The following is a 56,062-nucleotide window of genomic DNA, read 5'->3' as shown; positions in this document are numbered from 1 at the left end:
AGGACGACCTGTACCTGGTCGGCACCTCCGAGGTTCCGCTCGCGGCCTACCATATGGACGAGATCCTCGACGCCGCCAAGCTGCCGATGCGGTACGCGGGCTTCTCCCCGTGCTTCCGCCGCGAGGCCGGCTCGCACGGCAAGGACACGCGGGGCATCTTCCGCGTGCACCAGTTCGACAAGGTCGAGATGTTCTCGTACGTCGCTCCCGAGGACTCGCAGGCCGAGCACCAGCGCCTGCTGGAGTGGGAGAAGCAGTGGCTGACCTCGCTGGAGCTGCCGTTCCGCGTCATCGACGTCGCCTCCGGTGACCTCGGCTCCTCGGCCGCCCGCAAGTACGACTGCGAGGCGTGGATCCCGACCCAGGGCAAGTACCGCGAGCTGACCTCGACCTCGGACTGCACCGAGTTCCAGTCCCGCCGGCTGTCCATCCGCGTCCGTGAGGGCAAGACCGTACGGCCCCTGGCGACGCTCAACGGCACGCTCTGCGCCGTCCCGCGCACGATCGTGGCGATCCTGGAGAACCACCAGCAGGCCGACGGGTCCGTCCGGGTCCCCGAGGTGCTGCGCCCGTACCTGGGCGGCCGTGAGGTCCTGGAACCGGTCTCCAAGTGACCGGTTTCCCGTACCCGCTGATCGCCACCGACCTCGACGGAACGCTCCTGCGCTCCGACGAGTCGATCTCGCAGCGCACCCGTGACGCGCTCGCCGCGGCCACCGCGGCGGGCGCGGCGCACATCGTCGTCACCGGCCGCGCGGTCCCCTGGACCCGGCACATCCTGGACGACCTCGGCTACGAGGGCCTCGCCGTCTGCGGCCAGGGCGCCCAGGTGTACGACGCCGGTGCCCACCGCCTGCTGACCTCGGTCACCCTGGACCGGCAGCTGGCGGGCGTGGCGCTGGCCAAGATCGAGGCCGAGGTGGGCCCGCTGTACCTGGCGGCCAGCCGGGACGGCCTCGACGGCGAGGTGCTGGTGGGTCCGGGCTACGCGGTCACGGGCACACTGCCGTCGACCCCGCTCACGGACGCGTCCGACCTCTGGGCGGCTCCGCTGAACAAGATCTACATACAGCATCCGACGATGGGCGACGACGAGCTCGTGGAGGCGGCCCGGCAGGCGGCCGGCGGCTTCGTCACGGTGGCCCTGGCGGGCGAGGGCATCGTGGAGCTGCTCCCGCTCGGCCTGTCCAAGGCCACGGGCCTGTCCCTGGCGGCCCGCCGCCTGGGCCTGAAGGCCGCCGACACGATCGCCTTCGGCGACATGCCCAACGACATCCCGATGTTCGCCTGGGCCTCCCGGGGTGTGGCCATGGCGGGCGCCCACGAGGAACTGAAGGCGGTGGCCGACGAGGTGACGTCCTCCAACGAGGAGGACGGGATCGCGGTGGTGCTGGAGCGGTTGCTGGGCTGAGCTTTCAGCTTCTTGCGGAGGATGCACGGATCGAACGTGCGCGGGGTTACCCCCGACCGCGACTTGCTCCTGATCGAACACAGCGCAAGCCGGTGCCTTGCCTCTCGGCCAATCCTCCGGGTGGGCGGCCCACGCGAGAGCGACATCGCGTGCTCGAAGCGGCCGCCCCGGGCAGTTCCCGTGGCTCCACGGAGGGGTAGCGATCTACTCCGGAGCCGGCCTCGGACTGCCCTGACGGGAGCTGGGCGTACTGCCGTGCATGGACATCGCCCACCTCCGCTCCCAGTACGTGACGCCGGGACGATCCCGGCGGACGGGGCACAACCACTGTGCCTCGCCGCCGAGTTGGGCGCCACCGAATAAGAGGGGGCTGCTACCGGCGGCGCCACCGGCGCCTGCGCGCCTTGCTGAAGAACCAGCCCGCCGGCGGCTCGTCCGAGCGCCAGGGCTGCGGCTCGGGTGCCTCGGCCCGCCAGCGCGCGGCGAGCATCCGGGCCCGGGCGGACGGCTCGGAGGTGTCGGCGGCCCGTATGAAGTCCTCGTCCAGCAGGACCCCGTCCCAGGCGTCGGCGGCATCCCCGTCGCACTGCCCGAGTCCGTCGTCCCGCCGCGTCTCCTCCGCCATCTCCGGCCTCCTAGCCGTATCCGCTTTGCCCAGTCTGCCCCGACAGGGGTGAAGTCCCCGTCAAGGGCCTACTCCTCGCCCGCCAGCGTCAGCGACCGCAGCTTCTGCCCGGCGTACCAGGTGGCCAGGACGGTGACCGCCACCAGCAGCACGGTGGCCGTCGTCAGGCCCACCTCGGAGGTCACCAGGTCCCCGCCGGCGACCTTGTGGGCGACGGCCAGCGACCACTGCTGGACGCTCAGCGTGCGTGCGCCCGGCACCAGGGAGCCGAACAGCGCCTCCCAGACCAGGGCGTAGACGAGCCCGAAGACCACCGCGTGCCGGGAGACCGTGCCCAGCAGCAGGAACAGCGCCGAGTAGGCGATGGAGGAGACCAGCGCGGCGACCGTGTAGGCGACGGCGATCTGCTGGCCGTTGCCGTTCAGGATCAGGCCCGCGACCAGGGTCGGCACGGCCGAGAAGACCATGGTCACGGCGATGGCCACGATCAGCTTGGTGAAGATGATCGTGGGCCGCTTGAGCGGCTTGGACAGCAGGTAGACGACGGAGCCGTCGTCGATCTCGGGGCCGATCGCGCCGGTGCCCGCGATGACACCGATGATCGGCACCATCGTGGCGAGCGCGAAGCCGCCGAGGACGTCGGTGGCCGTCTGGTCGTCGGCTCCGGTCAGGGCGCGCACGGCCACGGAGATCACGATCAGCAGCAGCGGCAGCGCGCCGAGGATGAGGGCCCGGCGACGGCCGAGCAGGGCCCGGTAGGTGAGCCGGGCGACGGTGGGGTCGTACATCTTCGGCCTCCTACGCCGCGACCAGGTACGAGAAGACGGACTCCAGGGACTCGTCGGACGGCGAGACCGTGAGCAGCCGGATGCCGTGGTCCCTGGCGACCTTCGGCAGCAGGGCGGTGAAGCGGCCGAAGTCCACGGCCTGGATGCGCAGGGCGCCCTCGGCGTGGTCGACCTCGATGCCGGCCGTCGACGGGTCGGCGATCAGTGCCGCCGCGAGGGCGCGGTCGTCACTGGAACGCACCAGGTAGCGGTGCGGGCGGTCGGTCATCAGGCGGCGGATCCTGCGGAAGTCGCCGCTGGCCGCGTGCCGTCCGGCGACGACGACCTCGATGTGCCGGGCGAGCTGCTCGACCTCTTCGAGGATGTGCGAGGAGAACAGCACGGTGCGGCCCTCGTCGCCCATCTTCCTCAGCAGGTCCATCAGTTGCATGCGCTGGCGCGGGTCCATGCCGTTGAACGGCTCGTCCAGCAGGAGCAGCGACGGTTCGTGCACGAGGGCGCTCGCCATCTTCACGCGCTGCCGCATGCCCTTGGAGTACGTGGCGATCTTGCGGTCCTGCGCGTACTCCATCTCGACCGTGGCGAGGGCGCGCTGGGCGGCCTTGTCGCCGAGGCCGTGCAACTCGGCGTTGGCGACGACGAATTCGCGGCCGGTGAGGAAGTCGTACATCGCCTCCCGCTCGGGGACGATGCCGATGTGCTGGTAGATCTTCTCGTTGCGCCAGACCGGCTGTCCGTCCAGGGTGACCGTGCCGGTGGAGGGGGCGAGGAAGCCGCCCATCATGTTGATGAGCGTGGACTTTCCGGCACCGTTGGGGCCGAGCAGGCCGGTGACGCCGGGGCCGATGGTCATGGTGATGTCGTTGACGGCGACCACGTTGCCGAACCAGCGCGAGACGTGGTCGATGCTGAGCGTGGTCACAGTCCCACCTTCTTGTAGCGGCGGTTCAGGAGGCCGTAGCAGGCGGCGGTCAGGCCGAGGACGAACAGGACGTAGACCACGCCCTCGCCGTCCGACGGGCCGACCCCGCCGGGGAAGGCGGAGTTTCCGCCGAGGAAGGCGGACTGCACGCCGTCGATCAGCGTGATCGGCGAGAACAGGCCGATCCACGGGATGGCGCCGTTGCTGTCCTGGGTGAAGGCGATGGCCTGGAGCGTGGACACCGCGCCGTAGGAGATGGTCAGTACGGCGATGACGGCGGCGATGCCGAAGCCCCGGCGCGGGGTGAAGGCGGCGATGACCAGGCCGATGCCGGCGAAGAGCAGTGAGAGCAGGGCCACGGAGACCAGTCCCTGTGCGAATTCCTTGGTCTGGTGGGCGAAGCCCATCTTGGACAGCAGCGCGCCCACGTACATCACGAGCAGGGGTGCGGCGGTCAGGACGAACAGCGCCGAGGCGAGCGCCGCGAACTTGGCGCGGACGTAGTCGGCGGTCTCGATGGGCCGCGAGAAGTACAGCGGTACCGTCTTGAAGCGCAGGTCGCGGGAGACGGCCTGGGGCGCCTGCGAGGCGACGTACAGGCTGATCACGGCCTGCATGATGATCGCGTACCGGGTGTAGGTCACCGGCAGTTCGTGCGCCTTGGTGGCGACGGCGACGGCCACCATGATGGCGGCGGGCACGCACATCACCGCGAACAGCAGCATCGGCAGCACCTTGGACTTCACCGAGCGGCCGAGGCCGTAGGCGCCGCGCAGGGACTGCGAGTACAGCGAGCGGCGGGCGTAGGCGCGGCCGAGGCGGGGGCCGTCGTAGCCGCGGTAGCCGATGTCGTGGATGCGGGACTGGTCGCCGGCGGGCATTGCCGGGGGATGCTCAACCGCCATGGCCGACGGCCTCCTTCCGCTCTTCGTCGCTGCTGGTGAACACCTCGGAGATGTGGTGCCGGCGCTGCTCCATGCGCACCAGGCCGAGGCCGAGGTCGGCGACCACGTCCCGGACGAGGTCGTACGTCTCCTCGCCGGTGGCGGTCAGCAGCAGGATGTGTCCGGCGCCGGGCAGCCCGCCGGCCTCCGCGAGGGTCTCGACCCCGCGCGCGTGGAGCGCCTCGCGGACCGCGCTGGTGCCGTCGGGGTGGGCGTCGCTGTCGGTGACCTCGATCGCGAGGGTGGTCGTGGTCTGTGTGAAGTCCGTGGTGGAGCTGGAGCGCAGGAGCTTGCCGCCGTCGATGACGACGACGTGGTCGCAGGTGCGTTCCAGCTCGCCCAGCAGGTGCGAGGTGACCAGGACCGAGATGCCGAAGTCGGTGTGGATGCGGCGGATCAGGCCGAGCATCTCGTCGCGGCCGACCGGGTCGAGGCCGTTGGTCGGCTCGTCCAGGAAGACCAGCTGCGGGTCGTGCACCAGGGCCTGGGCGAGCTTCACCCGCTGCTTCATGCCGGTCGAGTAGCCGCCGATGGGGCGGTAGCGCTCCTCGTACAGCCCCACATGGCGCAGGGTGTCGGCGGTGCGCTCGCGGGCGGCGGCGGGCGGCAGGCCGGACATGCGCGCCATATGGACGACGAACTCGGTGGCCGAGACGTCGGGCGGCAGGCAGTCGTGCTCCGGCATGTACCCGACGCGCTCGCGGATGGCGGCGCCCTGGGTGGCGACGTCGAGGCCGAGCACCTCGGCGCGGCCCTCCGTGGCGGGGGACAGCCCCAGCAGGATCTTGATCAAGGTGGACTTGCCGGCGCCGTTGGCCCCGACGAGTCCGGTCACACCGGGCCCGATGTCCACGGACAGCCGGTCGAGCGCGGTCACCCGGGGGAACCGCTTGCTCAGGCTTTCGGTCGCGATCACAGTCACGCCTTCGACGGTAGTGATCCGGACCACGTCGGTCGTCAGACCTCAGAGCCGTTTCCTCCTCAGACCCAGGTATTACGGGGCCCTAGGGGTCACCCACCCCAGGGTGGCCGAGGAGCCATCGGACGGCCGTCGTCCACAGCCCTTGATCCCGCCTATTGACGCCGCCTCTAACAACTGCCACATTCACCAGTGCCAAGTTACGGACGAGTACCGGGTCGACGGGGCGAGTCGACAGGACGAGTCGCCGGGCGACGGACGAGTCGGCAGGGCGACGGGACGGGGCGGCATGACGACGGCAGTGAGCAGCGAACTCTCCGCTGGGCTGCAGGGGTTCAGGACGGTGCAGCGCCTCGCGTACGAGTGCGCGGAGGCGGTCGCGGCCCGTCTCGAACCGGGCGTGACCGAGCGCGAGGCGGCGCGGATGCAGCGCGAGTGGCTGCGCGAGCGCGGGGTGCGGGACTGGTTCCATCTCCCCTTCGCCTGGTTCGGGGACCGCACGGCGTTCGTGAACTTCCGGGTTCCGCTGCAGTTCTTCCCGACCGACCGCGCGCTGGAGCCGGGGATGCCGTTCATCCTGGACATGGCGCCCGTGTACGAGGGTCACACGGCGGACATCGGCTACTCGGGCTCGCTGGGTGTGAACCCGGTGCAGGACCGGCTGATGGCCGACCTGGAGGCGCACCGGGAGCTGATCCTGCGCGAGGTGCGCGAGCGGCGCCCGCTGCGCGAGATCTACCAGGACGTGGACCGGCTCATGGTCCGCCAGGGCTACGCCAACCGGCACCGGGCCTACCCCTTCGGGGTGATCGCCCACAAGGTGGACCGGGTGAGGCAGCGCCGCTTCTCCCCCCGTCTGTTCGGGTTCGGCACACAGTCCCTGAAGGGCCTGGCCGCCGACGCGCTGCACGGCCACCGCGAGGGCTGGTCGCCGCTGTGGTCGCCGTACCGCTTCTCGGACCACCCGCCGCAGCCGGGCCTGTGGGCGGTCGAACCGCACCTCGGCTTCCGGGGTACGGGCGCGAAGTTCGAGGAGATCCTGGTGGTCACCGACTCCCGGGACCCCGGGGAGAGCGCGTTCTGGCTGGACGACGATCTGCCGCACGTGCGGCGCTGGGCGGAGGAGAAGTGACACTGAAGGGCGCGCGTGAGCGCTGGGTGCGGACCGGCGGGGTCGAGCTGTGCGTCGCCGAGCTGGGCGACCCGGCGCAGCCGACGGTGGTGCTGGTGCACGGCTACCCGGACAGCAAGGAGGTCTGGTCGGAGGTGGCCGTCCGGCTGGCGGACCGCTTCCACGTGGTCCTGTACGACGTCCGGGGCCACGGCCGCTCCACGGCCCCGCGGCCGCTGCGCGGCGGCTTCACCCTCGCCAAGCTCACCGACGACTTCCTCGCCGTCATCGACGAGGTCAGCCCGGACCGCCCGGTGCACCTCGTCGGGCACGACTGGGGGTCGGTGCAGTCCTGGGAGTTCGTCACGGTGGGCCGCACGGAGGGCCGTATCGCCTCCTTCACCTCGATGTCCGGGCCGTCCCTGGACCACTTCGGGCACTGGATCGAGGCGCGCGTGAAGCGTCCGACGCCCCGCCGGGTGGGCCAGCTCCTCGGCCAGGGCGCCAAGTCCTGGTACGTGTACCTGCTGCACACGCCGGCCCTGCCGGAGCTGGCCTGGCGCGGCCCGCTCGGCAAGCGCTGGCCGAAGATCCTGGAGCGCGTCGAGCGGGTCCCCGGCGGCGACTACCCGACCGCCTCCCTGCCCTCCGACGCGGTCCACGGCGCCTGGCTGTACCGCGACAACGTCCGCGCCCGGATGCGCAGGCCGCGCCCGGACGCGTACGCACACGCGCCCGTGCAGCTCATCACGCCCCAGGGGGACGCGTACCTCTCGGAGCGGCTGTACGACGACCTGGAGCACTGGGTGCCCCAGCTGACCCGGCGCACGCTCCCGGCCAAGCACTGGATCCCGCGCACGCGTCCCGACCAGGTGGCCGCCTGGATCGAGGAGTTCGTGACGTCCGTGGCGGGCGGCCGTCCCGAGCCGGCCGCGACCGGCCGCCATGCCGACCGGTTCGGCGGACAGCTGGTGCTGGTCACCGGCGCGGGCAGCGGCATCGGCCGGGCCACGGCCTTCGCCTTCGCGGAGGCCGGCGCGCGCGTGATCGCCGTCGACCGCGACGCCGAGGCCGCCGCCCGCACCGCCGAGCTGTCCCGGCTGGTCGGCGCCCCCGAGGCCTGGGCCGAGCCGGCCGACGTCTCCGACGAGCAGGCCATGGAGAAGCTCGCGGAGAAGGTCCACCGCGAGTACGGGGTGCTGGACGTGCTGGTCAACAACGCGGGCATCGGTCTGTCGGGCTCCTTCTTCGCCACGACGACCGACGACTGGCGCAAGGTGCTGGACGTCAACCTGTGGGGCGTCATCCACGGCTGCCGGCTCTTCGGGGCACGCATGGCCGAGCGCGGTCAGGGCGGCCACATCGTCAACATCGCGTCGGCCGCGGCGTACCAGCCCTCGCGGGCGCTTCCCGCCTACAGCACCTCCAAGGCGGCGGTGCTGATGCTCTCCGAGTGCCTGCGCGCCGAACTGGCCGCCCAGGGCATCGGCGTCACCGCGGTCTGTCCGGGCTTCGTCAACACCAACATCACCTCCACGGCCCGCTTCACGGGCGTCGACGAGACGGAGCAGCAGCGCCGCCGGCAGCGGTCGGCCCGCCTGTACGGGCTGCGCAACTACCCGCCGGAGAAGGTGGCCGACGCGATCCTTGAGGCGGTGATCCACAACAGGGCGGTGGCACCGGTGACTCCGGAGGCCCGGGGCGCGCATCTGCTGTCGCGCTTCGCGCCGGGGCTGTTGAGGAGGGTCGCACGGGTCGAACCGAGGTTGTGAGAGGACCGGGGGAGAGAGCTTCGGACGATCTTGGCGCATCGCCCCACGCCCGCACAGGCGTTCACGAAACATCCTGAAACGCATGCCAGTTGTCCACAACCGCGCCAATTCCCTTGTGGATAACTGGATTTGGTTGTGGATCAAACCTGCGGGCGAAAACTATGTGCGTGATCCGCGTCTCTCCCACACCCTGGACGCATGGACGAACGACGCACCGTGAAAGTGTCCAAATACCTCTCCCGGCACCTGCGCCACCAGCCCGAACGCATCGGGCTCACGCCCGACCCGGGCGGCTGGGTGGAGATCGACGCCCTGATCGCCGCGGCCACGGCCCACGGATTCCGGTTCACGCGCGAGGAACTGGATCACGTGGTCGCCGTGAACGACAAGCAGCGCTTCGTGATCGAGGGCGGCAGAATCCGCGCCAGCCAGGGCCACAGCATCGAGGTCGACCTCGGCCTGCCCCCGGCGACCCCACCGCCGTACCTCTACCACGGCACTGTCGCCGCGTACCTGGACGCGATCCGCGCGGAGGGCCTGCGGCCCATGGCCCGGCACGCCGTCCACCTCTCCGCCGACCGGGAGACCGCCACCCGTGTCGGGGCCCGCAGAGGCCGCCCCGTGGTGCTCGCCGTCGACTCCGGCGCCATGCATCGCGACGGCCATGTGTTCCACATCAGCGCCAACGGCGTCTGGCTGACCGCGGCCGTACCCCCGCGCTACCTGCGCTTTCCCGGCCCTCGCTGAGGCCCCCAGGCCCCCTTCACCCCATGGCGCCGATCAGCCGCGCACGGTGACCGCTTCACCCGTTGTCCGTGGGGCCGCTTACCCTCGAACGCATGAGTCTGCGTCTGAGCACCGTGATCCTGCCGTACCGCCGCTGGCACGAGGGCGCCCGTGCGGCCTGGGTGCGCGCCGAACAGCTCGGCTTCCACACGGCGTACACCTACGACCACCTGTCCTGGCGCAGTTTCCGTGACGGCCCCTGGTTCGGGGCCGTCCCGACGCTGACGGCCGCCGCCGCGGCCACCGACCGGCTGCGCCTCGGCACGCTGGTCACCTCCCCGAACTTCCGCCACCCGGTCACCCTCGCCAAGGAGCTGATCTCCCTGGACGACATCTCCGGCGGCCGGATCACCCTCGGCATCGGCGCGGGCGGCACCGGTTTCGACGCGACCGCCCTCGGCCAGGAGCCGTGGACCCCGCGCGAGCGCGCCGACCGGCTCGCCGAGTTCGTCCCCCTGCTCGACCGGCTGCTCACCGAGGACGCGGTGACCTCCGAGGGCCGGTTCTACTCGGCGCACGAGGCCCGGAACATCCCGGGCTGTGTGCAGCGACCGCGGCTGCCGTTCGCGGTGGCGGCCACCGGCCCGCGCGGCCTCCGGCTCGCCGCGCGGTACGGCCAAGCGTGGGTGACCACCGGCGACCCGAAGCTGTACGAGACCGGTACGCCGGAGCAGTCCGTCGAGGCCCTGCGCGGGCAGCTCGGCAAGCTGTCGCAGGCGTGCGAGGCCGCCGGGCGGGACGTGGCCGAGCTGGACAAGGTCCTGCTCACCGGCTTCACCCCGGACCGCAACCGGCCGCTGGAGTCCCTGGACGCCTTCGTGGAATTCGCCGGCCGCCACCAGGAACTGGGCTTCACCGAGATCGTGATCCACTGGCCCATCCCGGACTCCGACTTCGCCGCGGACGACAAGGTCTTCGAGCGGATCGCCATGGAGGCCCTCGCCCAGCTGCCATGACGCACCTGAGCGGCCACCGTGACGAATCCGACGACTCATCTGTGCGCAGTCCCGCACGGCCGAGCTGGCATATGCGCGAGAATGGCCGGGTGACCTCAGCGACCAGGCAGACCGGGACCCCGTCCGACCCCACGCTCGCGACCTCGCTCGCCCAGGGAACGGCCGCCGGCCCACCGCCGCGACTGATCGCCACCGACCTCGACGGAACGTTGCTGCGCGACGACAAGTCGGTCTCCCCGAGAACCGTCGCCGCGCTGGCCGCCGCCGAGGAGGCCGGGATCGAGGTCTTCTTCGTCACCGGTCGCCCGGCCCGCTGGATGGACGTCGTCAGCGACCACGTCCACGGCCACGGCCTGGCGATCTGCGGCAACGGCGCCGCCGTGGTCGACCTGCACGGCGGCCCCGGCGCCCACCGGTTCGTGAAGATCCGCGAGCTGGCCCGGGAGAACGCCCTGAAGGCCGTGGGACTGCTGCGCGACGCGGCCCCCGGCACGGTGTTCGCGGTCGAGCAGACGTACGGCTTCCACCAGGAGCCGGACTACCCCAAGCTGCACATGGAGATACCCGACAACCTCCTGCCCGCCGAGGAACTGCTCGCGCCCGACGGCCCCGACGCCGACCAGCCCGTGCTCAAGATCCTCGCCTACCACCCCTCCCTCGACCCCGACGCCTTCCTCACCCTGGCCCGCCTGGCGATCGGCGATCACGCCAACGTCACCCGCTCCAGCCCCAGCGCCCTGCTCGAACTCAGCGGTCCCGGCGTCTCCAAGGCCAGCACCCTCGCCCTGTGCTGCGCCGAGCGGGGCATCTCGCACGAGGAGGTCGTGGCCTTCGGGGACATGCCCAACGACGTCGAGATGCTGACCTGGGCCGGCCAGTCGTACGCGATGGGCAACGCCCACCCGGACGTCCTCGCCGCCGCGTCGGGCCGTACCGTCGCCAACAACGACGACGGTGTGGCGGTGGTGATCGAGCAGCTGCTCGCGAACCGGGTGCCGTAGCGCGCCCGTACCGCGGTCGCTCTCCCGGAGGTGCGGCGGGCGTGCCCCGAGCGCAATCGCCCAGGGCTTCTCACCGGGCTCCTCACCGCGCCCCCACCAGCGACTCCGCCTCTGCCTCCCGGCGGGCCATCTCCCGCAGCGGCCCGTCCTCGGCGATGAGCTGCTCGTACGGCCCCCGCTGCACCACGCGGCCCGCGTCGAGCACGACCACCTCGTCCACCGCGTCGAGCCCCGCCAGCCGATGGGTGATCAGCAGCGTCGTACGGCCCTCCGTGGCGGCCAGCAGATCGGCGGTCAGCGCGTCGGCCGTCGGCAGGTCCAGATGCTCGGCGGGCTCGTCCAGGACCAGCACGGGGAAGCCGACCAGCAGCGCGCGGGCCAGTGCCAGCCGCTGCCGCTGCCCCCCGGACAGCCGCGCCCCGTGCTCACCGACGAGCGTGTCCAGACCGTCGGGCAGCGAGTCCACCCAGTCCAGCAGCCGGGCCCGGGCCAGCGCTCCGCGCAGCTCGGCCTCGGTGGCGTCCTTCCTGGCCAGCAGCAGGTTCTCGCGCACCGAGCTGTCGAAGAGATGCGCGTCCTGCGCGCACAGCCCGACGAGCCGCCGTACGTCGTCCCCGTCGAGCGCGCACGCGTCCACACCGGCGAGCGTGTACGAGCCCGCCTCCGGATCCAGGAACCGCACCAGCACCTGGGCGAGGGTCGTCTTGCCGGAACCGGACGCCCCGACGACGGCGACCCGGCGCCCCTGCTCCAGCGTCAGATCCAGCCCGGCGAGCGCCTCCCGCCGCTGCCCTGCGTACCGCGCGACCAGCCCCTTGACGACCACCGGGAACGGCGAGACGGGCGCCTGCCGGGGCGACTCGGGCTCGCGTACGGGCTCGGGGGCGTCCAGGACCTCGTACACGCGCTCCGCGCTGCGCCGCACCCGCTGCCGGTACCGCACGGCGAGCGGCAGCCCCAGGACGGCCTCGAAGGCGGCCAGCGGGGTCAGTACGACCACGGCCATCGCCACGCCGCTCAGCCGGCCGGCGGCCACCGCCTGGGCGCCGCACACCGCGGTGGCCGTGACGGTCAGCCCGGAGATCAGCGCGGTCAGCCCGTCACCGAGCCCGGTGACGGCGGCGGCGCGCGCGGCGATCCGGGTGAGGGTGCCGTCGGCGCGCCGGGCCGCGTCCGTACGGGCCGGCAGGGCACCGGCGACGGTCAGCTCGGCGGTGCCGGTGAGCAGATCGGTCACGCGAGTCGCGAGCACTCCTCGGGCGGGCGCCAGCCGGCGCTCGGTCCGCCGGGCCGCGGTCGCGGTCATCAGGGGGACACCGACGCCGGCCGCCAGCAGGCCCGCCGCGAGGGCGGCGCCGACCTCGGGCAGCAGCCAGGCCGTGAAGCCGACGGAGGCGACGGAGACGGTGAGGGCGACCGCGGCGGGCAGCAGCCAGCGCAGCCAGTAGTCCTGGAACGCGTCCACGTCGGCGACCAGCCGGGTGAGCAGATCACCGCGCCGGGCACCGCGCAGCCCGGCGGGTGCCAGACGCTCCAGTCGCCGGTACACCGCGACCCGGGTGTCGGCCAGCATCCGCAGGACGGCGTCGTGCGACACCAGCCGCTCGGCGTACCGGAAGACGGCCCGCCCGATCCCGAAGGCCCGCGTGGCGGTCACGGCCACCATCAGATAGAGCACCGGCGGCTGCTGCGAGGCCCGCGAGATGAGCCACCCTGAGGTCGCCATCAACCCCACGGCACTCCCCAACGCGAGACTCCCCAGCACCAGGGCCCCGGCGAGCCGCCCACGCCATCCACCGCCAAGCCCCCGAACCCGCCCCAACACACTGGCCCCACGCCCCCGACTCCCCCCGACCGCCCCACCAACAGGCAGCCCGCCCGAAGCCCTCGCCGACGTGCCGTCCAGCTCCCCGAGGCGAGACTCCTCCGCCCGCCCATCGACCCGACCGAGCCGAGATCCCGCGTGCGCGCCTTCCACCGCACCGAGTGCCGTCCTGATCGGCTCACCGTCCAGCTCAGCAGCCCGAGGCCCTGCCGGCACACCGTCCGGCCCGCCGAGTCGGGTGGCGGGTGGGCGAGGGTGGGGGTCCACGGGGCGGAGCCGCACGGGGGGCCACGCGAGTACCGGGTACCGCGCAGACTCGGCCCCCTCCAGCCGTACCACCCGATCGGCCACCCCCAACAACGCCGGCCGATGCACGACGAGCAAGACCGTGCGCCCCGCCGAAAGCCTCCGCACAGCCGCCACGACGTCCCCCTCCGTCGCCCCGTCCAACGCAGCCGTCGGCTCGTCCAGCAACAGCACAGGCCGGTCCGCGAGAAACGCCCGGGCCAGCGCAAGCCGCTGCCGCTGCCCCGCCGACAGCCCCGCCCCGTCCTCCCCGAGCACCGTGTCGACACCCTCCGGCAACGCCTCCACGAACTCCAGCGCCCCCGCATCCCGCAGAGCCCGCCGCACGGCGCCGTCGTCGGCCTCGGGCCGGGCCAGCCGCACGTTCTCCGCGATGGAACCGGCGTACAGACGCGGCCTCTGCGGCACCCACGCGACCCGCGACCGCCACTCCGCCAGATCCAGACCGGCAAGATCGGCGCCCCCGATCCGCACCCGCCCCTCACTCGGCCGTACGAACCCCAGCAGCACGCTCAGCAGCGTCGACTTGCCCACCCCGCTCGGCCCGACCAGCGCAACGGTCTCGCCGGGCTCGACGGAGAAGGAGACACCGGACACGGCATCCACCGAACGCCCGGGGTAGCGGACACCGACCCCCTCGAAGGTCACCGCACCCGCAGGCACCGCGTCGGTACCGGACACCGGCACCGGCGTCTCCAGCACGGTGAAGATCTCCTCCGCCGCGGCGAGCCCCTCCGCCGCCGCGTGGTACTGCGCCCCCACCTGCCGCAACGGCAGATAGGCCTCGGGCGCCAGCACCAGGATCACCAGGCCGATGTAGAGGTCCATGTCCCCGTGGACGAGCCGCATGCCGATCGTCACGGCGACCAGGGCGACGGACAGCGTGGCCAGCAACTCCAACGCGAAGGAGGAGAGGAACGCGATCCGCAGGGTCCGCAGAGTGGCCTGCCGGTACTCGCCGGTGATCCGGCGGATCGACTCGGCCTGCGCCTTCGCCCGGCCGAACACCTTCAGCGTGGGCAGACCCGCGACCACGTCCAGGAAGTGACCGGACAGCCGGGACAGCAACCGCCACTGACGGTCCATCCGGGACTGGGTCGCCCAGCCGATCAGCACCATGAAGAGCGGAATCAGCGGCAGGGTGCCGACAATGATCGCCGCCGACACCCAGTCCTCGGTGACGATCCGCGCCAGCACCGCCACCGGCACGACCACGGCAAGCCCCAACTGCGGGAGATACCGCGAGAAGTAGTCGTCCAGGGCGTCGACCCCGCGCGTGGCCAGGGTGACCAGCGAACCGGTCCGCTGCCCGCTCAACCACCCCGGACCGAGCGCAGCCGCCCGGTCGAGAAGCCTCCCCCTCAGCTCCGACTTCACGGCCGCACTCGCACGGTGGGCCGCGAGTTCGGTGAGCCACGCGACAGCCGCTCGACCCACGGCCACGGCGGCCAACAGCAGCAGGGGAGTGCGCAGTTCAGTGACCGACTGCCCATGTTGGAACGCGCCGACGACCACCTCGGCGACAAGCATCGCCTGAGCGATGACCAGCCCGGCACCGACGGCTCCCAGACCGATGACCGCCACCAGGAAGAGGCGGGTGGCGCGGGCGTACCGCAGAAGACGCGGATCGATTGGTTTCACGTGAAACATGCCCTTCGGCCCAGAGGGTGTGTTTCACGTGAAACACACCCTCGGCGGACTCAGTGCGCGGTGCCGGCAGCAGCCTCAGGAGCGAGGTGCTGCGTACCGATCCGCTTGCGGAACACCCAGTACGTCCACCCCTGGTAGAGCAGCACGAGCGGTGTGGCGATGGCCGCCAACCACGTCATGATCTTCAGGGTGTACGGGCTCGACGAGGCGTTGGTGACCGTCAGGCTCCAGTCCCCGTTCAGCGTGGACGGCATGACGTTCGGGAAGAGCGACAGGAAGAGCATCGCCACCAGTGCCACGATGGTGGCGCCGGACAGGGCGAACGCCCAACCTTCCCGTCCGACCTGGTTGGCCCCCAGAGCGGCCACCAGGGCGACGACGGCCACGATCAGAGCCACCAGGCTCTTGCCGTCGCCGCTGTCGGCCTGCGTCCACAACAGGAACGCGAGCCCCACGACAGCCGCGACCAGGCCGACCCACCGGGCCAGCCGGCGCGCTCGCACCCGGATGTCTCCGACGGTCTTGAGCGCGGTGAACACCGCCCCGTGGAAGGTGAACAGCGTGAGCGTCACCAGACCACCGAGCAGGGCGTAGGGGTTCAGCAGATCCCAGACACTGCCGACGTACTCGAAGTTCCGGTCGATCTTCACGCCTCGCACGATGTTCCCGAAGGCCACGCCCCACAGGAACGCCGGGAGCAGCGAGGTCCAGAAGATCGCCGTCTCCCAGTTGCGCTGCCAGTTCTCCTCCGGCCGCTTGGCCCGGTACTCGAAGGCGACACCCCGGACGATCAGGCAGACCAGGATGAGCAGCAGCGGCAGGTAGAAGCCGGAGAAGAGGGTGGCGTACCACTCCGGGAAGGCGGCGAAGGTCGCGCCGCCCGCGGTGAGCAGCCATACCTCGTTGCCGTCCCAGACGGGGCCGATGGTGTTGATCAGCACCCGGCGCTCGGGCCGGTCGCGGGCCAGCAGCTTGGTGAGGATGCCGACTCCGAAGTCGAAGCCCTCCAGGAAGAAGTAGCCGGTCCACAGGACGGCGATGAGAACGAACCAGACGTCGTGAAGTTCCATGACTGTTCCCCCCGGCCTAGTACGAGAAGGCCATCGGCTTGTCGGCGTCACGCGTGTCGCCGCCGATCTTCGTGGGCGGGTTGAGGTCGGCCTCGGTCAGCTCGGGCGGGCCGGCCTTGACGTACTTCACGAGCAGTTTGACCTCGACCACGGCGAGGATCGCGTACAGCGCGGTGAAGACGGCCATCGAGGTGAGGACCTCGCCCTGGGAGACACCGGGGGAGACCGCGTCCCGGGTCTGCAGGACGCCGTAGACGACCCACGGCTGGCGGCCCATCTCGGTGAAGATCCAGCCCCAGGAGTTGGCTATCAGCGGGAAGGCCAGGGTCCAGATCGCGATGCGCCAGTACCAGGAGGTGAGCTTCGGGCCCAGCGCCTTGTTCTTGAGGAGCACCAGGTGCGGCACCTCGTCGTCGCCGACCCGCAGATGCTGCGGCAGCATGAACTTCTTGCGGGTCAGCCAGAGCCCGGCCAGCCCGATGGCGAAGGAGGCCATGCCGAAGCCGATCATCCAGCGGAAGCCCCAGAAGGTGACGGGGATGTTGGGCCGGTAGTCACCGGGCCCGAACTTCTGCTGCTCGGCCTTGTTGACGTCGTTGATGCCGGGAACGTACGAGGTGAAGTTGTCGTCGGCGAGGAAGGACAGCAGGCCCGGGATCTCGATGGCCACGGTGTTGTGGCCCTTCTCCACATCGCCGTACGCGAAGATCGAGAACGGTGCCGGCTTCTGGCCGTCCCACAGCGCCTCGGCGGCGGCCATCTTCATCGGCTGCTGCTTGAACATGACCTTGCCGAGCGTGTCGCCGCTGATCGCGGTGAGCAGACCGGCGATGACCACGGTGATCAGGCCGAGCCGCAGCGAGGTCTTCATCTCGCGGATGTGCTTCTTGCGGGCCAGGTGGTAGGCGGCGATGCCCACCATGAAGGCGCCACCGGTCAGGAAGGCCGCCGACAGGGTGTGGAAAGCCTGGGTGAGGGCCGTGTTCTGGGTCAGCACGGCCCAGAAGTCGGTCAGCTCGGCCCGCCCCCTGGTCTTGTCGATCTTGTAGCCGACCGCGTGCTGCATCCAGGAGTTGGCCGCGAGGATGAAGTACGCCGACAGGATCGTGCCGATCGAGACCATCCAGATGCAGGCCAGATGGATCTTCTTCGGCAGCTTGTCCCAGCCGAAGATCCACAGGCCGATGAACGTGGACTCGAAGAAGAACGCGATCAGCGCCTCGAAGGCGAGCGGGGCACCGAAGATGTCACCGACGAAGCGCGAGTAGTCCGACCAGTTCATGCCGAACTGGAACTCCTGCACGATGCCGGTGACCACACCCATCGCGATGTTGATCAGGAAGAGCTTGCCCCAGAACTTCGTCGCCCTGAGGTACTTCTCCTTCTCCGTGCGCACCCAGGCCGTCTGCAGCCCGGCCGTGAGCGCGGCCAGGGAGATCGTCAGCGGGACGAACAGGAAGTGGTAGACGGTGGTGATGCCGAACTGCCAGCGCGCCAGTGTCTCCGGCGCCAAAGCCAGGTCCACGTCGTCACTCTCCTTACTACGCCGTGGTACAGCGGCGGTTTGCCCCTTTTACGGCACACATACAGGAGCAAACGGGACGCGCTTGTGAACGCGTTCACATTCACAAGCCATTATGACGCACTGATTTTCGGCCGCGGAAGGGGGGTCCCCCCTCTGCCTTCCCGTCAAGACCTTGGCAGCGACTTCAACATCTTGTTGAATTGCGCGCCATGCAGATACGCATTTCCTGGCCCGCGGGCAACATCACCGCGACCCTCGACGCAAGCACCCCGACCGCACAGGCCCTCGCCAAGGCGCTGCCTCTTGTTTCGACCGCGCACACATGGGGTGAGGAGGTGTATTTCGACACAGGCGTCTCTGTTTCCCGTGAAACGGACGCCCGTCAGATCGTGGAGCCCGGCACGGTGGCCTTCTGGACGGACGGCGACGCACTCGCCCTCCCCTACGGGCCCACGCCGATCTCGCGAGGTGACGAGTGCCGCCTCGCGAGCCCGTGCAACGTCCTCGGCAGCCTGGATGGGGACGCTCGCCTCCTGGCGACCGTACGAGACGGCGACCCCATCCGCGTGGAACTGATCGACGAGTAGCGCTCCCGCCGGGCTACAGGCCCTTGTGGAACGCCTCCGCCACCTTCAGGAAGATGTCGTTCGCCTCGGCCTCTCCGACCGTCACCCGCACACCCTCGCCCGGGAACGGCCGGACCACCACACCGTGCTGCTCACAGGCCTGCGCGAACGCGACCGTACGCTCCCCCAGCCGCAGCCACACGAAGTTGGCCTGCGTCTCCGGCACCGTCCAGCCCTGGGCCCGCAGCGCGTCGACCACGCGCGTGCGCTCGCACACCAGCGAGCCGACCCGGCCCAGCAGCTCGTCCTCGGCCCGCAGCGAGGCGATCGCCGCTTCCTGCGCGAGCTGGCTCACCCCGAACGGCACCGCGGTCTTGCGCAGCGCCGCCGCCACCGGCTCATGGGCGATCGCGAAACCGACGCGCAGCCCGGCCAGCCCGTACGCCTTGGAGAAGGTCCGCAGCACACAGACGTTGGGCCGCTTCCGGTACAGCTCGACGCCGTCGGGCACCTCGGGGTCGCGGATGAACTCCCGGTATGCCTCGTCCAGGACCACCAGCACATCGCTGGGCACCCGGTCCAGGAACCGCTCCAGCTCGGCCCGCCGCACCACCGTGCCGGTCGGGTTGTTGGGGTTGCAGACAAAGATCAGCCGCGTCCGGTCGGTGATCGCCTCCGCCATCGCGTCCAGGTCGTGCACATCGCCCGGCGTGAGCGGCACCTGCACCGACCGGGCCCCGCTGATCTGCGTGATGATCGGGTACGCCTCGAAGGACCGCCAGGCGTAGATCACCTCGTCACCGGGGCCGCTGGTGGCCTGGATCAGCTGCTGGGCGACACCCACCGAACCGGTCCCGGTGGCCAGGTGGGAGAGCGGCACGCCGAAGCGCTCGGACAGCTCGTTCATCAGCCCGGTGCAGGCCATGTCCGGGTAGCGGTTGAAGTCACAGGCCGCTGCCGACACGCTCTCCAGCACACCCGGCAGCGGCGGGTACGGGTTCTCGTTGGAAGACAGCTTGTAGGCGACCGGACCGCCGGCCGCGGCCGGCTTGCCCGGCTTGTAGGTGGGGATACCCTCCAGCTCGGCGCGCAGCTTGGGGCTCGTCTCGCTCACCGCAGTCCTCCTCACGACCACCGGCGACCCGTCGACACCGCCGGCTTCCAATACTCCTCACCTTATGAGGATTCGGCGCCGCTGCGTACAGGTGCGTGAGGGCCAGGAGTGCGGGCACCCTCCCAGGACGAGCTGCGTCCCGCACTCCCACCGGCATCAAGGGCATCACCGTACGAAGGCGTACGTTTCGGGGGGCGCGCCGTACATATATCTACGCGCCGGTGGCTTGCGCCGTGGCGCGCATCCCCCGTGAAGGTGAGTTGAGACCTCTTCGAGACATCGGGCACTTGGCAGGCCCACACGCGTTGACAAGTCACGTCTTACTATTGAAGCAGTCAACTTCCTTTCATTCCAAGGAGGTTGACCCCCCATGACCATGCAGAAACGTGCCTGTCAACGCGTGCATATGCGTCCGCACTACCCCACCGCATGAGCCCTACTATCGGCTCGCCATGACAGCAGCAGGGAAGCACCAGGTGAGCCGCGCGGAAACCTCACGTCGAGGCAGCCGGCCGGGTCGGGCGGGCATCAGAGACGTCGCCGCCGCCGCCGGGGTCTCCATCACGACCGTGTCCGACGCTCTCAACGGCAAGGGCCGGCTCCCGGATGCCACCCGGCGCCATGTCCGCGAGGTCGCCGACCGGCTGGGGTACCGACCCTCGGCCGCCGCCCGCACCCTCCGTACCGGCAAGTCGGGTCTGATCGGCCTGACCGTGACGACGTACGGGGATGAACCTTTCACCTTCACGGAGTTCGCATACTTCGCCGAGATGGCCCGGGCCGCCACCTCGGCCGCGCTCGCCCGCGGCTACGCCCTGGTCATTCTCCCCGCGACCTCCCGCCATGACGTCTGGTCCAACGTCGCCCTGGACGGCACGGTCGTCATCGACCCCTCCGACCAGGACCCGGTGGTCAGCGAACTCGTCCGGCAGGGCCTGCCCGTCGTCTCCGACGGCCGCCCGGCCGGCTCCCTCCCCGTCACCGCCTGGGTCGACAACGACCACGAGGCCGCCGTGCTCGGCATCCTCGACCACCTCGCCGACGCCGGCGCCCGCCGCATCGGCCTGCTCACGGGCACCTCGACGGACACGTACACCCACCTGTCGACCACCGCCTACCTGCGCTGGTGCGACCGGGTCGGCCAGGACCCGGTCTACGAGGCCTACCCGGCGCACGACCCGTGCGCGGGCGCCGTCGCCGCCGACCGGCTGCTCGCCCGCCCCGACCGGCCCGACGCGGTCTACGGGCTGTTCGACCCCAACGGCACCGACCTGCTCGCCGCCGCCCGCCGCTACGGCCTCCGCGTCCCCGACGACCTGCTGCTGGTGTGCTGCAGCGAGTCCACCGTGTACGCCAGTACCGAGCCGCCCATCACCACGCTCTCGCTGAAGCCGCGCCGCATCGGCACCGCCGTCGTCCAGCTCCTCATCGACGCCATCGAGGGCGTCGAGTCCGACCAGCCGGTCGAGCAGGTGATACCGACCGAACTGATCGTGCGCACCTCCTCGCAGCGGCGGTCCCCGCGCACGACGGTCAGCCCGCCGCGGACACCGGACGACAAGTAGCGCCGCTCGCCGCATCGGCCGGTACGGGCCCGGCCGGTGCGGCACGGAGACCGGCCGGCCGAGGGCTCGGCCGGCCGACAGCTGGTCGAACATCTGCCCAAACGGGGCGAAAGCCGCGGTGAACTGGAGTCTTGTTCCGATTCACCACCCCTGGGTCATCACACGGCGCGACGCGCATTCCTATGATGGGCCCACGACACCGCGGACCGCTGCGACCAGGCAGTCCGAAGCGGTTCAGATGCGGCGCGATGGTGGAGGGGTCTGATGACTCAGGGGGCCGGTCAGGGACCCGAGGCGGAGCGGACGGCGACGCTGCGCGACTTCCGGGTACCCGCGTACGTCCACGAGACCGGTCCGTACGTCCGTAGCGTCCACCCCGGCAACGCCGTCCCGGCCGCCGACGAGGCGTACCCCGAGGGCTACACCCCCACCCAGCGCGACCTGCCCGTCATCAACCGCGGCGACACCCTCCAGGTCCCCGTCGAGCCCGCCCCTGCCCCCGCCTCCCCGGCACCGCAGCCCGCGACCGGGCCCGGACCGCTCTACGTCGTCGGCGACGTCCACGGCTACCTGGACGAGCTGGTGGCCGCCCTGCGGGCGCAGGGCCTGATCGACGCCTCGGGCCAGTGGTGCGCGGGCACCACCCGGCTGTGGTTCCTCGGCGACTTCACCGACCGCGGCCCGGACGGCATCGGTGTCATCGACCTGGTCATGCGGCTGTCCGCCGAGGCCGCCGCGGCAGGCGGCTACTGCAAGGCCCTCATGGGCAACCACGAGCTGCTGCTGCTCGGCGCCAAGCGGTTCGGCGACACGCCCGTCAACTCCGGCGCGGGCACCGCCACCTTCCAGGCGGCCTGGCTGCTCAACGGCGGCCAGAAGACCGACATGGACCGCCTCCAGGACCACCATCTGCAGTGGATGGCCCGCCTCGACGCCGTCGAGGAGGTCGACGGCTATCTGCTCATCCACTCCGACACGACCGCCTATCTCGACTACGGCGACTCCATCGAAGCGGTCAACGACACCGTCCGCGAGACTCTGACCCGCAACGACGCGGACGAGGTCTGGGATTTGTTCCGCAAGTTCACCAAGCGCTTCTCCTTCCGGGACGAGGGCGGCGCCGACGCCGTGCGCTCCCTCCTCGATACGTACGGCGGCACCCGGGTCGTTCACGGGCACAGCCCCATTCCCTACCTCCTCGGCGAAGTCGGCTCCGAGGACGGCGAGGAGGGAACCGGCCCGGTCGTCGAGGGACCGCACATCTACGCCGACGGGCTCGCCATCGCCATGGACGGCGGCGTGACCATGGCCGGAAAGCTACTGGTCCGGCAACTCCCCCTGGATATCTGACCGTTCCGCGGGCAGGCGCCCTCCGGCTGCGTACACCCAGGTCGGCACGCAATTTCCGGCAACCCCTGTCACCGTGCGCCGTCACGGCTCTACCATCGGCTTATCCGTAGCAGGCTCCCCTCCGTTTCTGCCCGACGGCTCGCCGGCGTGCGAGCCCCAAGCCCTACGGAGCATCGGGGGATGCACATGAACAGCGTTCCGCAGCACCTGCAGAGCGAGGACCGCCAGGAATTCGAGCGGCTCCTCGATGAGGCGCTGCGCTCCGCACCACACCGACCGGAACTGGCCGCTGTCGGACAGCGGCTCAACGCCGAACAACTGCGCACCATGGCGCTCAACGCCTCCGCCCTGATCACGGCAGCCGCGGCGGCCGAGTACCAGCACTACGTCAGGGTCCGCGACGAGCTGCGCCACCCGGCGCTGTCCGTCCCGCCCGCGGCCGACAACTCCGATGCCCTCGCCCCGGATCCGGCCGCCGCGGACCTCGCCACCACCCTCGGCGAAGCCGCCGAGAGCACCGGCGCGGGCGCCATCGCGGTCATCGCCGTCCTGGCTCCCGTCCTCTCCGGAACGGCCGCGATGATCTTCTTGCTCGTCGGCTACATCCTGAAGATGCTGGACCCCGGGCACACCCTCGCCCGGACCATGCTCACCACCGGCTGGGTGTTCGGTGCCATCACCGCGGCGGCGATCCTCGTCGCGGCCGTCGGGCTGCTGCTCACCGCCCTGCGCAACAGCGATCCGGCGGACGCCCGGGCACGGGACACGGCGCACGAGGAGCTGGCCAGGGCCCGGGAGGCATGGCGGAACGCTCTGCTGGAGCGCGGCATCCTGCCGTTCCTCCGGGAGGCACTGGCCGAGCCCGGCCCCACCGCCGTGCGCCACACGGCCCCACCCGCCCCGACCGGTCGCATACCGCGCCTGGGCTACGGCCGCCCAGGCTTCAGCAGCCCCGACGACGGCGCCGCGTCCGGCCGCCCGAACTACACCAGCCCCGACTACACGAGCCCCGACTTCGGCGGCCCGGAGCACCGGCCCGAGTGACCGGGCCCTGCTCCGAGCAGCCCCGTCTCATGCCCCCGTGCCGCCCCAGCCGCCCGCCTACGGGACGGCCGGCGCGGCGAGTTCACCGTGCGCGAGTCAGTCGGCGATCGGCAGATACACCCGGTTGCCGGCAGCCGCGAACTCCTTCGACTTCTGTGCCATGCCCTGCTCGATCTCGGCCCGGCTGCCACCGTGCTCCCGCCGGATGTCCTGCGAGATCTTCATGCTGCAGAACTTCGGACCGCACATGGAGCAGAAGTGGGCCGTCTTGGCGGGCTCGGCCGGCAGGGTCTCGTCGTGGAACTCCCGTGCCGTGTCCGGGTCCAGGGCGAGGTTGAACTGGTCCTCCCACCGGAACTCGAAGCGGGCGTCGGACAGCGCGTCGTCCCACTCCTGCGCGCCGGGGTGCCCCTTGGCGAGGTCCGCGGCGTGCGCGGCGATCTTGTAGGTGATGACGCCGGTCTTGACGTCGTCCCGGTTGGGCAGGCCCAGGTGCTCCTTGGGCGTGACGTAGCAGAGCATCGCCGTGCCCCACCAGGCGATCATCGCGGCACCGATGCCGGAGGTGATGTGGTCGTACGCCGGCGCGATGTCCGTGGTCAGCGGGCCGAGCGTATAGAACGGAGCTTCATCGCAGATCTCCTGCTGAAGGTCGATGTTCTCCTTGATCTTGTGCATCGGGACGTGCCCGGGGCCCTCGATCATCGTCTGTACGTTGAAACGCTTGGCGATGCGGTTGAGTTCCCCGAGCGTCTTCAACTCCGCGCACTGCGCCTCGTCGTTGGCGTCCGCGATCGAGCCCGGGCGCAGGCCGTCGCCCAGCGAGTACGTGACGTCGTAAGCGGCGAGAATCTCGCACAGCTCTTCGAAGTTCTCGTACAGGAACGATTCCTTGTGGTGCGCCAGGCACCACGCGGCCATGATCGAGCCGCCACGCGAGACGATGCCGGTCTTGCGGTTGGCGGTGAGCGGGACGTACGGCAGCCGGACGCCCGCGTGGACGGTCATGTAGTCCACGCCCTGCTCGGCCTGCTCGATGACGGTGTCCTTGTAGATCTCCCAGGTCAGGTCCTCGGCCCTGCCGTCGACCTTCTCCAGGGCCTGGTAGAGCGGCACCGTGCCGATGGGCACGGGGGAGTTGCGCAGGACCCACTCGCGGGTGGTGTGGATGTTCCGGCCGGTGGACAGGTCCATGACCGTGTCGGCGCCCCAGCGGGTCGCCCAGGTCATCTTCTCGACCTCCTCCTCGATGGAGGACGTCACCGCGGAGTTGCCGATGTTGGCGTTCACCTTCACCAGGAACCGCTTGCCGATGATCATCGGCTCGATCTCCGGGTGGTTGACGTTGGCCGGGAGCACGGCCCGGCCCGCCGCGATCTCCTCGCGGACCACCTCGGGCGAAACGTTCTCCCGGATGGCCACGTACTCCATCTCCGGCGTGATCTCGCCTCGGCGGGCGTACGCGAGCTGCGTCACCGCCTGGCCACCGCGACCCCGTCGCGGCTGGCGCGGGCGTCCGGGGAAGACCGCGTCCAGGTTCCGCAGCCCGCCGCGCGGCGAGGTGTGCTTGATCCCGTCGTCCTCGGGACGAACCGGACGGCCCGCGTACTCCTCGGTGTCGCCGCGGGCGATGATCCAGTTGTCCCGCAGCGGCGCCAGGCCCCTGCGGACGTCCGTGTCGACGAGTGGATCGGTGTACGGGCCCGATGTGTCGTACAGCGTGACCGACTGCCCGTTGGTGAGGTGCACCTGGCGGACCGGCACCCGCATGTCGGGGCGCGAGCCCTCGACGTACGCCTTGTGCCAGCCGATGGACTTCCCGGCCTCCTGGGACTTCTCGTCCTGAACGGAGGCAGGCGTGCGTGCGTCCTTGTTGGTCATGAGACCTACTCCCTACGCCGGCATTACCCGGTAACAGGTTCGGCGGTCGACGCAGCGGATTCCGTCTGCCGACGTTTCCTGTGGAACATCGCTCGTTCCACGTGAAACATCGCGTCTACGGAGGTCAGCGCCCTCTCAGCCCGGTGCTCCGAGCTCCCGCGTGTGCAAAGGTGCCTCCACGCTAGCGTTATTTGTGGCGCGGTGAACAGTGGGCCCCCACCGTTCTTGCGATGATCGGGCGGTGACCAGGATGGAGCAGTACCCCCACCAGCCGCCCGAGCCGCTCCGCCGAGCGGGCTCGGGCGAAGGCGTCGGACACGGCCACGGAGCCCCTGAGGGCGGCCGTGAACCTGGGCACGGGCCGGGGCACTCGCACGGCCACACTCACAGTCACGGCCCCGCCGCCCCCGTCTCCAAGCACCTGCGCAAGGTCATCGCCGCGATCCTGGTCCCCTTCACCGCGGCGGTCCTGGTCGGGCTCGTGGTGCTCTGGCCCGGAGAGGCACCGTCGCACAAGCGCACCGGCGTCGGCTTCGACCGGCAGACCCAGCAGGCAACGGTCACCCGGGTCGTAGAGGTCAGCTGCAAGTCGGTGAACGCCTCCGGCGTCCCCCCGACCGGGGACACCTCCACCGCCGAAGGCACATCGGCGCAGCAGGAGGCCAACGGCACCTGCAAGAAAGCGACCGTCCGGGTCGACACCGGCAAGGACAAGGGCCGTACCTTCACCGAGGTCGTGCAACCTGACCAGTCGCGGCAACTGCACCAGGGCGAGAAGGTCGTGGTCGCCTACGAGCCCTCGGCCCCCAAGGAACTGCAGTACGCGGTGACCGATGTGAACCGGCAGTTCCCCATGTCGCTGCTCGCGGGGATCTTCGCCGTGGCCGTGGTCGTGGTGGGCCGGCTGCGTGGTGTCATGGCGCTGATCGCGCTGGCCGTGAGCTTCCTGGTGCTGACGCTGTTCATCCTGCCGGCGATCCTGCAGGGGGCGAACCCGCTGGTGGTGGCCGTGGTCGGATCGAGCGCCATCATGCTGATCGCGCTGTACATGTGTCACGGACTGTCGGCCCGTACGTCGGTGGCGGTGCTCGGCACGCTGATCTCGCTCCTGCTGATCGGTGTGCTCGGCTCACTGTTCATCGGCTGGGCCGCGCTGACCGGCAACACGGACGACAACACCGGCCTGATCCACGGCCTGTACCCGTCGATCGACATGAGCGGTCTGCTGCTGGCCGGCGTCATCATCGGTTCGCTCGGCGTCCTGGACGATGTGACGGTGACCCAGACGTCGGCGGTCTGGGAACTGCACGAGGCCAACCCCTCGATGGGCTGGCGCGGGCTGTACCGGGCGGGCATCCGCATCGGCCGCGACCACATCGCGTCCGTGGTCAACACGCTCGTGCTCGCCTACGCCGGTGCCGCGCTGCCGCTCCTGCTGCTGTTCTCGATCGCGCAGAGCAGCGTCGGGACCGTGGCCAACAGCGAGCTGGTGGCCGAGGAGATCGTGCGCACGCTGGTGGGCTCGATCGGTCTGGTCGCCTCGGTCCCGGTCACCACGGCGCTGGCCGCGCTGGTCGTGTCGGCCGACCGGCCCGGCCCGGACGGCAGGGCGCCGGCCGGGGCCCAGCCCGCGCCCGCGCGGGGCGGGCGGGGGCGGCGCCGGAAGCGGTGAGTGCGGCGGGGGCGGGCGCCCGCCCCCTGCAGAAGCGTTCCTGCACGGTTCCACGTGGCACGGCGGAGCGTCCAGTGTCACTTGCCGTAACGCTTCAGCCGGCGCTCTGCTCCTCGGCCAGGATGCGGTCCAGAGCCTCGTCGAGATGGGCGTCGAAATCAGCGAGCGCACCCTCCTGACCGAGCGGCACGAGCTTGTCCGTGCGGTCGAGGAAGGCCACGAGCGGTGGCGCCGACGAGCGGAACAGGGCCTGGTCGCCACCGACCTGAAGCCGGATCAGCACCTCGCCCAGCACCTCGGAATCGGCGGGGGCGATGCGCACATCGCCCTCCCCGCACGGGCGGCCGACCCCGTCGATCAGCAGCTCCCGCCCGAAGGCCCAGGTCACCGGGGCATCACCGGGCAGATGAAAGGTGAGCCGCACGGCATAGGGATCACTTGTCTCGTAGCACAACTCCACCGGGATACGGAAGGAGAGATCCTCCGACACGAGAAAGCTCATCATGACTTCTGCTTGTACGGACTCGCGCATCGCCTACCCCGATATGACATCGACTGGCCGGGATTGATCCCTCTGACCGTGGTCAAATCTTGCTGAACGTACACGGCAGATCACAAGGAGTAAGATTTCAGATACTGATAGAGAGCGCGAGAGCCCCCAGGTGCCGCCCGATCTCCGCCTGCAGCCGCTGGGCCGCGGGAAGCAGCCGGTCCGCCTGATGGGCGGGGAGGGAGATGGCCATGGTGGCCGCGGTGGTACCGACCGTGATCGGGATCGCCGCGCAGACCGTCCCGACCGCGTACTCCTGACGCTCCACCGCGGTTTCCATCCGCCGCATCCGGGCCAGCCGGCGCAGCAGCGCGTCGTTGTCCCGCACGGTGTACGGAGTGAGGGGCTGCACGGGATACCGGGCGAGATGGTCGCGTCGCGCGTCCTCGTCCAGCTGGGAGAGCAGGCACTGCCCGATCGCGTGCGCATGGCCGGTCTCGCGGAAGTCCGCCCACTCCTCGACCGCGGGCGCCTGACGGGAGTCGGAGACGCACATGACCTCGATCTCCCCGTCCCGGTACAGCGCGTAGTACACCGGCACACCGAGGGAATCGCACCAGTGCGCAAGCGTGTCCGCCACCGCGCTGCGACGTTTCTGCTGCGCTCCGCTGCGGGCCAGCCGCTCTGTCGCGTCGCCGAGGTGGAACAGTCCCTTCTCCCGCCGCAGATAGCCCTCGTGCACCAGAGTGCGCAACAGGTGGTACGCCGTGGGCAGCGCGAGGCCGGTCTCGCGGGCGAGTTGTTTGGCCGGGGCGCCGTAGGGGTGCGCGGCGACGGTCTCCAGCAGGCGCATGGCGCGCTGGACGGATCCGATGAGCGTGGCGTTGGATCCGGCGGCGGCCGGTGGTTCCGGCCGACGGGCGGAGGGCGGAGGGCCGGAGAGGTCCCCGGCAGGCGGAGGGCCGGAGAGGTCCGCCGCGGGCCGGGGGCCGGGAAGGTCAGTCGCAGCCGCAGGGCCGGGAAGGTTCTCTGTGCGTGCCTGCACTTGGCCGGGGACGGCCAGGGGAGCCGGTCGGCCGGGGGATGCGCAGGAGCGCGGTGGGGTGGTGGGGGGTGCGTGGGATTCTGCCGGTGCGGTGTCAACCGTGGCCAAGGGTCACTCCCGAAGCGCGAGGGGCAGCCCGTGCGAAGGAAGAGCACGGAGGGGTCTGCGCCACCCACGGGGCCGGACCCCGTGGAGAGTTCCGGACTTTAACCGTCCGCACCGCGTGCAGACGGCCCCCCGGGGAAACTTCCCCCGCCCGAGGGAACCGGTGCTCCCGTCACCTGACACCGGCTCCCGGACGCCTCACCAGTCGCTGCGCGACGAGGAGTTCCCCATGAACTTGCGCACGACGTAGATCAGTCCGCCGACGAGGGCGACGAAGACCAGCGCCTTGAACAGCAGGCCGATCACGAAGCCGACCACGGTCGCTATCAGGCCACCGAACACGACCAGGGCGATGACCGGCACCGCGACCCACTTCACCCACCACGGCAGCCCCGCGAAGATCTCTCGCATCGCCTCGTCCTTCGTTCTCATGCGTTGTCGATGTTCCGCACTCGATGCTAGGGCCGCGGGGGGCCTTTGCGGGGGCATCGCATCCCTTGTCCTCCCCTGACGCGTCCCCTAGGGAACCCCGGGGTCCCGGCTCACGCCTCGGGCGGAGAGAACACGACGAGCACCCTGAGATCCTCGCTGATGTGGTGGAACTTGTGGGCCACCCCGGCGGGCACGTACACGACGCTGCCGCGCGCCACCTGGGTCGTCTCCAGACCGACCGTGATGGCGGCCCGGCCGCTGACCACGAAGTACACCTCGTCCTGGTTGTGCGGCTTCTGCGGGTCGTGCTCGCCGGCGTTGAGGGCGTACAGGCCGACCGACATGTTCCGCTCGCGCAGGAACTGCAGGTAGGCGCCCTCGTTGGCGGCGCGTTCCGCCTCCAGTTCGTCCAGCCGGAATGCCTTCATCGCCGCTGCCGCCCTCGCCTCGCTGCTCGCTGTTCCACTGCTCGCCGTCGTCCCGCTCGCCCTCGACCCCGCCAGTGGCCGTCCGGTCTGCCACGATCAGACACATGAAGAATTTCGTAGTCAAGACGATCGCCAACGCGGGCGCCCTGGCGGTCGCCGTGTGGCTGCTCGACAAGATCACCCTCACCGGTGACAGCACCGCCAAGAAGGCCGGCACGCTGATCGTCGTCGCGCTGATCTTCGGCTTGGTGAACTGGCTGGTCAAGCCCATCGTGAAGGTGTTGACCTTCCCGCTCTTCATTCTGACCCTGGGCCTGATCACCCTGGTCGTGAACGCGCTGATGCTGCTGCTGACCTCCTGGGTGTGCGACAAGCTCGACCTGAGCTTCCACGTGGAGGGCTTCTGGACGGCCGTCGTCGGCGGTCTGATCGTGTCCGTCGTCTCCTGGGCGCTGCACGTCGTCCTGCCCGACGAGGACTGAGCCCGCCATGCCCTACCGCGTCTGCTTCGTGTGCACCGGCAACATCTGCCGCTCCCCGATGGCCGAGTCCGTCTTCCGCGCGCGCGTGGCGGAGGCCGGGCTGGCGGACCTGGTGACGGCCGACAGCGCCGGTACCGGCGGCTGGCACGAGGGGGAGCCCGCCGACCCGCGCACGGTCTCGGTCCTGGAGGAGCGCGGCTACGACAGCGAGCACGTCGCCCGCCGGTTCGAGCCGTCGTGGTTCGCCCGCCTCGACCTCGTGATAGCCCTCGACGCCGGCCATCTCAGGGCCCTGCGCCGCCTGGCTCCCACCGAGGAGGACGCCCGCAAGATCCGCCTGCTCCGCTCCTACGCCCGCCCGTCGCCCGACCACCATTCCTCGGCGAGTGCTTGGCACGCCCTTTCCGAATGCGCCGGCGACGACCTCGACGTACCGGACCCGTACTACGGGGGCCGGGACGGCTTCGAGGAGTGCCTTGAGATGGTGGAGGCGGCGAGCACCGGCCTGCTCGCCGCCGTACGGGAAGAACTGGAGGGACGGGTCGCATGAGCGACGCCGCGCGGGACGAGGGCCGCACCGGCGACGGCACGCGCGCGGTACGGGCGGGCCTGCCCGAGCCGGTCAAGCACGAGCCGACCCTGCCCGGACCGGTGTTCGCCGCGCACTTCCATCTGCCCGGCGAGGCGACGGGACCGTACCTGTACGGCCGTGACGACAACCCGACCTGGACGCTGCTGGAGCGGGCCGTCACCGAGCTGGAGGCGCCCGGGCGGGAGGACGTCGAGACGCTGGTGTTCGCCTCCGGGATGGCGGCGATCTCCTCCGTGCTGTTCTCGCAGCTGCGCGCCGGGGACGCGGTCGTGCTGCCGTCCGACGGCTACCAGGCGCTGCCACTGGTCGGCGCCCAGCTGGAGGCGTACGGCATCGAGGTGCGCACCGCGCCGACCGGGGGCGACGCCCAGCTGGAGCTGCTCGACGGGGCGCGGCTGCTGTGGATCGAGTCGCCGTCGAACCCTGGGCTCGATGTCTGCGACATCCGGCGGCTGGCGGAGGCGGCACACGCGCGTGGCGCCCTGGTCGCCGTCGACAACACCCTCGCCACCCCGCTCGGGCAGCGCCCGCTGGAGCTGGGCGCCGACTTCTCCGTGGCCAGCGGCACCAAGCAGCTCACCGGGCACGGCGATGTCCTGCTGGGGTACGTCACCGGCCGCGACGCGGAGGCGATGGCCGCCGTACGCCGCTGGCGCAAGATCGTCGGCGCGATCTCCGGGCCCATGGAGGCATGGCTCGCGCACCGGTCCATCGCCACGCTCCAGCTGCGCGTCGACCGGCAGAACGCCACCGCGCTCGCCGTCGCGAAGGCACTGCGGCAGCGGCCCGAGGTCTCCGGCCTGCGCTACCCGGGCCTGCCCGACGACCCCGCGCACCGGACCGCCTCCGCGCAGATGCGCCGCTTCGGCTGTGTCGTCTCCTTCACGCTGCCCACGCGCGCGCGTGCCGAGCGCTTTCTCGCGGCCCTGCGCCTGGTGGAGGACGCGACGAGCTTCGGCGGGGTGCGGTCCACGGCCGAACGCCGCCGCCGCTGGGGCGGGGACGCTGTCTCCGAGGGCTTCATCCGCATGTCCGTCGGCGCGGAGGACTCCGAGGACCTGGTGGCCGACGTCCTGCGTGCTCTGGACGAGTCCGCCGACTGAGCCGGACGGCGCGCCTGCGACCTGCTGCGTGTCAGACGGACGACGGTCCGAGCCTCCCCCCTCGTGGCTCGGACCGTCTGCGGCTTTCCCGGGGGAAACACCGCGCGAACCAGGCTAGTTGACTCTGCGTCAGTGTCCAATCACAGTAGCGACAGAGACCTATCGACATATTTATAGTTGGTGCCTGCCCGGGAGCCGGAGGAGGGCGAGGAGGGCAGGGACCGGGGAGGGCATGCCATGGATCTGGCCTTGCTGCGGACCTTCGTCACCGTGCACCGGGCCGGCTCCTTCACCCGCGCCGCCGCCCTGCTCGGCCTCTCCCAGCCCGCCGTCACCTCACAGATCCGCACGCTGGAGCGCCAGCTGGGCAGGCCCCTGTTTCTGCGCCAGGCGCGCGGGGTGATCCCGACGACCATCGGCGACGAACTCGCGCACAAGGCCGCGCCGCATCTCGACGCCCTGGTGGAGATAGCGGAGAGCGGTCTGGACGACGAGTCCTCGTTACGGACGCTGCACCTGGCCGGCCCCCCGGAGTTCACCGCCGAACGTGCCCTGCCCGCTCTCACCGAGCTGACCGGCGACGATGGCCAGGGCTTCGCACTGCGCGCGTCCTTCGGGACGGCCGAGGAGGCGCTGAACGGGCTGGCCAGCGGCCACCACGATCTGGCCATCAGCACGGCCCGGCCGCGCGGGGCCCTGCTCACCGCCACCCCGCTCTGCGACGAGGAGCATGTACTGGTCGCATCCCCGCACTGGGCGGAGCGGATCGACTCGGACGCCCTGCGGCTGAAGGGCGCGCCGGCCCTGGAGCACCTGCCCGTCGTCGAGGTCCACGAGTCGCTGCCGTTCGTCTCGCGCTACTGGGCCTCCGTCTTCGACTCCCGCCCGGCCGCCACGGGCACGGTCATCACTCCCGACCTGCGGGCCGTGCTCTCCTGCGCCGTCGCCGGGGCCGGACTGGCGGTGCTGCCCCGGTATCTGTGCGCTCCGGCCCTGGACGAGGGCGCGATCGTCACCCTGCACGATCCGCCGGTGCCGCCGCTGCGTACGTACTTCCTGGTGGTGCGCACCGGCACGCTCGCCATGCCCCCTGTCGCGCGGGCCTATGAGTGGCTCCAGCACGCTGCCACGGCCTGGAGCTGACCCCGTCCGCCCGGAGATGCACGCACTGCGGTCGCGTCGTGGCGCTTTGCGATGTTTCACGTGGAACCAGCCGGGCCACATTTCTCCCATGACCGTCCGACCCGTGGTCAAGCGCACCGCCCGTGCCGTTCTCCTGGACGGTGACGACCTGATCCTGATCAAGCGCACCAAGCCCGGTGTCGATCCCTACTGGGTCACCCCCGGTGGCGGAGTCGAACCCGGGGACTCGACCGTCGTGGATGCCCTGCACCGGGAGGTGTACGAGGAACTCGGCGCCAAGATCACCGATGTGGTGCCGTGCTTCGTGGACACGGTGGAGCACATCGGCGAGGACGGAGGCGCGACCGGAGTGAAGGTGCAGCACTTCTTCGTCTGCCGACTGGAGTCCATGGACCCGGCGCTGCGCCATGGCCCCGAAGTGGAAGAGCCGGCCGGTGAGTACGAGATCGTCCGCGTCCCGTTCACCCGCGTCGGCATCGCCTCCGTCCATCTCGTCCCGCTGTCCCTGCGCCACTACCTGGACGGGAACATCGAAGGGGTACGCGCCATGCACGCCCCCGACCTCGGATGAGCAGAGCCGGTCCGCACCGACGAGACCTCGCGTGAGCGAGGTCAGTCCACGCCGACGAGCAGATCCTCCACCGAGTCGTGCCGTATGCGGCTCGGCGGGACGCCGACGTCCCGGAGGGTGTGGAGACCGCTGCGGATCATTCCGGGCGGACCGGAGAGGTAGGCGTCGTACTCGTTCCACGGACCGTACGCCCGTATGGCGTCGGGAAGCTGGAGATGGGCCTGCTGGTCTATGACCGCGCGGACCGACAGCCAGTGGTGGCTCTGCTGAAGCCTGAGCATGGTGTCGATGTCGTACAGATCGTGGTCGGTCCGCGCCCCGTAGAACACCTCGACCGGGCGGCGTTCGCCGTGCTCGGCGACGTCCTCCACCAGGGCCTTGATGGGCGCTATCCCGGTGCCGCCGCCCAGGCAGAGCAGTCCGCTGTCGGTGCTGTGGTCGACGGTCATCGAGCCGGCCGGCGGGCCGAGGCGTATGACGTCCCCGGGCCGGGCGCGGTGCACCAGGGCGTTGGACACCCAGCCGGCCGGGACGGCCTTCACGTGGAACGTCAGCAGTCCGTCCGAGCGGGGCGCGGAGGCGAAGGAGTAGTGCCGCCACACGCGGGGCCACCAGGGGGTCTCCACGCTCGTGTACTGGCCCGCGAGGAAGGGGTAGGGCTGGTCGGGGCGGACGGTGAGGACCGCGACATCGGGCGTGCGCAGATCGTGCGTGACGACCTCGGCCTGCCACCAGGCCGGAGCCCGCAGCTCGTCCACCGCCGCCGCGTCGATCATGACCTGGGAGATCGTCGTGTAGGCCCGCACCCAGGCGGCCTCGGTCTCCGGGTTCCAGACGGCGGAGGCGTACCTGCTCAGCGCTCCGATGAGGCATTCGCCCACGGCTGGATAGTGCTCGGCACGCGTCCCGTACTTGCGGTGTCCACGGCCCAGATTCTGCAGGTAGTCGACGAGGACCGGAGTGTTGTCGAAGTGCTCCGCCGCCGTGAGCAGAGCCTTCAGCAGGCGGTCCCGCTGGACGTCCATCGCGGGCGGGAACATCGGCCGCAGTTCGGGGTGACGGACGAAGAGGAGAGCGTAGAAGTAGGAGGTCACCTTGTCGGCGACGGGCCCGATCTCGGTCATCGTGCCGCGGATGAGAAGGGCGTCCGGAGAGCCCTCCTCGGCGGCCGGGAGCGAGCGCTGGGCGGGCATCCGCAACGGGTCCACGTCATCCCGTCGGACACCGGTGCCGTCCTGCACCGGCCGCAGCGTCGGCGGCGTGCGGCCCTCGTGCGTCTCCGGATCACCGTCGGGCGGCGGAGTCGATGTCACCTTGCGCGGTGTGAACCAGCCGTCCCCGCCCGACATGTCGTTCTCCCCCGACGTGGTGGTCGGAGCGTCCATGGTGTGCCCTCGCCTCGAACATCTTTCGGTCGGTCTGCGCACCTTCCTCCTCGGAAGGCGCATGCTTTCCCCCGGCGGGCGGCCAGCCGCAGCGCGCAGCCTCTCATCCCGATCGGCTGCCGCGGTCGCGAACCCGGAAACGCGGTTCTTCGTTCTCTCCGTCCCGTTAGGCTGCGTGCCCTGCTCTCGGCCCGCACGGAATGCGTGTGCCCCATCCCGGACGTGAACCGGAGTCGACCCTACCGGCCGATGCCGCGCACACAAGTCCCCCCTTCCTCGCTCACGAGGCAAGCACGGTGCGCAGAGTGGGGTTTGTCAACTACCGCGTGGGTCCAACCAATTCATACGCCTCCCACAGGTCCCGTCCGGTATAGGAGTGGGTCGCGAGTCCGGCCAGGTGGGCATCGGCGTTGACCGCCACGGAAACCGGTACGACAGCAAACAGCTCCTTGTCCGACGACGAGTCGCCGTACGCCACGCAGTCCGCTCGTGCCACACCGAACTCCTCGCAGAGCCGGTCCGCGATGGTCACCTTGGCTGCGGCGCTGAGCACCCCGGACGGGTCCACGGGCTCGGTGAACGGCACAGCCGGGAAGCGGGATCCATGCGCCGCGTGGGCGCCCCAGTCGAGGAGGCGTTCCACGAAGAACGAGGGCGAGAGAGACACCACCGCGCAGTATTCACCCGCGCTTCTGATCTCCGCCCAGACCTCGCGGATCCGGGCCAGCCAGGGAGCCGCCTCGAATGCGGCCCGCACATGCGCCTCGGTCAGGTCCGCCCACAGGTCGTACACCTGCGCCGCGTACTCCGGCGGACCGATCCGTCCCTCCGCGATCGCGCGGTCCAGCGCCACCGTCTCGGCCTCCAGGCCCAACTGGCGGGAAATCTCCACTGGCGCGGTGGTTCCGTGCAGCAATGTGCCGTCGAGATCGAAGAGATGAAGTCTCGCCATGGCCCGAGGCTAGTGGACTGTCGATGTTTCACGTGAAACACCTCTAGCTGTCCTTGGCCTGTGCGCCTGGCCACGAGATGACCAAAAGCACGTGCGTCTGCATCGAAACAGGTGGACGGTGAGGGTGCCGATCGGACAGCCTGACCTGCGTGCCAACTCCTTCCCTCGCCGCACTGCCCATCCGCCGCCTGACGCTTCGCGATCTCACTGCCTGCGCCGACCTGTCCGAAGACCGGGGGTGGCCACGCGAGGAGCACAAGTGGGGCTTCCTCCTCACGGCAGGGAAGGGCTTCGGTATCGATGACCCCGAAGGCGGTCTTGTCGCCGCATGCGTGGTCACGGAGTACGGCGCGTGGGGGCGGCCGGATCTCGGCGCCATCGGTATGGTTCTGGTGGCCGAACGCCACGCCCGCCGGGGTGTCGGACGCCGCTTGATGCGGCATGTCGTGTCGACCATGGGCACGACTCCGCTGACCCTGCACGCCACGCCGTACGGCCGCCCTCTCTACGAGGAGCTGGGCTTCAAGGTGACCGGGCGGGCGGAGATGCTGATGGGCCGCTTCACCCCCGGCGGTCCGGCTTCCGGGGTCGTCACGCGTGCTGCCACCGCGGAGGACCTCCCGGCGATCCTGCGTCTCGACGAGGAGGTGTTCGGTAGCGACCGCACACCTTTCATCACCCGGCTGCCCGCCTTCGCCGATCAGCTGCGGGTGGCCGAGGAGGACGGCCGGCTCATCGGCTACACGGCCGCGTGGCCCAACATGGACACCCATGTCGTCGGCCCGCTGATCGCCCGGGACACGGAGACAGCCAAGGCGCTCGTCGCCTCGCTGGCGGCTCGTACGGACCGCCCCCTGCGCACCGACATCGACGTGCGCCACGAGGAGCTGCTGGCCTGGGCGAAGGAACGGGGGCTGGCCTCCGTGGCGTTCAACGCCGTGATGACCTACGGCATCACGGACCTGCCGGGGGACTGGACCCGGCGCTTCGCACCGCTGACGGTCGCCGCGGGCTGAGCTCTCGTACGACACACGCCGGCCCTGCCGCTTCGAAGCGGCAGGGCCGGCGCCATGGGGTGGGGGCTGCGGGCTCAGGCGAGCGCCTGCACAGCCGTGGTGGCGAAGCCGTGGTCCTGCTCCGGCGCGCCGCCGCCGACACCGATCGCACCGATCAGCCGGCCGTCCCGGTGGACGGGGATACCGCCCGCGATGAACAGCAGGGGCCGGTCGAGGGCCGTGGGCAGCGTGTGGAAGAGGCCGCCGGGCTGGACGGCGTCGACGAGGTCGGCGGTGGGCGCGTTCAGCTGGAGAGCCGTGTAGGCCTTGCGGGTGCTGGTCTCGCCGGAGATCAGCACGGCCCGGTCGTCCCGGCGGAAGGCGAGCAGGTGGCCGCCGGCGTCCAGGACGGTGACGCTGACGGTGACTCCGGCCTCCTCGGCCGCCCGGCGGGCCGTGGTGACGAGCAGCTCGGCGTCCTCGGTGGTGAGCGGGGCGACGGCGGTGGTGCTCATGGAGGTGTCTCCTTGGATGGTGCTGTGGTGGGTACTTGCCGTACCGGGGAAGGCCCCGGCACGGGCGTCTGTGGGGTTGCGGTGCCCGAGGGCCGAGTGGGTCAGTGGTGGACGGGAGTCCGCTGCACTGCCGGCGTTCCGGAGGCGACCACGGTGTCGCGCGCACCGTCACGGCGCTCCAGGGCCGCGGAGAGGAAGGCGAGGACCAGAGCGGCGGCGGCGAGGGCGGCGCCGACCCAGTTGGGGGCCGTGTAGCCGAAGCCGGCCGCGATCACGAGGCCGCCGAGCCAGGCGGACAGGGCGTTGCCCAGGTTGAAGGCGCCGATGTTCACGGCCGACGCGAGAGTCGGGGCCCCGTGCGCCTGGTCGAGGACGCGCTTCTGCAGCGGCGGCACGGTGGCGAAGCCCAGGGCACCGATCAGTGCGATGGTGACCGCAGCCGCGATCTTGTTGTGGGCGGTGAGCGTGAAGAGGGCCAGGACGACGGCCAGGGCGCCCAGGGAGACGTACAGCATCGGCATCAGGGCGCGGTCGGCGAACTTGCCGCCGATCAGGTTGCCGCCGACCATGCCGAGACCGAACAGGACCAGCAGCCAGGTGACCGAGCCGTCGGCGAACCCGGCGATGTGGGTCATCATCGGCGCGATGTAGGTGATCGCCGCGAAGACACCGCCGAAGCCGAGAACGGTCATCGCCATGGCGAGCAGGACCTGGGCGTTCTTGAAGGCGGCCAGCTCGTGCCGCAGGTGGACACCCTCCGGGCGCGGCAGCTCGGGAACGAGCTTGGCGATGCCGGCCAGACCGACGACGCCGAGGGCGGCGACGATGCCGAAGGTGACGCGCCAGCCGACGCTCTGTCCGATGAGCGTGCCCAGCGGCACGCCGATGACATTGGCCACGGTCAGACCGGTGAACATCATGGCGATGGCGCCGGCCTTCTTGTCCGGTGCGACCAGCTCGGCCGCGACGACCGAGCCGATGCCGAAGAAGGCACCGTGGGCGAGCGAGGCGATCACCCGCCCGATCAGCATGACCGCAAAGTTCGGGGCCAGGGCGGAGAGCAGGTTGCCGGCGATGAAGAGGCCCATCAGCAGCATCAGCATCCGCTTGCGCGGGACCTTGGTGCCGAGCACGGTCATCAGCGGGGCACCGATGACCACGCCGAGCGCGTAGCCGGTCACGAGCAGGCCCGCCGTGGGGATGGAGACCCCGAAGTCGCCCGCGACCTCGGGCAGCAAGCCCATGATCACGAACTCGGTCGTTCCGATTCCGAAGGCCCCGATCGCGAGGGCCAGAAGCGCGAGAGGCATGTGGGGGTACACCTTCCCAGATGATTGCAGGAGCGCTTTGCGTGTGTCCACAATAGTTGCAGACGCGGGCTAAGTGCAACCGCCGACTATTGCGGACGTGCTCTACCCTTGATTCAGCCGCTCCGGGACGGAGGAAAACGCCAATGACAGCGACGGACCCCGCACTCACCGCCCTCGCCCAGGGCTGGTGCGCCCTTTCTGCGCTGCACGGGAGAATCGAGGCGCACATCGAGCGCGCCCTGCAGGCCGGGCACGAGCTGAGCGTCCGGGAGTACTCGCTGCTGGACGTGCTCAGCAGGCAGCACGAGGGCGAGGGCGGGCATCTGCAGATGAAGCAGGTCGCCGACGCGGTCGTGCTCAGCCAGAGCGCCACCACCCGCCTGGTGTCCCGACTGGAGGACCGCGGCCTGCTGGAGCGCTACCTGTGCCCCACCGACCGGCGCGGCATCTACACCAACGTCACCGAGGCGGGCCTGCGGCTGCTGGAGGAGGCGCGGCCCACCAACGACACCGCTCTGCGCGAGGCCCTGGACGACGCCGCCAAGAACCCCGAACTGGCCCCGCTGGTCCGCGTGGTGGAGTCGCTGAACGTGCCCGCATAGGGTGCGGGCATGGGAGATCTTGAAATACGTGCCGCGACCGCCGACGATCTCCCGGCGATCGTGGCGATGCTCGCCGACGATCCGCTGGGCGCCCAGCGCGAGTCACCCGACGATCTGACGCCGTACCGGACCGCGCTGGAGCGCCTCGCCGCCGATCCGAACCAGCATGTCGTCGTCGCCGTACGGGACGGCCGCGTGATCGGAACCCTCCAGCTCACGATCATCCCGGGGCTCTCGCACAAGGGGGCGACCCGCGCGCTCATCGAGGCCGTGCGCATCCACGCCGACGAACGGGGCAGCGGGCTGGGCGGTCGGCTGATCGAGTGGGCGATCGACACCTCCCGGCAGCTCGACTGTCGGATGGTGCAGCTGACGTCGGACAAGACACGCACCGACGCCCACCGCTTCTACGAGCGGCTGGGCTTCACCGCCTCGCACGAGGGCTTCAAGCTCCCGCTCTGACCTTGGAACAAGGGGTGTGTCTGGGGGTGTGTTTCACGTGAAACACACCCCCAGACCGGCTACGGGCTAGCCGATACCCCGCCACCCCTCCGGGTCCACCCCACCGGGCACCGGGGCCTCGGGGTCGTACGGCTGCCGGGTGAACACGAACGAGCCGAGGTCGAGGTGACTCACGGACCCGTCCGGTCGCCGTACGGGACGCAGCAGCTCACCCGCGTAATAGCCCTCCAACCCCGTCCAGGTGCCGTCGCCGTTCGGGCGGAAGCGGGCCCTGCGGCCGCCACCGGACAGCGGTGCCAGCGAGACAAGGCCGTCGACGGTCGCCCGCAGACCGAAGGCGTGGGTGCCCCAGTACCACTGCCCCACCAGCTCCAGCACCGCCGGATCGACCTCGCGCAGGGGCTTCCAGGGCTCGGGGATGCGTGGTTCCGCCTCGGCGACGATCCGCACGAGATCCGCTCCCACGGCACCCAGCCACGGTCCACTGGTGCAGTTGGCGAGCACCACCGCGGCCACGTCGTCCTCCACACTGATGGTGAGGTTCGCCAGGAAGCCCGGCAGCGAACCGGAGTGCCCGACGAGCAGCCGGCCGTCACGACGCTGAATCTGCATGCCCAGGCCGTACGTGACCCCGTCCACCACGTCCGCGGCCTCGGCGGGCGCCGCCGGGGTGCGCATCTCCCGTACCGATTCCGCGCTCAGGACGCGGTCGTCGCCCCGGGCCAGAAACGCGGCGAATCGCGCCAGGTCCCCGGTGGTCGACCAGAGCTGGCCGGCCGGAGCCATCCGGCCCAGGTCCTCCAACGGCTCGGGCAGCATCGCGTCGGCCCACGGATGCACGGCCCAGCCGCCCGCGTGCGGGGGCTCGGGCTGGGCGCTCGTCCGGTGCAGACCCAGGGGCTCCAGGATCTCGTAGCGCAGCACCTCCTCCCAGGGCGCGCCGCGCAGCTCCTCGACCAGGGCGCCGAGCACGGTGTAGCCGGGGTTGGAGTAGTGGTGGCGCCGGCCGACGGGATGCAGCAGGGGCTGCTCGCCGAGCACATCGCTCAGCTCGGGGCGCAGGGAGCCGGGCGTCCGCTCCCACCAGGGCGCGGGCGACTCCGCCGCCAACCCCGCCGTATGGGCGAGCAGTTCGGCGATCGTCGCCTCCCCCGCGCCGGTGCCCGGCAGATGCTTCTCCAGCGGATCACCGAGATCGAGCAGGCCCTCGTCGCGCAGCCGCATCACCAGTACGGCGGTGAAGGTCTTGGTGATGGACCCGATCCGGTACTGCACGGTCTCGTCCGGCGCGTGTCCGTCCACTGAGCTCCGCGCCCCGTGCCACACAGCCTGGCCGTCCCGCACGACGGCAGCGACCAGCGACGGCGCCCGTCCCTCGGCCTGCGCGACGGCGATCCGGTGCAGCAGAGCGCGGCGGGTGCCGGGGAGCAGGGCTTCCTGAGTTGTCGTCATGGGCCCAGTCCACCGGTTACGGCGGCGGGCGTCGAATCAATTGCCCGCGCGCCCGTGACCGTGACCTGCGGATCAGGTCTGCGCCATGTCCACGAAACGGGAGTAGTGGCCCTGGAACGCGACCGTGATGGTGGCCGTCGGACCGTTTCGGTGCTTGGCGACGATCAGATCGGCCTCGCCCGCACGGGGAGACTCCTTCTCGTACGCGTCCTCGCGGTGCAGCAGGATGACCATGTCGGCGTCCTGCTCGATGGAGCCGGACTCACGCAGGTCGGAGACCATCGGCTTCTTGTCGGTGCGCTGCTCGGGACCACGGTTCAGCTGGGAGAGCGCGATGACCGGGATCTCCAGCTCCTTCGCGAGCAGCTTGAGGTTACGGGACATGTCCGAGACCTCCTGCTGACGGCTCTCGGCGCGCTTGGAGCCACCGGACTGCATCAGCTGGAGGTAGTCGATGACGACCAGCTTCAGGTCGTTGCGCTGCTTCAGCCGCCGGCACTTGGCCCGGATCTCCATCATCGACAGGTTCGGGGAGTCGTCGATGTACAGCGGTGCGGCCGACACGTCCGGCATACGGCGGGCGAGCCGTGTCCAGTCCTCGTCGGTCATCGTGCCGGACCGCATGTGGTGCAGAGCGACTCGGGCCTCGGCGGACAGCAGACGCATCGCGATCTCGTTGCGGCCCATTTCGAGCGAGAAGATGACGCTCGGAAGGTTGTTCTTGATGGAGGCGGCCCGCGCGAAGTCCAGTGCGAGGGTCGACTTACCCATGGCGGGACGGGCGGCGATGACGATCATCTGCCCCGGGTGGAGCCCGTTCGTCAGCGAGTCGAAGTCGGTGAACCCGGTGGGCACGCCCGTCATCTCGCCGCTGCGCGAGCCGATCGCCTCGATCTCGTCGAGGGCGCCCTCCATGATGTCGCCGAGCGGGAGGTAGTCCTCGCTGGTGCGCTGCTCGGTGACGGCGTAGATCTCGGCCTGGGCGCTGTTGACGATCTCGTCCACGTCTCCGTCGGCCGCGTATCCCATCTGCGTGATGCGCGTACCGGCTTCGACCAGGCGGCGCAGGACGGCCCGCTCGTGGACGATCTCGGCGTAGTACTCGGCGTTGGCCGCCGTCGGCACGGTCTGGACGAGGGTGTGCAGATACGCGGCGCCGCCGACCTTGTTGATCTCGCCGCGCTTGGTGAGCTCGGCCGCGATGGTGATCGGGTCGGCCGGCTCGCCCTTGGCGTAGACGTCCAGGATGGCCTGGTAGATCGTCTCGTGGGCGGGCTTGTAGAAGTCGTGGCCCTTGAGGATCTCGACGACGTCGGCGATGGCGTCCTTGGACAGCAGCATGCCGCCCAGCACCGACTGCTCGGCGTCCAGGTCCTGCGGCGGCACCCGCTCGAAGGACGACCCTCCGCCGTCCCAGCCGCCGTTCTCCCGGCCCCGGTCGTGCTGCTCGTCACGACCTCGGCCGCCGTCGCTCCGCCGACGGGAGGCCGGCAGACGATCACTGGGCCCGGCTTCGGCCCACGGATCGTCCAAGGGCTCGGAAATGCTCACCGAGCCACCTCCTCCCGTCCGCGCGGCGGACCTCGCCGTGTCCTCTTTTGTACGGCACGACACTGACAAATGAGAGGCCCAACTCCGGTTCTTGCGCGTCGGGTTTGTGACGATTCCCGAGCCGGAAGAAGGACGCTTGCCGGGCCGGGAAGAGGAGCGGGCGCCGGACAACGGTAGGCCCGTCGGCACCGTCAGCCAATCTGGTTATCCACAGGCCATGTGGACGACCGCCCAGATGCTGTGGAGAACTCGGCGAAACCTGTGCACGACGCGGTGGACAGCCCTGTGAACAAGCCCTCGATCTCGTCATGAGCAAGCCGCTGACCAGCACCTTTGTGATCCACCGGCTGTGCAGAAGAAAAACTTCCCCAGTCGGGCCAAGTTCGCATCGAACGGTGCCCGAAAGGGCGCGCTCCGAGACGCAAAGTAAGGACCACTGATCGATTGCATCTCTTACCTGTGGACGATTACATTGATGCTCATGACACAGGCTCCAGAGATCCCCAAGGCCACCCGGCGGCGGCACGACCGAGAGATCGTCGCGCTGGCCGTTCCGGCCTTCGGTGCACTCGTCGCCGAGCCTCTCTTCGTCATGGCGGACAGTGCGATCGTCGGCCATCTCGGAACCGCCCAGCTTGCCGGTCTCGGTGTTGCCTCAGCGCTCCTCACCACCGCCGTGAGCGTCTTCGTCTTCCTCGCCTACGCCACGACGGCCGCCGTGGCCCGCCGCGTCGGCGCCGGCGATCTCCCGGCGGCCATCCGGCAGGGCATGGACGGCATCTGGCTGGCGCTGCTCCTCGGCATCGCCGTCATCGCCGTCGTCCTGCCGCTGGCCCCCGGCATCGTGGACCTGTTCGGCGCTTCCACGACCGCGGCTCCCTACGCGATCACCTATCTGCGTATCTCCGCCCTGGGCATCCCGGCCATGCTCGTCGTCCTGGCCGCGACCGGGGTCCTGCGCGGTCTGCAGAACACCAGGACCCCGCTCTATGTCGCGGTCGGGGGCTTCGTCGCCAACGCCGGCCTCAACGTGGGCCTCGTCTACGGCGCCGGACTCGGCATCGCCGGTTCGGCCTGGGGCACGGTCATCGCGCAGTGCGGTATGGCGGCCGTCTACCTGACCGTGGTCGTCCGCGGGGCCCACCGGCACGGCGCTTCTCTCCGGCCGGACGCCGCCGGTATCCGGGCCTCGGCCCAGGCCGGCGTTCCCCTGCTGATCCGCACCCTGTCCCTGCGGGCGATTCTCATGATCGCCACCGCGGTCGCGGCCCGTCTCGGTGACGCCGACATCGCCGCGCACCAGATCGTCCTGTCCCTGTGGAGTCTGCTGGCCTTCGCGCTCGACGCGATAGCGATAGCGGGGCAGGCCATCATCGCCCGCTACCTCGGTGCGAACGATGCCCGGGGCGCACGCGAAGCCTGCCGCCGCATGATCCATTGGGGCATCGCGGCCGGTGTCGTACTGGGCCTGCTCGTGGTGGCCTCCCGGCCACTCTTCCTGCCGCTGTTCACGAGCGACTCCGTGGTGAAGGACGCCGCACTGCCGGCCTTGCTGCTGGTGGCGCTGTCGCAGCCCGTCTGCGGGATCGTCTTCGTCCTGGACGGAGTCCTGATGGGCGCGGGCGACGGCCCGTATCTGGCCGGTGCCATGGTCGTCACTCTGGTGGTGTTCGCTCCGGCAGCCCTGCTCATCCCCGTGCTCGGCGGCGGCCTCACGGCACTCTGGGCAGCGATGACGTTCATGATGACGATCCGCCTGCTGACGCTGTGGCTGCGGACCCGGTCGGGCCGCTGGATCGTGACAGGCGCGACCCGCTGACCGTTTCACGTGCATCCACGCTGACCGTTTCACGTGAAACATGCCCAGGTGGCCGTCTCGGTCATGGGAAAGGGGCCGCACCCTTGAAGGGTGCGGCCCCTTTCACCGGCTCAAGCGAGCACAGCGATCACACGGCAATCAGGCCGCGACGACCTCGATGTTGACCTTGGCGGCAACCTCGGGGTGCAGACGCACGGACGTCTCGTGGGCGCCCAGGGTCTTGATCGGAGCGGACAGCTCGATGCGGCGCTTGTCGACCTCGGGGCCACCGGAAGCCTTGATCGCGGACGCGATGTCGGCCGGGGTGACGGAACCGAAGAGACGGCCGGAGTCGCCGGAGCGGACGGCCAGACGGACCTTCACGCCCTCAAGCTGAGCCTTGACCTGGTTGGCCTGCTCGATGGTCTGGATCTCGTGGATCTTGCGAGCACGACGGATCTGCTCGACGTCCTTCTCGCCACCCTTGGTCCAGCGGATAGCGAACTTCCGCGGGATCAGGTAGTTGCGAGCGTAACCGTCCTTGACGTCGACGACGTCGCCAGCGGCACCGAGGCCGGAGACCTCGTGGGTGAGGATGATCTTCATGAGTCGGTCACCCTTCCCTTAGCGCGCGGTGGACGTGTAGGGCAGCAGCGCCATCTCACGGCTGTTCTTCACGGCCGTGGCGACGTCACGCTGGTGCTGCGTGCAGTTGCCGGTCACGCGGCGGGCACGGATCTTGCCGCGGTCGGAAATGAACTTCCGCAGCATGTTCGTGTCCTTGTAGTCCACGTACGTGACCTTGTCCTTGCAGAAAGCGCAGACCTTCTTCTTCGGCTTGCGCACAGGCGGCTTCGCCATGGTGTTTCTCCTGTGTGATCAAGAAGTTTGGGTACGACCCGCCCTCGGCCCGGAGGCCTAGAAGGGGGGCTCGTCCGAGTAGCCGCCACCGCCGCCGGAGCCTCCGCCCCAGCCGCCGCCACCCTGCTGGCCGCCACCGGCGGGAGCGCCGGTCGCCCACGGGTCGTCGGCCGGAGCGCCGCCGCCCTGCTGGCCGCCACCGGGGCCACCGCCCCAGCCGCCGCCCTGCTGGCCGCCACCGCCGCCGTAACCGCCCTGGCCACCGCGAGCGCCACCGCCGGCGGTCTTGGTGACCTTGGCCGTGGCATTGCGCAGGCTGGGGCCGACTTCCTCGACGTCCAGCTCGTAGACCGTGCGCTTGACGCCCTCCCGGTCCTCATAGGACCGCTGCTTCAGCCGGCCCTGCACGATGACGCGCATGCCTCGCTGGAGCGACTCGGCGACGTTCTCCGCCGCCTGGCGCCAGACCGAGCAGGTCAGGAACAGGCTCTCGCCGTCCTTCCACTCGTTCGTCTGGCGGTCGAAGGTGCGGGGAGTGGACGCGACACGGAACTTCGCGACCGCCGCACCGGACGGGGTGAAGCGCAGCTCGGGGTCGTCGACAAGATTGCCGATGACCGTGATGACGGTCTCGCCTGCCATGGGGGAACCTCTCGGCGGGTTTGCTGCTCTGGCTGCTTGGTTGCTGCTACTCGAATCCCGAGATCAGCTGAGCGGGAGAGCTCAGTGGGTCTCGGGGCGGAGGACCTTGGTCCGGAGGACCGACTCGTTCAGGTTCATCTGCCGGTCGAGCTCCTTGACGACCGCGGGCTCGGCCTGCAGGTCGATGACCGAGTAGATGCCCTCGGGCTTCTTCTTGATCTCGTAGGCGAGACGACGACGGCCCCAGGTGTCGACCTTCTCAACCTTGCCGCCGCCATCGCGGACGACGGAGAGGAAGTTCTCGATCAGGGGGGAGACAGCGCGCTCCTCCAGATCGGGGTCGAGGATGACCATCACCTCGTAGTGACGCATGTGGAACCCACCTCCTTTGGACTCAGCGGCCACGGTCGTTCCGTGGCAGGAGGGTCGTGATGCGTACGCAACGGTATCGGCCGCCACTGACAGTCGGGGGGCCTCTGAGGAATCCCCGCAGTGTTACCTGGGCAGGCGTGGGCAGACACCGGTGCAGAGGGTACAGACTACCCGCACACCCGCTTCCGGTTGAAATCCGGCCGTGAACACCGTCACTCTGTACACGTCGGGTGTGTACGGCGCTACTATCCGCCGCCTTCCGCAGGAGGTGCCCATGGCACAGGCAATGCATCCCAACGTCGCCGGTTCCCTCTTCGCCACGGACGGCAAGACCCGTCCGCTTCAGGACGCCCTGACGGCGGTCACGCTCGTCCTCGGCCTCCTGTCCTTCATCACGTCCTTCTTCCACGGCCTCCACCTGCTGACCTCATGGACAGGCCTGGTGGGGCTTCTCGTCGGCATCTACGGACAGTGGATCTCGGTGACCACGCGGGAGCGGTTCGGCCTGATCCTGGGCCTCGGTGCCGCGGGGGTCGGTTTCATGATCGGCATGGCTCACGGCGGCCTGTTCGGCGGACTCTTCGGCTGACTCCGCCGGGCCAAGGGCCGTACGGCCAGTCGGGGCGCTCACAAGGCGCAGTAGGCTTCGGCGCGAGAGCCGGAGCCCCTGAACCCATGGGGACACACCAGCCCGAGGAGCGCCCCGAATGAGCCTGACCCTGAGGACCATCAGCCGCGAGCAGCATCTGGCCTACATCCAGAGCCTGCAGGCGGCGAGCCACATGCAGGTCCCGGCCTGGGCAGATGTGAAGGCGGAGTGGCGCTCGGAGAGCCTCGGCTGGTTCGACGACCGTACCGGCCACATGGTCGGCGCGGGCCTGGTCCTCTACCGTCAGCTGCCCAAGATCAAGCGCTACCTCGCCTACCTGCCCGAGGGCCCGGTCATCAACTGGTACGCGCCGAACCTGGACGACTGGATCCAGCCGATGCTGGCGCACCTGAAGCAGCAGGGTGCCTTCTCCGTGAAGATGGGCCCGCCGGTGATCATCCGCCGCTGGAACGCGGACACCATCAAGAAGGGCATCCAGGACCCGGACGTCAAGCGGCTGCGCGACCTGGAGGCCGACTTCATCGAGCCGCGCGCCTTCGAGGTGGCCGACAAGCTGCGCCGTATGGGCTGGCAGCAGGGCGAGGACGGCGGCGCCGGCTTCGGCGACGTGCAGCCCCGCTACGTCTACCAGGTGCCGCTGGCGAACCGTTCCCTGGAAGAGGTCCACAAGAACTTCAACCAGCTGTGGCGCCGCAACATCAAGAAGGCCGAGAAGGCCGGCGTCGAGGTCGTCCAGGGCGGCTACCAGGACCTGGCCGAGTGGCAGCGGCTGTACGAGATCACGGCCGTCCGTGACCACTTCCGGCCCCGCCCCCTGTCGTACTTCCAGCGCATGTGGACGGCCCTCAACACCGAGGACCCCAACCGCATGCGGCTGTACTTCGCCCGCCACAACGGTGTGAACCTGTCCGCGGCGACGATGCTGATCGTCGGCGGGCACGTCTGGTACTCCTACGGCGCCTCCGACAACATCGGCCGCGAGGTCCGGCCGTCGAACGCGATGCAGTGGCGGATGCTCCGCGACGCGTACGCGCTCGGCGCCACCGTCTACGACCTGCGTGGCATCTCCGACTCGCTGGACGAGACCGACCACCTCTTCGGCCTGATCCAGTTCAAGGTCGGCACCGGCGGCCAGGCCGCCGAGTACCTCGGCGAGTGGGACTTCCCGCTGAACAAGCTGCTCCACAAGGCGCTCGACATCTACATGTCGCGCCGCTGAGCCGCGCGGGCGTTTGATTCCATAGCCCTCACAGTTCTCACACCCTCTGATCCACCCCAGCCACGAGAAAGGTTCCGGGTCCGGCCATGGCGCTCACGCTCTACGTCGACACCGCGCGCTGGCGGGCGCACCACAAGCACGTGCAGGAGCAGTTCCCGGGACTCGTCCCGGTCTGCAAGGGCAACGGCTACGGTTTCGGGCACGAACGGCTCTCGGAGGAGGCCACGCGGCTCGGCTCGGACCTGCTCGCCGTCGGCACCACCTACGAGGCCGCGCGCATCAAGGACTGGTTCGGCGGTGACCTGCTGGTGCTGACGCCGTACCGGCGCGGCGAGGAGCCCGTACCGCTGCCCGACCGCGTGGTGCGCTCGGTGTCGTCGATCGACGGCGTGTACGGCCTCGTGGGCGCCCGGGTCGTCATCGAGGTGATGTCCTCGATGAAGCGGCACGGCATCAGCGAGCACGACCTCCCGCAGCTGCACCAGGCCATAGAGAACGTCCGGCTGGAAGGCTTCGCCATCCATCTGCCGCTGGACCGCACCGACGGCTCGGACGCCGTCGAGGAGGTCATCGGCTGGATGGACCGGCTGCGCGCGGCTCGGCTGCCGCTGCACACGATGTTCGTCAGCCACCTCAAGGCGGACGAGCTGATCCGGCTCCAGCAGCAGTTCCCGCAGACCCGGTTCCGCGCCCGCATCGGCACCCGGCTGTGGCTGGGCGACCACGATGCCACCGAGTACCGCGGTGCCGTCCTGGACGTCACGCGTGTGGCGAAGGGCGACCGGTTCGGCTACCGGCAGCAGAAGGCGGCCTCTGACGGCTACCTGGTGGTCGTGGCGGGCGGTACGTCGCACGGGGTGGGCCTGGAGGCCCCGAAGGCCCTGCACGGCGTCATGCCGCGCGCCAAGGGCGTCGCCCGGGCCGGGCTCGCCACGGTCAACCGGAACCTTTCTCCGTTCGTCTGGGGCGGCAAGCAGCGCTGGTTCGCCGAGCCGCCGCACATGCAGGTGTCGATCCTGTTCGTGCCCTCGGACGCCCCCGAGCCGAAGGTCGGTGACGAGCTGGTGGCCCATCTGCGGCACACCACGACCCAGTTCGACCGTCTCGTGGACCGCTGAGCCCGTCCAGGACAGCGAGAAGGCCGTATCCGGAGCGCCCGGATACGGCCTTCTGTGTGTCTGCCGGCTTGCCGCGCCGACGGGGCGGCGGTGTGTTCGCTCAGAGCGAACGGTCGTTATGGGACAGCGTTTCCGGCCGTCCCCAGTCCACCTGGGGCTCCTCGAAGTGGTCGGCGTGCCGTGGCGGGTGGGCTGCCGCACCGAGCACGAACGCGTCCTCCGCGCCGTCGAGCACCCCGCCCGAGGGATCGTCGTCCCCGGACCGGCGCACCACGTCCCGCTCCGGCATGAGGATGTCCCGTACGACGACGGCGCACAGGTACAGCGTGCCCAGCAGGTGCACCACGATCGCCCACTGGTAGCCCTGCGTGGGCAGGCCCTTGTGGGCGTCTCCACTGGTCGTGTAAGCGAGGTACATCCAGATGCCGAGGAAGTACGCCACCTCGCACGCCTGCCAGATCAGGAAGTCCCTCCACTTGGGCCGGGCCAGGACCGCCAGCGGCACCAGCCACAGGACGTACTGCGGGGAGTAGACCTTGTTGGTGAGGACGAAGGCCGCGACGATCAGGAAGGCCAGCTGAGCGAAGCGCGGCCGGCGCGGGGCGGTGAACGTCAGGGCGGCGATGCCGAGGAAGCACAGCACCACCAGCACCGTGGCCGCGTTGTTGACGAAGTCGGTGGTGGGCGGGTTGCTGGAGTTCTGCGCCCAGATCAGCCAGAAGGAGCCGAAGTCGACGCCGCGCTCCTTGCTGAAGGTGTAGAACTTCGCCCAGCCCTCGCGGATGTGGAAGCCCGACGCGTCGTGCGTGAGCATCACGGGCAGGTTCACCACCAGCCAGGCACCCACCGCGCCGCCTACGGCCTGGAAGAACTCGCGCCACTTGCCGGCCCGCCAGCACAGCACCAGCAGCGGGCCGAGCAACAGGACGGGGTACAGCTTGGCGGCCGTGGCGAGCCCCAGGAGGACACCGAAGGCGAGGGCCCGGCCCCGCGACCACATCAGCATCGCGGCGGCGGTCAGCGCCACCGCCAGCAGGTCCCAGTTGATGGTCGCGGTCAGCGCGAAGGCGGGCGCCAGGGCGACCAGGAGGCCGTCCCACGGGCGCCGGCGGTGGGTGCGGGCCACACAGACGGCGATGACCGCGGCGCACACCATCAGCATCCCGGCGTTGACGAACCAGTACCACTGCTCCTGGTGCTGGATGCTGCCGCTGTGCGGGGTCAGCCAGGAGGCCACCTCCATGAACACACCGGTGAGCACCGGATATTCGAGGTAGTCCATGTCGCCGGGAAGCTTGTCGAAGTACGGCACGAGATGGTCGGCGAACCCGCGGCCCTGGTAGAGGTGCGGGATGTCCGAGTAGCAGGCGTGCGTGTACTGGCTGCTCGCGCCGAAGAACCAGGCGCCGTCGTAGCACGGCGCCTTCTGGACCAGGCCGAGGGCGAACATGCCGATCGCCACGAGCGCCACGACCCGTACGGGCGTCCACCAGGAGGTGCCGAGCAGGGCGCGCCGCCCCAGGGGACCGCCGATCAGCTCACTGCCGGCGGCGGCGACCCCGTCCTCCCTGGTCGGCTGCACCGGCTCTGCCGCGGCGGGCCGCACGGGCTCGGGCTTGTGCATGCTCGCGGGCGTCATCTCTGCACTGGGCATGGGGCACATCCTGCCGTACCTGGCCAGGAATACGCCGAGGGCCGCCGCACCTCGTGGTGCGGCGGCCCATGTTTCACGTGAAACACCCCTGGCGGGCGATATGGCCGCCAACCGGTCAGATCACCGGGCTAACCGTTCTGGCCCCCGAAGATGCCTCCGCCCCCGTTGCCATTGCCTCGGGTGCTGCCGGTTCCGGTTGTCTCCGTGGCCGTGGGCGTCGGCGTGGTGCCTCCGTCGACACCACCTGTGTCGGTGCCTCCGATGCCACCGTCGCCGCCGTTGCCGTTGCCGTTGCCATTGCCCGTGCAGTCGTTGCCCCAGCCGAACTGGCAGGACTCACTCGCCGACGGAGACGGCGTGGTGGTCGTCTCGCTCGGCGTCGGGCTGGGCGTGTCGCTCGGGGTCTGGCTCGGCGTGATCGTGACGCTCGGGGTCGGGGACGGGGCGCCTGCCTCGTCCTGGACAGTTCCGATCTCCGTGGCCTTCGGGAAGCCGAGGTCGTTCTGGCCCTTGAGCGCGGCCTTCATGTACTCGGTCCACACCAGCGTCGGGATGTCACCACCGTGGATGGAGTCCGTGTTCGCCGTGCCGTTCATGGAGAGCAGCTTGTGGTCCTTGGGGTTCTCACGGAACATCGCCACCGAAGTCGACAGCTGCTGGGTGTAGCCGACGAACCAGGCCGACTTGTTCTCGTCGGTGGTACCGGTCTTGCCCGCCGCCGTGCGGCCCAGGGCCTTGGCGTTCTTGCCCGTACCGTTCTGGATGACGTTCTCCAGGACGTCCGTGACGTTGTTGGCGATGTTCGGGTCCATCACCTCCTTGGGCGCCGGCTTCGGCTTGGTGAAGCTGGGCGCGTCCGCCCCGTTGACCTTGACCGCGGTCACGGAGTACGGGTCCGTCTGCTGGCCGGACGCGGCGAAGGTCGCGTAGGCGTCGGCCATGCGGATCGCGCTGGGCGTGGACGTACCGATGGCGAAGGACGGGTTGAGGTCCTGCGACATGCTCTGGTTGAGGATGCCGGCCTGCCGGGCCACGTCCCGGACGTGCGTCATCCCCACATCGACACCGAGCTGCACGAACGGCGTGTTGACGGACTGCTCCATCGCCTTGCGCAGGGTGATGTAGCCCCAGGGGTGGTCGCTCTCGTTCTCCTGGAAGAAGGGCGAGTTGTCCTTGTTGAGGTAATACGTCCCGTCCGGCTTCCTGACCTTGAGATGGTCGTTGCCGTTGTACTTGCTCAGCGGAGAGACGCCCTCACCCTTGGAGTTGTAGGTGCCGTACTCCATGGCGGCGGCGAGCACGAACGGCTTCCAGGTCGAACCCACAGGGACACCCGAGGTGTCGGCGTTGTTGGTGAAGTGCCCGTTCTCATAGCCGTCACCGCCGTAGAGGGCGACGATCGCGCCGTCCTTGGGCTTCACCGAGGCCGCACCGAACTGGACATATTTATCCAGATCACGATGCTTCGGGTCGAGGCGCTCCTTCTGGACACTCTTCACGGCCTTGGACAGGGCGTCGACCTTGTCCTTCTTGAAGGTCGTGTAGATCTGGTAGCCGCCCCGGTCGAACTGCGCCTCGGTGATGTCGGAGTGGGCGAGGACGTACTTCTTCGCCGTGTCCGCCAGGTAGCTGATCTGGCCGTTCATGCCCTTGGTCGCCTTGCGGCCGTCGGGCCGGGGGTACTTCCGGATGGCCACCTGGTAATCGGCGTCGGAGAGGTGCTTGTCCTTGTGCATCTCTTCGAGGATCCAGGACCAGCGCTCCTTGGAACGCCTCTCGTTCTCCTGCGGGGTCGCCGACTTGTCGAGGTCCTGGTTGCCCGCGGGGTCGTAGTACGTCGGGCCCTTCAGCAGCGCCGCGAGGACGGCGCACTCGCTCGGCTTGAGGTCGACCGCGTTCTTGCCGTAGTAGGTCTGCGCCGCGGCCTGGATGCCGTACGCGCCCCGGCCGAAGTACGAGGTGTTCAGGTAGCCCTGCAGGATCTGGTTCTTGTCGAGCTTCGCACCCACCTTTATGGAGATGAACATCTCCTTGAACTTCCGGGTGAGCGACTGTTCCTGGCTCAGGTACGTGTTCTTCACGTACTGCTGGGTGATCGTCGAGCCACCCTGGGTCTGGCCGCCCCGCGCCATGTTCATCACGGCGCGCGCGATGCCCATGGGGTCGACGCCCGAGTCGTCGTAGAAGGACTTGTTCTCCGCGGAGATCACCGCGTACCGCATCGCCTCGGGAATCTGGTCGATGCTGACGTTCTGCCGGTTGACGCCCGTGCCGGTGGCCACCATCTGCTTGCCGTCGGCCCAGTAGTAGACGTTGTTCTGGGACTTGGCGGCGTCGTTCTCGTTCGGAATGGAGACCATCGCGTAACCGATGCCCACCATCACGACCAGGCTGCCGACGAAGCCGATGAACAGGCCGCTGACCAGCTTCCAGGACGGCACCCAGCGCCGCCAGCCGTACTTGCCGGCCCGGGGGTAGTCGATCAACCGCTTCTTGCCGGGTGCGGTGGTCGCGCGGCCCTTGCCGCGCCCCGGGCCGGTCGGCCCGCCCGGGCCGCCGCGCCGGCCGCCCGGTCCCGTGTTGTCGGCCGCTCTGCGTCGGCCACCCTTCTGCGCCGCGCGGCGGGCCTCGGCACGGCTGCCGTAGGCGCGCTCCTCACCTTCCGAGCCAGTGGACTCCGCCCCATGGGAATGGGACCCATAGGAGTCGGCAGGGGACCCGTTGGCGCCTCGCGGTGCCGCACGGCGACCGGAGGACGAGCCGGACTGGCCGCGTCGGGCCGCGGCACGTCCGCCTCCCTGCGGCGGCGGCGGTTTGCGACGGTGCTCGCTCATCGAACGATTACTCCTCGGGCAGGCGCACCCGTGCGCGCCTGGAACGGCGGCTGGTTTCCGGTCCCCCCGAAGTACGGATGTGGTCGGTCCTGCATTCACCCGTACTGCACCGGGGACGATGACGCTCCCCGGGCGTCACGCGGTTCCCAGTGGTGTGCATGCCGCACAGACTACGCACCACCAAAACCTGTCGAGCCCCGAAGTTCACCCCAAAACCGGCAACTTGCCTCCTACGAATCGGTGATGTGATCCCGTTCACCGTCGTCCCTCTTGTCGCCTGCGGTGGGCCGTTCTATCGTCGTGATGTATCGAGTCGATACATCAGCGCGAGATAAAGACGCTGACAGGCACTGCGAGACCTGCGGGAACCGCCCTGCGGGACCGAGAGGAGGCGACGATGAGCCGGCGCTCCGGCATCCTTGAGTTCGCCGTGCTCGGCCTGCTGCGGGAGTCCCCGATGCACGGCTATGAGCTGCGCAAACGACTCAACACGTCATTGGGTGTGTTCCGTGCGTTCAGCTACGGGACCCTGTACCCCTGCCTCAAGACGCTGGTCGCCAACGGCTGGCTGATCGAGGAGCCGGGCAACGCCCAGGAGGACGCCCTCACCGCCTCCCTCGCCGGACGCCGCGCGAAGATCGTGTACCGATTGACGGCAGAAGGTAAGGAGCACTTCGAGGAACTGCTCTCGCAGACCGGCCCCGACGCGTACGAGGACGAGCACTTCGCCGCACGGTTCGCCTTCTTCGGGCAGACCTCGCGCGATGTGCGCATGCGCGTCCTGGAAGGCCGGCGCAGCCGCCTGGAGGAGCGCCTGGAGAAGATGCGCGCCTCCCTGGCGCGCACCCGGGAGCGCCTCGACGACTACACACTTGAGCTCCAGCGCCACGGGATGGAGTCCGTGGAGCGCGAAGTGCGCTGGCTGAACGAGCTCATCGAGAGCGAGCGGGCCGGGCGGGACCTGAGGGGTTCCGCCTCCGGGGGGTCCGCTCAGCAGGACACCACTACTGGATCGACGGGCGGCCTGCCCCGTCCCGGGGACACCCCCCGGACGGATACGCCCGGCGACACCGCCACGTGAGACCCATTCAGGGCCTCACTCGTACACACAGGGAGCAACCGGAATGGGTTCGGTTCGCGTAGCCATCGTCGGCGTGGGCAACTGCGCCGCGTCGCTGGTGCAGGGAGTCGAGTACTACAAGGACGCCGACCCGGCGTCCAAGGTCCCCGGCCTGATGCACGTGCAGTTCGGTGACTACCACGTCAAGGACGTGGAGTTCGTCGCCGCCTTCGACGTGGACGCCAAGAAGGTCGGCCTCGACCTCGCGGACGCGATCGGCGCCTCCGAGAACAACACCATCAAGATCTGCGACGTCCCCAGCACCGGTGTGACGGTCCAGCGCGGTCACACCCTCGACGGTCTCGGCAAGTACTACCGCGAGACCATCGAGGAGTCCGCCGAGGCGCCGGTCGACGTCGTCCAGGTCCTGAAGGACAAGCAGGTCGACGTCCTGGTCTGCTACCTGCCCGTCGGCTCCGAGGACGCGGCGAAGTTCTACGCCCAGTGCGCCATCGACGCCAAGGTCGCCTTCGTCAACGCCCTCCCGGTCTTCATCGCCGGCACCAAGGAGTGGGCGGACAAGTTCACCGAGGCCGGTGTGCCGATCGTCGGTGACGACATCAAGTCCCAGGTCGGCGCCACCATCACGCACCGCGTCATGGCGAAGCTGTTCGAGGACCGCGGTGTCATCCTGGACCGCACGATGCAGCTGAACGTCGGCGGCAACATGGACTTCAAGAACATGCTCGAGCGCGAGCGCCTGGAGTCCAAGAAGATCTCCAAGACGCAGGCCGTCACCTCCCAGATCCCCGACCGGGACCTCGGCGAGAAGAACGTCCACATCGGCCCGTCCGACTACGTCGCCTGGCTCGACGACCGCAAGTGGGCCTACGTCCGCCTTGAGGGCCGCGCCTTCGGTGACGTCCCGCTGAACCTTGAGTACAAGCTCGAGGTCTGGGACTCCCCGAACTCCGCCGGTGTGATCATCGACGCCCTGCGCGCCGCGAAGATCGCCAAGGACCGCGGCATCGGCGGCCCGATCCTGTCGGCCTCCTCGTACTTCATGAAGTCCCCGCCGGTCCAGTACTTCGACGACGAGGCCCGCGAGAACGTCGAGAAGTTCATCCGCGGCGAGGTCGAGCGCTAGCTCGCACGAGAAACGCTCCTGCCAGGGCAGTGAAGGTCCCCGGGTTTCCCGACCCGGGGACCTTCCGCATGTGTGAGGCTGTCGACCATGCCCGTCGTACGTGACCTGCGTCTGCTGTTGCGCCTGCGGCACTTCCGGCGCCTGCTGTACGTCCGCCTCCTGTCCCAGGGCGCCGATGGCGTCTACCAGGTCGCGCTCGCCGCGTACGTCGTCTTCTCCCCGGAGAAACAGACCTCGGCCGCCGCAATCGCCTCGGCGATGGCGGTCCTCCTGCTCCCCTACTCACTGGTCGGACCCTTCGCCGGCGTCCTGCTGGACCGCTGGCGGCG

General features: G+C 69.8%; 53 protein-coding genes, 1 tRNA gene and 1 riboswitch (2 of these 55 only partly in view). Of the genes, 27 read left to right on the top strand and 27 right to left on the bottom strand.

The features are described from left to right. Both serS and ABZ937_RS26335 read left to right on the top strand, forming a co-directional pair. Positions 1-614 carry the final stretch of a serine--tRNA ligase gene (gene serS / locus ABZ937_RS26340; protein ID WP_361695773.1) on the top strand. It extends 664 nt beyond the left edge of the window, so 614 of the gene's 1,278 nt are visible here — the last part of the coding sequence; the start codon falls outside the window, past its left edge; it ends in the stop codon at positions 612-614. After that, complete coding sequence (locus ABZ937_RS26335; RefSeq protein WP_361695772.1) at positions 611-1,411, top strand: HAD family hydrolase; 801 nt, start codon at positions 611-613, stop codon at positions 1,409-1,411. Before serS ends, ABZ937_RS26335 begins: the two co-directional genes overlap by 4 nt. 15 nt (positions 1,412-1,426) lie before the next feature. Here the strand turns inward: ABZ937_RS26335 and ABZ937_RS26330 are convergent. The 6 genes from ABZ937_RS26330 to ABZ937_RS26305 all read right to left on the bottom strand — a co-directional run bounded on the left by ABZ937_RS26330 (position 1,427) and on the right by ABZ937_RS26305 (position 5,606). Further along, positions 1,427-1,529, bottom strand: a tRNA-OTHER gene (locus ABZ937_RS26330). Positions 1,530-1,784: 255 nt separating this feature from the next. Beyond that, a complete protein-coding gene (locus tag ABZ937_RS26325) occupies positions 1,785-2,036 on the bottom strand; it encodes a hypothetical protein (protein ID WP_361695771.1) in 252 nt (83 codons plus the stop codon). 68 nt (positions 2,037-2,104) lie between these two features. After that, positions 2,105-2,824, bottom strand: a complete 720-nt coding sequence (locus ABZ937_RS26320) for an ABC transporter permease (protein WP_361695770.1) — start codon at positions 2,822-2,824, stop codon at positions 2,105-2,107. Between the two features lie 10 nt (positions 2,825-2,834). Beyond that, positions 2,835-3,746, bottom strand: coding sequence for an ABC transporter ATP-binding protein (locus ABZ937_RS26315; RefSeq protein ID WP_361695769.1), 912 nt, complete (start codon positions 3,744-3,746; stop codon positions 2,835-2,837). Beyond that, positions 3,743-4,651 (bottom strand): ABC transporter permease, encoded by a 909-nt coding sequence (locus tag ABZ937_RS26310; RefSeq protein ID WP_361695768.1) that lies wholly within the window; start codon positions 4,649-4,651, stop codon positions 3,743-3,745. The genes ABZ937_RS26315 and ABZ937_RS26310 overlap by 4 nt, the downstream gene beginning before the upstream one ends. Further along, the gene (locus ABZ937_RS26305; RefSeq protein WP_361695806.1) at positions 4,641-5,606 is read right to left on the bottom strand and encodes an ABC transporter ATP-binding protein; all 966 of its coding nucleotides are present in this window, start codon (positions 5,604-5,606) and stop codon (positions 4,641-4,643) included. Before ABZ937_RS26305 ends, ABZ937_RS26310 begins: the two co-directional genes overlap by 11 nt. Positions 5,607-5,898: 292 nt before the next feature. Between ABZ937_RS26305 and ABZ937_RS26300 the strand changes: the two genes are divergently transcribed. The 5 genes from ABZ937_RS26300 to ABZ937_RS26280 all read left to right on the top strand — a co-directional run bounded on the left by ABZ937_RS26300 (position 5,899) and on the right by ABZ937_RS26280 (position 11,235). Next, entirely contained in the window at positions 5,899-6,741 is an 843-nt protein-coding gene (locus ABZ937_RS26300) for a M24 family metallopeptidase (protein WP_361695767.1), read from the top strand. Next, positions 6,738-8,492: an SDR family oxidoreductase gene (locus tag ABZ937_RS26295; RefSeq protein WP_361695766.1), complete on the top strand. Its 1,755-nt coding sequence runs from the start codon at positions 6,738-6,740 to the stop codon at positions 8,490-8,492. The genes ABZ937_RS26300 and ABZ937_RS26295 overlap by 4 nt, the downstream gene beginning before the upstream one ends. 198 nt (positions 8,493-8,690) lie before the next feature. Beyond that, positions 8,691-9,239 (top strand): RNA 2'-phosphotransferase, encoded by a 549-nt coding sequence (locus ABZ937_RS26290; protein WP_361695765.1) that lies wholly within the window; start codon positions 8,691-8,693, stop codon positions 9,237-9,239. Positions 9,240-9,331: 92 nt separating this feature from the next. Then, on the top strand, positions 9,332-10,234 hold the full coding sequence (locus tag ABZ937_RS26285) for an LLM class flavin-dependent oxidoreductase (RefSeq protein WP_361695764.1): 903 nt from the start codon (positions 9,332-9,334) through the stop codon (positions 10,232-10,234). Positions 10,235-10,305: 71 nt separating this feature from the next. Beyond that, positions 10,306-11,235, top strand: coding sequence for an HAD hydrolase family protein (locus ABZ937_RS26280; RefSeq protein ID WP_361695763.1), 930 nt, complete (start codon positions 10,306-10,308; stop codon positions 11,233-11,235). A gap of 82 nt (positions 11,236-11,317) precedes the next feature. Here the strand turns inward: ABZ937_RS26280 and cydD are convergent, their stop codons facing one another. From cydD to ABZ937_RS26265, 3 genes are read right to left on the bottom strand one after another with little or no spacing between them, the layout of a single operon-like run. Continuing rightward, positions 11,318-15,016, bottom strand: a complete 3,699-nt coding sequence (gene cydD / locus ABZ937_RS26275; RefSeq protein WP_361695762.1) for a thiol reductant ABC exporter subunit CydD — start codon at positions 15,014-15,016, stop codon at positions 11,318-11,320. Between the two features lie 50 nt (positions 15,017-15,066). Then, on the bottom strand, positions 15,067-16,086 hold the full coding sequence (cydB, locus tag ABZ937_RS26270; RefSeq protein ID WP_361695761.1) for a cytochrome d ubiquinol oxidase subunit II: 1,020 nt from the start codon (positions 16,084-16,086) through the stop codon (positions 15,067-15,069). Positions 16,087-16,102: 16 nt separating this feature from the next. After that, positions 16,103-17,611, bottom strand: a complete 1,509-nt coding sequence (locus ABZ937_RS26265; RefSeq protein ID WP_361695760.1) for a cytochrome ubiquinol oxidase subunit I — start codon at positions 17,609-17,611, stop codon at positions 16,103-16,105. 209 nt (positions 17,612-17,820) lie between these two features. Between ABZ937_RS26265 and ABZ937_RS26260 the strand changes: the two genes are divergently transcribed. After that, complete coding sequence (locus tag ABZ937_RS26260; protein ID WP_361695805.1) at positions 17,821-18,198, top strand: cyclophilin-like fold protein; 378 nt, start codon at positions 17,821-17,823, stop codon at positions 18,196-18,198. 13 nt (positions 18,199-18,211) lie between these two features. Here ABZ937_RS26260 and hisC read toward each other — a convergent pair whose 3' ends face one another. Next, entirely contained in the window at positions 18,212-19,291 is a 1,080-nt protein-coding gene (hisC, locus tag ABZ937_RS26255; protein ID WP_361695759.1) for a histidinol-phosphate transaminase, read from the bottom strand. Positions 19,292-19,743: 452 nt separating this feature from the next. On the opposite strand from hisC, the gene ABZ937_RS26250 reads away from it, so the two are divergent. The 3 genes from ABZ937_RS26250 (at position 19,744) to ABZ937_RS26240 (ending at position 23,250) form a co-directional block, all read left to right on the top strand. After that, the gene (locus ABZ937_RS26250; RefSeq protein WP_361695758.1) at positions 19,744-20,856 is read left to right on the top strand and encodes a LacI family DNA-binding transcriptional regulator; all 1,113 of its coding nucleotides are present in this window, start codon (positions 19,744-19,746) and stop codon (positions 20,854-20,856) included. 264 nt (positions 20,857-21,120) lie between these two features. Next, a complete protein-coding gene (locus tag ABZ937_RS26245; protein ID WP_361695757.1) occupies positions 21,121-22,206 on the top strand; it encodes a metallophosphoesterase in 1,086 nt (361 codons plus the stop codon). Between the two features lie 180 nt (positions 22,207-22,386). Further along, positions 22,387-23,250, top strand: a complete 864-nt coding sequence (locus ABZ937_RS26240; RefSeq protein WP_361695756.1) for a hypothetical protein — start codon at positions 22,387-22,389, stop codon at positions 23,248-23,250. A gap of 96 nt (positions 23,251-23,346) precedes the next feature. Here the strand turns inward: ABZ937_RS26240 and thiC are convergent, their stop codons facing one another. Next, complete coding sequence (gene thiC, locus ABZ937_RS26235) at positions 23,347-25,131, bottom strand: phosphomethylpyrimidine synthase ThiC (protein ID WP_361695755.1); 1,785 nt, start codon at positions 25,129-25,131, stop codon at positions 23,347-23,349. Then, positions 25,124-25,301, bottom strand: a riboswitch (TPP riboswitch). (Overlaps the previous gene by 8 nt.) Positions 25,302-25,381: 80 nt before the next feature. Here thiC and ABZ937_RS26230 point away from each other — a divergent pair. Then, positions 25,382-26,803: a YibE/F family protein gene (locus ABZ937_RS26230; protein WP_361695804.1), complete on the top strand. Its 1,422-nt coding sequence runs from the start codon at positions 25,382-25,384 to the stop codon at positions 26,801-26,803. A 94-nt stretch (positions 26,804-26,897) separates the two neighbouring features. On the opposite strand, the gene ABZ937_RS26225 is transcribed toward ABZ937_RS26230, so the two are convergent. The 4 genes from ABZ937_RS26225 to ABZ937_RS26210 all read right to left on the bottom strand — a co-directional run bounded on the left by ABZ937_RS26225 (position 26,898) and on the right by ABZ937_RS26210 (position 29,303). Further along, entirely contained in the window at positions 26,898-27,335 is a 438-nt protein-coding gene (locus tag ABZ937_RS26225) for an SsgA family sporulation/cell division regulator (protein WP_361695754.1), read from the bottom strand. Between the two features lie 97 nt (positions 27,336-27,432). After that, the gene (locus ABZ937_RS26220) at positions 27,433-28,167 is read right to left on the bottom strand and encodes an IclR family transcriptional regulator C-terminal domain-containing protein (RefSeq protein ID WP_361695803.1); all 735 of its coding nucleotides are present in this window, start codon (positions 28,165-28,167) and stop codon (positions 27,433-27,435) included. 474 nt (positions 28,168-28,641) lie between these two features. After that, on the bottom strand, positions 28,642-28,854 hold the full coding sequence (locus ABZ937_RS26215) for a DUF5326 family protein (protein ID WP_356118675.1): 213 nt from the start codon (positions 28,852-28,854) through the stop codon (positions 28,642-28,644). 131 nt (positions 28,855-28,985) lie between these two features. Continuing rightward, positions 28,986-29,303 carry a cupin domain-containing protein gene (locus ABZ937_RS26210; protein WP_361695753.1) on the bottom strand — a complete coding sequence of 106 codons (318 nt, stop codon included), beginning with the start codon at positions 29,301-29,303 and terminating at the stop codon, positions 28,986-28,988. A 104-nt stretch (positions 29,304-29,407) separates the two neighbouring features. On the opposite strand from ABZ937_RS26210, the gene ABZ937_RS26205 reads away from it, so the two are divergent. The 5 genes from ABZ937_RS26205 (at position 29,408) to ABZ937_RS26185 (ending at position 33,194) form a co-directional block, all read left to right on the top strand. Then, complete coding sequence (locus ABZ937_RS26205; RefSeq protein ID WP_361695752.1) at positions 29,408-29,785, top strand: phage holin family protein; 378 nt, start codon at positions 29,408-29,410, stop codon at positions 29,783-29,785. 7 nt (positions 29,786-29,792) lie between these two features. Further along, positions 29,793-30,335: a low molecular weight protein-tyrosine-phosphatase gene (locus ABZ937_RS26200; protein ID WP_361695751.1), complete on the top strand. Its 543-nt coding sequence runs from the start codon at positions 29,793-29,795 to the stop codon at positions 30,333-30,335. Beyond that, positions 30,332-31,480 carry a cystathionine gamma-lyase gene (locus ABZ937_RS26195; protein ID WP_361695750.1) on the top strand — a complete coding sequence of 383 codons (1,149 nt, stop codon included), beginning with the start codon at positions 30,332-30,334 and terminating at the stop codon, positions 31,478-31,480. The genes ABZ937_RS26200 and ABZ937_RS26195 overlap by 4 nt, the downstream gene beginning before the upstream one ends. Before the next feature lie 237 nt (positions 31,481-31,717). Continuing rightward, positions 31,718-32,623, top strand: a complete 906-nt coding sequence (locus ABZ937_RS26190) for a LysR family transcriptional regulator (RefSeq protein ID WP_361695749.1) — start codon at positions 31,718-31,720, stop codon at positions 32,621-32,623. An 88-nt stretch (positions 32,624-32,711) separates the two neighbouring features. Next, entirely contained in the window at positions 32,712-33,194 is a 483-nt protein-coding gene (locus ABZ937_RS26185) for an NUDIX hydrolase (protein ID WP_184967877.1), read from the top strand. 41 nt (positions 33,195-33,235) lie between these two features. On the opposite strand, the gene ABZ937_RS26180 is transcribed toward ABZ937_RS26185, so the two are convergent. Together ABZ937_RS26180 and ABZ937_RS26175 are read right to left on the bottom strand one after the other, a co-directional pair. After that, positions 33,236-34,387 (bottom strand): globin domain-containing protein, encoded by a 1,152-nt coding sequence (locus tag ABZ937_RS26180; RefSeq protein WP_361695802.1) that lies wholly within the window; start codon positions 34,385-34,387, stop codon positions 33,236-33,238. 511 nt (positions 34,388-34,898) lie between these two features. Continuing rightward, on the bottom strand, positions 34,899-35,531 hold the full coding sequence (locus ABZ937_RS26175) for an HAD-IB family phosphatase (RefSeq protein ID WP_361695748.1): 633 nt from the start codon (positions 35,529-35,531) through the stop codon (positions 34,899-34,901). A gap of 149 nt (positions 35,532-35,680) precedes the next feature. Between ABZ937_RS26175 and ABZ937_RS26170 the strand changes: the two genes are divergently transcribed. Beyond that, a complete protein-coding gene (locus ABZ937_RS26170; protein WP_361695747.1) occupies positions 35,681-36,547 on the top strand; it encodes a GNAT family N-acetyltransferase in 867 nt (288 codons plus the stop codon). A 74-nt stretch (positions 36,548-36,621) separates the two neighbouring features. Here the strand turns inward: ABZ937_RS26170 and ABZ937_RS26165 are convergent, their stop codons facing one another. After that, positions 36,622-37,041 carry a heme-binding protein gene (locus ABZ937_RS26165; protein WP_361695746.1) on the bottom strand — a complete coding sequence of 140 codons (420 nt, stop codon included), beginning with the start codon at positions 37,039-37,041 and terminating at the stop codon, positions 36,622-36,624. A 101-nt stretch (positions 37,042-37,142) separates the two neighbouring features. Then, positions 37,143-38,351, bottom strand: coding sequence for an MFS transporter (locus tag ABZ937_RS26160; RefSeq protein ID WP_361695744.1), 1,209 nt, complete (start codon positions 38,349-38,351; stop codon positions 37,143-37,145). A 143-nt stretch (positions 38,352-38,494) separates the two neighbouring features. Between ABZ937_RS26160 and ABZ937_RS26155 the strand changes: the two genes are divergently transcribed. Both ABZ937_RS26155 and ABZ937_RS26150 read left to right on the top strand, forming a co-directional pair. Then, the gene (locus ABZ937_RS26155; protein ID WP_361695743.1) at positions 38,495-38,953 is read left to right on the top strand and encodes a MarR family transcriptional regulator; all 459 of its coding nucleotides are present in this window, start codon (positions 38,495-38,497) and stop codon (positions 38,951-38,953) included. A gap of 9 nt (positions 38,954-38,962) precedes the next feature. Then, on the top strand, positions 38,963-39,415 hold the full coding sequence (locus tag ABZ937_RS26150; protein ID WP_361695742.1) for a GNAT family N-acetyltransferase: 453 nt from the start codon (positions 38,963-38,965) through the stop codon (positions 39,413-39,415). 66 nt (positions 39,416-39,481) lie between these two features. On the opposite strand, the gene ABZ937_RS26145 is transcribed toward ABZ937_RS26150, so the two are convergent. Next, positions 39,482-40,867 carry a serine hydrolase domain-containing protein gene (locus ABZ937_RS26145; protein WP_361695741.1) on the bottom strand — a complete coding sequence of 462 codons (1,386 nt, stop codon included), beginning with the start codon at positions 40,865-40,867 and terminating at the stop codon, positions 39,482-39,484. A gap of 72 nt (positions 40,868-40,939) precedes the next feature. Continuing rightward, positions 40,940-42,418: a replicative DNA helicase gene (gene dnaB / locus ABZ937_RS26140; protein ID WP_361695739.1), complete on the bottom strand. Its 1,479-nt coding sequence runs from the start codon at positions 42,416-42,418 to the stop codon at positions 40,940-40,942. A gap of 481 nt (positions 42,419-42,899) precedes the next feature. On the opposite strand from dnaB, the gene ABZ937_RS26135 reads away from it, so the two are divergent. Continuing rightward, positions 42,900-44,237, top strand: a complete 1,338-nt coding sequence (locus ABZ937_RS26135; protein WP_361695738.1) for an MATE family efflux transporter — start codon at positions 42,900-42,902, stop codon at positions 44,235-44,237. A gap of 138 nt (positions 44,238-44,375) precedes the next feature. Here ABZ937_RS26135 and rplI read toward each other — a convergent pair whose 3' ends face one another. The 4 genes from rplI to rpsF all read right to left on the bottom strand — a co-directional run bounded on the left by rplI (position 44,376) and on the right by rpsF (position 46,091). Continuing rightward, positions 44,376-44,822, bottom strand: coding sequence for a 50S ribosomal protein L9 (gene rplI / locus ABZ937_RS26130; protein WP_189296665.1), 447 nt, complete (start codon positions 44,820-44,822; stop codon positions 44,376-44,378). Positions 44,823-44,840: 18 nt separating this feature from the next. Beyond that, positions 44,841-45,077 carry a 30S ribosomal protein S18 gene (rpsR, locus tag ABZ937_RS26125; protein ID WP_003949403.1) on the bottom strand — a complete coding sequence of 79 codons (237 nt, stop codon included), beginning with the start codon at positions 45,075-45,077 and terminating at the stop codon, positions 44,841-44,843. 57 nt (positions 45,078-45,134) lie between these two features. Next, positions 45,135-45,719 carry a single-stranded DNA-binding protein gene (locus ABZ937_RS26120; RefSeq protein WP_361695737.1) on the bottom strand — a complete coding sequence of 195 codons (585 nt, stop codon included), beginning with the start codon at positions 45,717-45,719 and terminating at the stop codon, positions 45,135-45,137. Positions 45,720-45,800: 81 nt separating this feature from the next. Further along, positions 45,801-46,091, bottom strand: coding sequence for a 30S ribosomal protein S6 (rpsF, locus tag ABZ937_RS26115; RefSeq protein ID WP_014673750.1), 291 nt, complete (start codon positions 46,089-46,091; stop codon positions 45,801-45,803). A gap of 274 nt (positions 46,092-46,365) precedes the next feature. Here rpsF and ABZ937_RS26110 point away from each other — a divergent pair, with 274 nt between their 5' ends. The 3 genes from ABZ937_RS26110 (at position 46,366) to ABZ937_RS26100 (ending at position 49,038) form a co-directional block, all read left to right on the top strand. Next, a complete protein-coding gene (locus tag ABZ937_RS26110) occupies positions 46,366-46,680 on the top strand; it encodes a hypothetical protein (protein WP_361695736.1) in 315 nt (104 codons plus the stop codon). A gap of 118 nt (positions 46,681-46,798) precedes the next feature. Then, positions 46,799-47,920: a peptidoglycan bridge formation glycyltransferase FemX gene (femX, locus tag ABZ937_RS26105; RefSeq protein WP_361695735.1), complete on the top strand. Its 1,122-nt coding sequence runs from the start codon at positions 46,799-46,801 to the stop codon at positions 47,918-47,920. Between the two features lie 86 nt (positions 47,921-48,006). Continuing rightward, entirely contained in the window at positions 48,007-49,038 is a 1,032-nt protein-coding gene (locus ABZ937_RS26100) for an alanine racemase (protein ID WP_361695734.1), read from the top strand. 100 nt (positions 49,039-49,138) lie between these two features. Here ABZ937_RS26100 and ABZ937_RS26095 read toward each other — a convergent pair whose 3' ends face one another. After that, positions 49,139-50,692, bottom strand: coding sequence for a glycosyltransferase 87 family protein (locus tag ABZ937_RS26095; RefSeq protein WP_361695733.1), 1,554 nt, complete (start codon positions 50,690-50,692; stop codon positions 49,139-49,141). Between the two features lie 128 nt (positions 50,693-50,820). Continuing rightward, on the bottom strand, positions 50,821-53,526 hold the full coding sequence (locus ABZ937_RS26090; protein ID WP_361695732.1) for a transglycosylase domain-containing protein: 2,706 nt from the start codon (positions 53,524-53,526) through the stop codon (positions 50,821-50,823). Between the two features lie 397 nt (positions 53,527-53,923). Between ABZ937_RS26090 and ABZ937_RS26085 the strand changes: the two genes are divergently transcribed. The 3 genes from ABZ937_RS26085 to ABZ937_RS26075 form a co-directional block, all read left to right on the top strand. Then, entirely contained in the window at positions 53,924-54,607 is a 684-nt protein-coding gene (locus ABZ937_RS26085) for a helix-turn-helix transcriptional regulator (protein ID WP_361695731.1), read from the top strand. Between the two features lie 43 nt (positions 54,608-54,650). Further along, positions 54,651-55,733 carry an inositol-3-phosphate synthase gene (locus ABZ937_RS26080; protein ID WP_361695730.1) on the top strand — a complete coding sequence of 361 codons (1,083 nt, stop codon included), beginning with the start codon at positions 54,651-54,653 and terminating at the stop codon, positions 55,731-55,733. 87 nt (positions 55,734-55,820) lie between these two features. Beyond that, positions 55,821-56,062, top strand: the beginning of a protein-coding gene (locus ABZ937_RS26075; RefSeq protein WP_361695729.1) for an MFS transporter. 1,060 nt of this gene lie beyond the right edge of the window; only the first 242 of its 1,302 coding nucleotides appear in the window; its start codon is at positions 55,821-55,823; its stop codon lies beyond the right edge, outside the window.

The sequence above is a fragment of the Streptomyces sp. NPDC046727 genome, assembly GCF_040645635.1.
Classification (GTDB): Bacteria; Actinomycetota; Actinomycetes; order Streptomycetales; family Streptomycetaceae; genus Streptomyces.
This window is presented reverse-complemented; position numbering and strand designations above follow the sequence as displayed.

Bases quoted from the DNA above. Each gene is read 5' to 3' on its own strand.
- ABZ937_RS26110 (WP_361695736.1), top strand. From the start codon at position 46,366: ATGGCACAGGCAATGCATCCCAACGTCGCCGGTTCCCTCTTCGCCACG.
- ABZ937_RS26245 (WP_361695757.1), top strand. From the start codon at position 21,121: ATGACTCAGGGGGCCGGTCAGGGACCCGAGGCGGAGCGGACGGCGACG.
- ABZ937_RS26260 (WP_361695805.1), top strand. From the start codon at position 17,821: ATGCAGATACGCATTTCCTGGCCCGCGGGCAACATCACCGCGACCCTC.
- ABZ937_RS26325 (WP_361695771.1), bottom strand. From the start codon at position 2,036: ATGGCGGAGGAGACGCGGCGGGACGACGGACTCGGGCAGTGCGACGGG.
- ABZ937_RS26300 (WP_361695767.1), top strand. From the start codon at position 5,899: ATGACGACGGCAGTGAGCAGCGAACTCTCCGCTGGGCTGCAGGGGTTC.
- ABZ937_RS26090 (WP_361695732.1), bottom strand. From the start codon at position 53,526: ATGAGCGAGCACCGTCGCAAACCGCCGCCGCCGCAGGGAGGCGGACGT.
- ABZ937_RS26160 (WP_361695744.1), bottom strand. From the start codon at position 38,351: ATGCCTCTCGCGCTTCTGGCCCTCGCGATCGGGGCCTTCGGAATCGGA.
- ABZ937_RS26135 (WP_361695738.1), top strand. From the start codon at position 42,900: ATGACACAGGCTCCAGAGATCCCCAAGGCCACCCGGCGGCGGCACGAC.
- ABZ937_RS26190 (WP_361695749.1), top strand. From the start codon at position 31,718: ATGGATCTGGCCTTGCTGCGGACCTTCGTCACCGTGCACCGGGCCGGC.
- ABZ937_RS26165 (WP_361695746.1), bottom strand. From the start codon at position 37,041: ATGAGCACCACCGCCGTCGCCCCGCTCACCACCGAGGACGCCGAGCTG.
- cydD (WP_361695762.1), bottom strand. From the start codon at position 15,016: ATGTTTCACGTGAAACCAATCGATCCGCGTCTTCTGCGGTACGCCCGC.
- ABZ937_RS26285 (WP_361695764.1), top strand. From the start codon at position 9,332: ATGAGTCTGCGTCTGAGCACCGTGATCCTGCCGTACCGCCGCTGGCAC.
- ABZ937_RS26175 (WP_361695748.1), bottom strand. From the start codon at position 35,531: ATGGCGAGACTTCATCTCTTCGATCTCGACGGCACATTGCTGCACGGA.
- ABZ937_RS26120 (WP_361695737.1), bottom strand. From the start codon at position 45,719: ATGGCAGGCGAGACCGTCATCACGGTCATCGGCAATCTTGTCGACGAC.
- ABZ937_RS26185 (WP_184967877.1), top strand. From the start codon at position 32,712: ATGACCGTCCGACCCGTGGTCAAGCGCACCGCCCGTGCCGTTCTCCTG.
- rplI (WP_189296665.1), bottom strand. From the start codon at position 44,822: ATGAAGATCATCCTCACCCACGAGGTCTCCGGCCTCGGTGCCGCTGGC.
- rpsR (WP_003949403.1), bottom strand. From the start codon at position 45,077: ATGGCGAAGCCGCCTGTGCGCAAGCCGAAGAAGAAGGTCTGCGCTTTC.
- ABZ937_RS26250 (WP_361695758.1), top strand. From the start codon at position 19,744: ATGACAGCAGCAGGGAAGCACCAGGTGAGCCGCGCGGAAACCTCACGT.
- cydB (WP_361695761.1), bottom strand. From the start codon at position 16,086: ATGGAACTTCACGACGTCTGGTTCGTTCTCATCGCCGTCCTGTGGACC.
- ABZ937_RS26100 (WP_361695734.1), top strand. From the start codon at position 48,007: ATGGCGCTCACGCTCTACGTCGACACCGCGCGCTGGCGGGCGCACCAC.
- ABZ937_RS26290 (WP_361695765.1), top strand. From the start codon at position 8,691: ATGGACGAACGACGCACCGTGAAAGTGTCCAAATACCTCTCCCGGCAC.
- ABZ937_RS26150 (WP_361695742.1), top strand. From the start codon at position 38,963: ATGGGAGATCTTGAAATACGTGCCGCGACCGCCGACGATCTCCCGGCG.
- ABZ937_RS26145 (WP_361695741.1), bottom strand. From the start codon at position 40,867: ATGACGACAACTCAGGAAGCCCTGCTCCCCGGCACCCGCCGCGCTCTG.
- femX (WP_361695735.1), top strand. From the start codon at position 46,799: ATGAGCCTGACCCTGAGGACCATCAGCCGCGAGCAGCATCTGGCCTAC.
- ABZ937_RS26320 (WP_361695770.1), bottom strand. From the start codon at position 2,824: ATGTACGACCCCACCGTCGCCCGGCTCACCTACCGGGCCCTGCTCGGC.
- ABZ937_RS26240 (WP_361695756.1), top strand. From the start codon at position 22,387: ATGCACATGAACAGCGTTCCGCAGCACCTGCAGAGCGAGGACCGCCAG.
- ABZ937_RS26080 (WP_361695730.1), top strand. From the start codon at position 54,651: ATGGGTTCGGTTCGCGTAGCCATCGTCGGCGTGGGCAACTGCGCCGCG.
- ABZ937_RS26225 (WP_361695754.1), bottom strand. From the start codon at position 27,335: ATGCGCGAGTCCGTACAAGCAGAAGTCATGATGAGCTTTCTCGTGTCG.
- ABZ937_RS26155 (WP_361695743.1), top strand. From the start codon at position 38,495: ATGACAGCGACGGACCCCGCACTCACCGCCCTCGCCCAGGGCTGGTGC.
- ABZ937_RS26200 (WP_361695751.1), top strand. From the start codon at position 29,793: ATGCCCTACCGCGTCTGCTTCGTGTGCACCGGCAACATCTGCCGCTCC.
- ABZ937_RS26095 (WP_361695733.1), bottom strand. From the start codon at position 50,692: ATGCCCAGTGCAGAGATGACGCCCGCGAGCATGCACAAGCCCGAGCCC.
- ABZ937_RS26310 (WP_361695768.1), bottom strand. From the start codon at position 4,651: ATGGCGGTTGAGCATCCCCCGGCAATGCCCGCCGGCGACCAGTCCCGC.
- ABZ937_RS26195 (WP_361695750.1), top strand. From the start codon at position 30,332: ATGAGCGACGCCGCGCGGGACGAGGGCCGCACCGGCGACGGCACGCGC.
- ABZ937_RS26180 (WP_361695802.1), bottom strand. From the start codon at position 34,387: ATGCCCGCCCAGCGCTCGCTCCCGGCCGCCGAGGAGGGCTCTCCGGAC.
- ABZ937_RS26280 (WP_361695763.1), top strand. From the start codon at position 10,306: ATGCGCGAGAATGGCCGGGTGACCTCAGCGACCAGGCAGACCGGGACC.
- ABZ937_RS26210 (WP_361695753.1), bottom strand. From the start codon at position 29,303: ATGAAGGCATTCCGGCTGGACGAACTGGAGGCGGAACGCGCCGCCAAC.
- thiC (WP_361695755.1), bottom strand. From the start codon at position 25,131: ATGACCAACAAGGACGCACGCACGCCTGCCTCCGTTCAGGACGAGAAG.
- ABZ937_RS26085 (WP_361695731.1), top strand. From the start codon at position 53,924: ATGAGCCGGCGCTCCGGCATCCTTGAGTTCGCCGTGCTCGGCCTGCTG.
- rpsF (WP_014673750.1), bottom strand. From the start codon at position 46,091: ATGCGTCACTACGAGGTGATGGTCATCCTCGACCCCGATCTGGAGGAG.
- ABZ937_RS26205 (WP_361695752.1), top strand. From the start codon at position 29,408: ATGAAGAATTTCGTAGTCAAGACGATCGCCAACGCGGGCGCCCTGGCG.
- ABZ937_RS26230 (WP_361695804.1), top strand. From the start codon at position 25,382: ATGGAGCAGTACCCCCACCAGCCGCCCGAGCCGCTCCGCCGAGCGGGC.
- ABZ937_RS26215 (WP_356118675.1), bottom strand. From the start codon at position 28,854: ATGCGAGAGATCTTCGCGGGGCTGCCGTGGTGGGTGAAGTGGGTCGCG.